This window comes from Paraburkholderia sp. NPDC080076, from assembly GCF_050281145.1.
Taxonomy (GTDB): domain Bacteria; phylum Pseudomonadota; class Gammaproteobacteria; order Burkholderiales; family Burkholderiaceae; genus Paraburkholderia.
Window position 1 is genome coordinate 341,955 of the sequence record NZ_JBNNWQ010000005.1, and the last position, 56,459, is coordinate 398,413.

At 64.0% G+C, this 56,459-nt stretch carries 50 protein-coding genes (2 of these 50 cut by a window edge); 28 read left to right on the forward strand and 22 right to left on the reverse strand.

What is annotated here, in order from left to right:
- A protein-coding gene (locus ACQKRQ_RS23115; protein WP_427479637.1) for a tetratricopeptide repeat protein crosses the window boundary here: on the forward strand, window positions 1-1,234 show its 3' portion. The gene continues 590 nt to the left of window position 1, outside the view; the window shows 1,234 of its 1,824 coding nt (coding positions 591-1,824); the start codon falls outside the window, past its left edge; its stop codon occupies window positions 1,232-1,234.
- Between the two features lie 63 nt (window positions 1,235-1,297).
- On the opposite strand, the gene ACQKRQ_RS23120 is transcribed toward ACQKRQ_RS23115, so the two are convergent.
- A complete protein-coding gene (locus tag ACQKRQ_RS23120; protein WP_427479639.1) occupies window positions 1,298-1,804 on the reverse strand; it encodes an OmpA family protein in 507 nt (168 codons plus the stop codon).
- A 240-nt stretch (window positions 1,805-2,044) separates the two neighbouring features.
- On the opposite strand from ACQKRQ_RS23120, the gene ACQKRQ_RS23125 reads away from it, so the two are divergent.
- From ACQKRQ_RS23125 to ACQKRQ_RS23150, 6 genes are all read left to right on the forward strand, one after another.
- On the forward strand, window positions 2,045-2,728 hold the full coding sequence (locus ACQKRQ_RS23125) for a chorismate--pyruvate lyase family protein (RefSeq protein ID WP_427479641.1): 684 nt from the start codon (window positions 2,045-2,047) through the stop codon (window positions 2,726-2,728).
- A complete protein-coding gene (locus ACQKRQ_RS23130; RefSeq protein ID WP_132375388.1) occupies window positions 2,728-3,201 on the forward strand; it encodes a DNA-deoxyinosine glycosylase in 474 nt (157 codons plus the stop codon). The genes ACQKRQ_RS23125 and ACQKRQ_RS23130 overlap by 1 nt, the downstream gene beginning before the upstream one ends.
- Window positions 3,198-4,130, forward strand: a complete 933-nt coding sequence (locus tag ACQKRQ_RS23135) for a spermidine synthase (protein WP_427479644.1) — start codon at window positions 3,198-3,200, stop codon at window positions 4,128-4,130. Before ACQKRQ_RS23130 ends, ACQKRQ_RS23135 begins: the two co-directional genes overlap by 4 nt.
- A gap of 408 nt (window positions 4,131-4,538) precedes the next feature.
- Window positions 4,539-4,778, forward strand: a complete 240-nt coding sequence (locus ACQKRQ_RS23140; protein WP_132375386.1) for a DUF3311 domain-containing protein — start codon at window positions 4,539-4,541, stop codon at window positions 4,776-4,778.
- Window positions 4,778-6,328 (forward strand): monocarboxylate uptake permease MctP, encoded by a 1,551-nt coding sequence (mctP, locus tag ACQKRQ_RS23145; protein WP_427479646.1) that lies wholly within the window; start codon window positions 4,778-4,780, stop codon window positions 6,326-6,328. The genes ACQKRQ_RS23140 and mctP overlap by 1 nt, the downstream gene beginning before the upstream one ends.
- Window positions 6,329-6,491: 163 nt before the next feature.
- Entirely contained in the window at window positions 6,492-7,616 is a 1,125-nt protein-coding gene (locus ACQKRQ_RS23150; RefSeq protein ID WP_427479647.1) for an FUSC family protein, read from the forward strand.
- A 22-nt stretch (window positions 7,617-7,638) separates the two neighbouring features.
- Here ACQKRQ_RS23150 and ACQKRQ_RS23155 read toward each other — a convergent pair whose 3' ends face one another.
- The 5 genes from ACQKRQ_RS23155 to ACQKRQ_RS23175 form a co-directional block, all read right to left on the reverse strand.
- The gene (locus tag ACQKRQ_RS23155) at window positions 7,639-8,052 is read right to left on the reverse strand and encodes a VOC family protein (protein ID WP_132375383.1); all 414 of its coding nucleotides are present in this window, start codon (window positions 8,050-8,052) and stop codon (window positions 7,639-7,641) included.
- 480 nt (window positions 8,053-8,532) lie between these two features.
- On the reverse strand, window positions 8,533-9,486 hold the full coding sequence (gene tal, locus ACQKRQ_RS23160; protein WP_132375382.1) for a transaldolase: 954 nt from the start codon (window positions 9,484-9,486) through the stop codon (window positions 8,533-8,535).
- A gap of 287 nt (window positions 9,487-9,773) precedes the next feature.
- Window positions 9,774-10,994: a benzoate/H(+) symporter BenE family transporter gene (locus ACQKRQ_RS23165; protein ID WP_427479649.1), complete on the reverse strand. Its 1,221-nt coding sequence runs from the start codon at window positions 10,992-10,994 to the stop codon at window positions 9,774-9,776.
- 40 nt (window positions 10,995-11,034) lie between these two features.
- The gene (locus ACQKRQ_RS23170) at window positions 11,035-12,210 is read right to left on the reverse strand and encodes a vWA domain-containing protein (protein ID WP_427479651.1); all 1,176 of its coding nucleotides are present in this window, start codon (window positions 12,208-12,210) and stop codon (window positions 11,035-11,037) included.
- Between the two features lie 112 nt (window positions 12,211-12,322).
- A complete protein-coding gene (locus ACQKRQ_RS23175; protein ID WP_132375379.1) occupies window positions 12,323-13,165 on the reverse strand; it encodes an AAA family ATPase in 843 nt (280 codons plus the stop codon).
- A gap of 459 nt (window positions 13,166-13,624) precedes the next feature.
- Between ACQKRQ_RS23175 and ACQKRQ_RS23180 the strand changes: the two genes are divergently transcribed.
- Both ACQKRQ_RS23180 and ACQKRQ_RS23185 read left to right on the forward strand, forming a co-directional pair.
- A complete protein-coding gene (locus tag ACQKRQ_RS23180; protein WP_132375378.1) occupies window positions 13,625-13,993 on the forward strand; it encodes a c-type cytochrome in 369 nt (122 codons plus the stop codon).
- 56 nt (window positions 13,994-14,049) lie between these two features.
- A complete protein-coding gene (locus tag ACQKRQ_RS23185) occupies window positions 14,050-14,433 on the forward strand; it encodes a c-type cytochrome (RefSeq protein WP_132375377.1) in 384 nt (127 codons plus the stop codon).
- 105 nt (window positions 14,434-14,538) lie between these two features.
- Here ACQKRQ_RS23185 and ACQKRQ_RS23190 read toward each other — a convergent pair whose 3' ends face one another.
- The 3 genes from ACQKRQ_RS23190 to rsxB form a co-directional block, all read right to left on the reverse strand.
- Window positions 14,539-14,973: a DUF1841 family protein gene (locus ACQKRQ_RS23190; protein ID WP_012432270.1), complete on the reverse strand. Its 435-nt coding sequence runs from the start codon at window positions 14,971-14,973 to the stop codon at window positions 14,539-14,541.
- Between the two features lie 145 nt (window positions 14,974-15,118).
- Entirely contained in the window at window positions 15,119-15,763 is a 645-nt protein-coding gene (gene nth / locus ACQKRQ_RS23195; protein ID WP_427479654.1) for an endonuclease III, read from the reverse strand.
- A gap of 19 nt (window positions 15,764-15,782) precedes the next feature.
- Complete coding sequence (gene rsxB, locus ACQKRQ_RS23200) at window positions 15,783-16,616, reverse strand: electron transport complex subunit RsxB (protein ID WP_427479656.1); 834 nt, start codon at window positions 16,614-16,616, stop codon at window positions 15,783-15,785.
- A gap of 231 nt (window positions 16,617-16,847) precedes the next feature.
- Here rsxB and ACQKRQ_RS23205 point away from each other — a divergent pair, with 231 nt between their 5' ends.
- Window positions 16,848-17,480, forward strand: coding sequence for a TetR/AcrR family transcriptional regulator (locus ACQKRQ_RS23205; RefSeq protein ID WP_012432273.1), 633 nt, complete (start codon window positions 16,848-16,850; stop codon window positions 17,478-17,480).
- Between the two features lie 94 nt (window positions 17,481-17,574).
- Here ACQKRQ_RS23205 and ACQKRQ_RS23210 read toward each other — a convergent pair whose 3' ends face one another.
- Together ACQKRQ_RS23210 and ACQKRQ_RS23215 are read right to left on the reverse strand one after the other, a co-directional pair.
- Window positions 17,575-18,852 carry a polyhydroxyalkanoate depolymerase gene (locus ACQKRQ_RS23210; RefSeq protein ID WP_132375373.1) on the reverse strand — a complete coding sequence of 426 codons (1,278 nt, stop codon included), beginning with the start codon at window positions 18,850-18,852 and terminating at the stop codon, window positions 17,575-17,577.
- A gap of 180 nt (window positions 18,853-19,032) precedes the next feature.
- Complete coding sequence (locus ACQKRQ_RS23215; protein WP_408315349.1) at window positions 19,033-20,913, reverse strand: glycoside hydrolase family 15 protein; 1,881 nt, start codon at window positions 20,911-20,913, stop codon at window positions 19,033-19,035.
- Window positions 20,914-21,154: 241 nt separating this feature from the next.
- On the opposite strand from ACQKRQ_RS23215, the gene ACQKRQ_RS23220 reads away from it, so the two are divergent.
- A complete protein-coding gene (locus ACQKRQ_RS23220; RefSeq protein ID WP_132375371.1) occupies window positions 21,155-21,400 on the forward strand; it encodes a hypothetical protein in 246 nt (81 codons plus the stop codon).
- Window positions 21,401-21,643: 243 nt separating this feature from the next.
- Here the strand turns inward: ACQKRQ_RS23220 and ACQKRQ_RS23225 are convergent, their stop codons facing one another.
- Window positions 21,644-21,796, reverse strand: coding sequence for a DUF3096 domain-containing protein (locus ACQKRQ_RS23225; RefSeq protein ID WP_007175701.1), 153 nt, complete (start codon window positions 21,794-21,796; stop codon window positions 21,644-21,646).
- Between the two features lie 242 nt (window positions 21,797-22,038).
- Window positions 22,039-22,167 (reverse strand): hypothetical protein, encoded by a 129-nt coding sequence (locus tag ACQKRQ_RS23230; RefSeq protein ID WP_342960555.1) that lies wholly within the window; start codon window positions 22,165-22,167, stop codon window positions 22,039-22,041.
- Between ACQKRQ_RS23230 and ACQKRQ_RS23235 the strand changes: the two genes are divergently transcribed.
- A complete protein-coding gene (locus tag ACQKRQ_RS23235; protein ID WP_427479660.1) occupies window positions 22,166-23,323 on the forward strand; it encodes a lactonase family protein in 1,158 nt (385 codons plus the stop codon). The genes ACQKRQ_RS23230 and ACQKRQ_RS23235 overlap by 2 nt on opposite strands.
- A gap of 118 nt (window positions 23,324-23,441) precedes the next feature.
- Here ACQKRQ_RS23235 and ACQKRQ_RS23240 read toward each other — a convergent pair whose 3' ends face one another.
- Entirely contained in the window at window positions 23,442-27,755 is a 4,314-nt protein-coding gene (locus ACQKRQ_RS23240) for a DNA translocase FtsK (RefSeq protein ID WP_427479662.1), read from the reverse strand.
- 263 nt (window positions 27,756-28,018) lie between these two features.
- A complete protein-coding gene (locus ACQKRQ_RS23245; RefSeq protein WP_132375365.1) occupies window positions 28,019-28,558 on the reverse strand; it encodes an META domain-containing protein in 540 nt (179 codons plus the stop codon).
- Between the two features lie 252 nt (window positions 28,559-28,810).
- On the opposite strand from ACQKRQ_RS23245, the gene purT reads away from it, so the two are divergent.
- The 3 genes from purT (at window position 28,811) to ACQKRQ_RS23260 (ending at window position 30,836) form a co-directional block, all read left to right on the forward strand.
- Window positions 28,811-30,025 (forward strand): formate-dependent phosphoribosylglycinamide formyltransferase, encoded by a 1,215-nt coding sequence (gene purT, locus ACQKRQ_RS23250; protein WP_427479663.1) that lies wholly within the window; start codon window positions 28,811-28,813, stop codon window positions 30,023-30,025.
- A 136-nt stretch (window positions 30,026-30,161) separates the two neighbouring features.
- Window positions 30,162-30,374 (forward strand): DUF6726 family protein, encoded by a 213-nt coding sequence (locus tag ACQKRQ_RS23255; protein ID WP_132375361.1) that lies wholly within the window; start codon window positions 30,162-30,164, stop codon window positions 30,372-30,374.
- 93 nt (window positions 30,375-30,467) lie between these two features.
- On the forward strand, window positions 30,468-30,836 hold the full coding sequence (locus ACQKRQ_RS23260) for an MliC family protein (protein ID WP_132375359.1): 369 nt from the start codon (window positions 30,468-30,470) through the stop codon (window positions 30,834-30,836).
- On the opposite strand, the gene ACQKRQ_RS23265 is transcribed toward ACQKRQ_RS23260, so the two are convergent.
- On the reverse strand, window positions 30,826-31,104 hold the full coding sequence (locus ACQKRQ_RS23265) for a hypothetical protein (RefSeq protein WP_427479666.1): 279 nt from the start codon (window positions 31,102-31,104) through the stop codon (window positions 30,826-30,828). The genes ACQKRQ_RS23260 and ACQKRQ_RS23265 overlap by 11 nt on opposite strands.
- Here ACQKRQ_RS23265 and ACQKRQ_RS23270 point away from each other — a divergent pair.
- The 3 genes from ACQKRQ_RS23270 (at window position 31,095) to ACQKRQ_RS23280 (ending at window position 36,145) form a co-directional block, all read left to right on the forward strand.
- Window positions 31,095-32,747: an acetolactate synthase large subunit gene (locus tag ACQKRQ_RS23270; RefSeq protein WP_408287299.1), complete on the forward strand. Its 1,653-nt coding sequence runs from the start codon at window positions 31,095-31,097 to the stop codon at window positions 32,745-32,747. The genes ACQKRQ_RS23265 and ACQKRQ_RS23270 overlap by 10 nt on opposite strands.
- Window positions 32,748-32,779: 32 nt before the next feature.
- Window positions 32,780-34,216, forward strand: a complete 1,437-nt coding sequence (locus tag ACQKRQ_RS23275) for an aldehyde dehydrogenase family protein (RefSeq protein WP_427479668.1) — start codon at window positions 32,780-32,782, stop codon at window positions 34,214-34,216.
- A gap of 459 nt (window positions 34,217-34,675) precedes the next feature.
- Window positions 34,676-36,145 (forward strand): DEAD/DEAH box helicase, encoded by a 1,470-nt coding sequence (locus tag ACQKRQ_RS23280; protein WP_427479670.1) that lies wholly within the window; start codon window positions 34,676-34,678, stop codon window positions 36,143-36,145.
- A gap of 179 nt (window positions 36,146-36,324) precedes the next feature.
- Here ACQKRQ_RS23280 and gluQRS read toward each other — a convergent pair whose 3' ends face one another.
- Both gluQRS and ACQKRQ_RS23290 read right to left on the reverse strand, forming a co-directional pair.
- Window positions 36,325-37,215, reverse strand: a complete 891-nt coding sequence (gene gluQRS / locus ACQKRQ_RS23285; protein ID WP_427479672.1) for a tRNA glutamyl-Q(34) synthetase GluQRS — start codon at window positions 37,213-37,215, stop codon at window positions 36,325-36,327.
- A 31-nt stretch (window positions 37,216-37,246) separates the two neighbouring features.
- The gene (locus tag ACQKRQ_RS23290) at window positions 37,247-38,110 is read right to left on the reverse strand and encodes a sulfurtransferase (RefSeq protein WP_427479674.1); all 864 of its coding nucleotides are present in this window, start codon (window positions 38,108-38,110) and stop codon (window positions 37,247-37,249) included.
- Between the two features lie 332 nt (window positions 38,111-38,442).
- Here ACQKRQ_RS23290 and dnaE point away from each other — a divergent pair, with 332 nt between their 5' ends.
- Window positions 38,443-42,024, forward strand: a complete 3,582-nt coding sequence (gene dnaE, locus ACQKRQ_RS23295) for a DNA polymerase III subunit alpha (protein WP_427479676.1) — start codon at window positions 38,443-38,445, stop codon at window positions 42,022-42,024.
- 68 nt (window positions 42,025-42,092) lie between these two features.
- Here dnaE and ACQKRQ_RS23300 read toward each other — a convergent pair whose 3' ends face one another.
- A complete protein-coding gene (locus ACQKRQ_RS23300; protein WP_427479678.1) occupies window positions 42,093-42,854 on the reverse strand; it encodes a glycosyltransferase family 2 protein in 762 nt (253 codons plus the stop codon).
- 200 nt (window positions 42,855-43,054) lie between these two features.
- On the opposite strand from ACQKRQ_RS23300, the gene msbA reads away from it, so the two are divergent.
- From msbA to ACQKRQ_RS23325, 5 genes are all read left to right on the forward strand, one after another.
- Window positions 43,055-44,848: a lipid A export permease/ATP-binding protein MsbA gene (msbA, locus tag ACQKRQ_RS23305; RefSeq protein WP_132375345.1), complete on the forward strand. Its 1,794-nt coding sequence runs from the start codon at window positions 43,055-43,057 to the stop codon at window positions 44,846-44,848.
- A gap of 111 nt (window positions 44,849-44,959) precedes the next feature.
- Window positions 44,960-46,036 (forward strand): glycosyltransferase family 4 protein, encoded by a 1,077-nt coding sequence (locus ACQKRQ_RS23310; protein ID WP_427479680.1) that lies wholly within the window; start codon window positions 44,960-44,962, stop codon window positions 46,034-46,036.
- 346 nt (window positions 46,037-46,382) lie between these two features.
- Complete coding sequence (locus ACQKRQ_RS23315) at window positions 46,383-47,510, forward strand: glycosyltransferase family 9 protein (protein WP_427479682.1); 1,128 nt, start codon at window positions 46,383-46,385, stop codon at window positions 47,508-47,510.
- Window positions 47,510-48,853 (forward strand): O-antigen ligase family protein, encoded by a 1,344-nt coding sequence (locus tag ACQKRQ_RS23320; RefSeq protein ID WP_427479684.1) that lies wholly within the window; start codon window positions 47,510-47,512, stop codon window positions 48,851-48,853. Before ACQKRQ_RS23315 ends, ACQKRQ_RS23320 begins: the two co-directional genes overlap by 1 nt.
- A gap of 5 nt (window positions 48,854-48,858) precedes the next feature.
- Window positions 48,859-50,118: a glycosyltransferase gene (locus tag ACQKRQ_RS23325; RefSeq protein WP_427479686.1), complete on the forward strand. Its 1,260-nt coding sequence runs from the start codon at window positions 48,859-48,861 to the stop codon at window positions 50,116-50,118.
- A 26-nt stretch (window positions 50,119-50,144) separates the two neighbouring features.
- On the opposite strand, the gene ACQKRQ_RS23330 is transcribed toward ACQKRQ_RS23325, so the two are convergent.
- Both ACQKRQ_RS23330 and ACQKRQ_RS23335 read right to left on the reverse strand, forming a co-directional pair.
- Window positions 50,145-50,465, reverse strand: a complete 321-nt coding sequence (locus ACQKRQ_RS23330) for a hypothetical protein (protein ID WP_132375335.1) — start codon at window positions 50,463-50,465, stop codon at window positions 50,145-50,147.
- 85 nt (window positions 50,466-50,550) lie between these two features.
- Entirely contained in the window at window positions 50,551-51,099 is a 549-nt protein-coding gene (locus ACQKRQ_RS23335; RefSeq protein ID WP_427479688.1) for an ester cyclase, read from the reverse strand.
- A gap of 218 nt (window positions 51,100-51,317) precedes the next feature.
- On the opposite strand from ACQKRQ_RS23335, the gene ACQKRQ_RS23340 reads away from it, so the two are divergent.
- Together ACQKRQ_RS23340 and ACQKRQ_RS23345 are read left to right on the forward strand one after the other, a co-directional pair.
- Window positions 51,318-52,244 carry a recombination-associated protein RdgC gene (locus tag ACQKRQ_RS23340; protein WP_427479690.1) on the forward strand — a complete coding sequence of 309 codons (927 nt, stop codon included), beginning with the start codon at window positions 51,318-51,320 and terminating at the stop codon, window positions 52,242-52,244.
- A gap of 242 nt (window positions 52,245-52,486) precedes the next feature.
- Complete coding sequence (locus tag ACQKRQ_RS23345; protein ID WP_427479692.1) at window positions 52,487-53,896, forward strand: HdeD family acid-resistance protein; 1,410 nt, start codon at window positions 52,487-52,489, stop codon at window positions 53,894-53,896.
- 58 nt (window positions 53,897-53,954) lie between these two features.
- On the opposite strand, the gene ACQKRQ_RS23350 is transcribed toward ACQKRQ_RS23345, so the two are convergent.
- Window positions 53,955-54,452: a hypothetical protein gene (locus tag ACQKRQ_RS23350; RefSeq protein WP_427479694.1), complete on the reverse strand. Its 498-nt coding sequence runs from the start codon at window positions 54,450-54,452 to the stop codon at window positions 53,955-53,957.
- A gap of 7 nt (window positions 54,453-54,459) precedes the next feature.
- Between ACQKRQ_RS23350 and ACQKRQ_RS23355 the strand changes: the two genes are divergently transcribed.
- Together ACQKRQ_RS23355 and ACQKRQ_RS23360 are read left to right on the forward strand one after the other, a co-directional pair.
- A complete protein-coding gene (locus tag ACQKRQ_RS23355; RefSeq protein WP_427479696.1) occupies window positions 54,460-54,633 on the forward strand; it encodes a hypothetical protein in 174 nt (57 codons plus the stop codon).
- Window positions 54,634-55,040: 407 nt separating this feature from the next.
- On the forward strand, window positions 55,041-56,459 hold the beginning of the coding sequence (locus ACQKRQ_RS23360; RefSeq protein WP_427479698.1) for a hemagglutinin repeat-containing protein. The gene runs 7,938 nt beyond the window's last position; the window shows 1,419 of its 9,357 coding nt (coding positions 1-1,419); its start codon is at window positions 55,041-55,043; the stop codon falls past the right edge of the window.

The window sequence follows — 56,459 nt, forward strand, 5'->3', positions numbered from 1 at the left end:
GTTGTGGAGAGCACAGGGCGGTGCGGGGATAGACGGCGTGCTCGTCGAGCTGCGCGCTCGCTTCGCCGGCGACGCATCCGCGCTGCAACAGGTGGCCTTCGCATTGAACGGCGTGGAGCGTTTCAAGGATGCAATCAGCGTCGCCACTGAAGGCCTCGGCGTCGATCCGCACAACGGCTGGCTGCATCATAACGCGTCATTTGCGTTCAATATGCTGGGCGACTTTCCGGCCATGTATGCGCATGCCGTCGAAGCCGCGCGGCTGATGCCCGATCATCCGTCGATGCAGTTCAACCTCGCCGCGGCACAACTGCGCGCGGGCGACTACGAAAACGGCTGGAAGCAATACCGCTGGCATGAGGCGCTGCCGGAAAATCACGACCTGGTTCGCCCGCCATATCCGGAGTGGCAAGGCGAGCGGGTGACGGGCCGTCGTTTTCTGCTCGTCGGCGAGCAGGGGCTGGGCGATCAACTGCAGTTTTTGCGCATGGCCGAGTGGTTGCATCGCCGCGGCGCGCAGGTTGACGTCTGGGTCGAGGCTCCGCTGAGCGAAGTGGCGCGCAATGCGGCCGGCGTGCATGCCGCGTGGACCACCGCGCCGCCCGGACCGTACGACTACTGGTGCCGCATGCTCAGAATGCCGGAGCATATGAAGCTGGACCTGCCGATGCTGCCGCTCGCGACGTCCTATCTGCGAGCGGAACCGGCGCAGGCGCAACGTTGGCAGAACCGCCTCGATGCAATCTGTGCGGCCGATGCGCGCGGTCCGCTCGGAAAACGCGTCGGCATTGTCTGGGCCGGCAATCCGGCGTACGGGCTCGATCGCTATCGTTCGATTCCGTTACGCGAATGGCTGCCGGTTTTGCAGCAGACTGGCCTGCAATGGTTCGCGCTGCAAAAGGGCGAGGCACAGAACGAGGCGGTGGCGTGGCACGCGGATATCGGCATGCACAGGCTCGGGCCCGAGATCGGCACGTTCGCCGACACGCTGGCGATCCTGCAGTCGCTCGATCTGGTGATTACGGTGGACACGGCGGTTGCCCATTTGGCCGGCGCATGCGGCACGCCGGTCTGGGTGCTGGTGCCCACGTTTACCGACTGGCGCTGGATGACGGAGCGCGACGATAGCCCGTGGTATCCGTCGGCGCGTCTGTTCAGGCAGCGCGAGTTGGGGCGTTGGGATACGGTGCTCGACGAGGTCGCACGAGCATTGCGCGATTTTGTCGCTGATTGAAAACCGGGCGGGCTCACACGCGCCCGGGTTTTTATTTAGAGCTGGCCTGGAACTGGTGGCCGTCTACTTCTTTCCCATCAACGTATCCATCGTCTCGCCACGCACCACGATCTCGGTGCGACGATTCAGCGCGCGGCCTTCGGGCGTATCGTTGCTCGCCACCGGATCGTTGTACGCATTGCCCTTCGTGCGAATGCGGCTCATCGGGATGCTGCGCGCCACCAGCGCGTAGCCCACCGCGGTCGCGCGCGCTTCGGACAGTTGCTGGTTATATTCGAGGGTGCCGACGTTGTCGGTGTAGCCTTCCACGACAATCGGTTTCTTGCTGCGCTTGAGCAGCACGGCCGAACGATCGATGACTGCGGCGGCGTCGCTGCGCACGTTGGATTTGTTGAAATCGAACAGGGCGGTTTCGGGCAGCTTGACCGCGACACCGCCGGCAACCGGCGCCACCTCGATACCAACGGCCTTGTTCAACGATGTCTCGGTATCGCGGTTCAGTTGCGCCGCGCAACCTGCCACCAGCAGGACAGAGATCGCGCATGTGGTGGTGCTCAGGATGTGCTTCATCTTCGTGTTTTCTCCTTGATTATTCGTTCACATGGCGCGCCATTCGATCGTCGGCGGCCGGCTTTGCAAAGCACGGAGGTTTTATCGCGCGACGCGAGCCGCGGAGAATCGGAACTATCTGAAATCGACGCGCCCGTGGAAGTGCTGCACGACCGCCGTCGTAGTCGATGGAATCTGCTGAAGGGAAAGGCCTGCGCGCTGGCGAATGGTCCGACAGCCGCGCCGTTATAATCCGACACCATGTCTATCCGTTTCGATGCCGCCGACGCCCACTGGCGCGTCGCGCCCTTACCCGGCTTGAGCGCCGCCCAGAAAGACTGGCTGACCCGTGGTGGTTCACTGACCGCGCATCTGCGTGCGCTCGGCGCGGTCGCGGTACGCGTGACGCGCGAAGGCGTCGCGCTGCCGTGGGCCGACGAGAGCGCCGCGCTCGGCCTTGCGCCGCGTGCGCCGGTCTGGGTTCGGGAAGTCGTGCTGTGCGTCGACGGCGTGCCGTTTGTCGCCGCGCATAGCATCGCGCCGCTCGCCGCGAGCGCGGGCGTGTGGCAGGCCATGCGGCGCTTGCGAACGAGACCGCTGGCGGAACTCCTGTATAGCGATAGCAGTGTGGCGCGTTCGTCGCTGGTGAGCCGCAGGTTGACCGCGCGGCATCCGCTCTATCACCTCGCGGCACATGAGGTCGACGGGCCCCCGCCGCATGCGCTGGTCGCGCGCCGCTCGGTGTTCGAGCGCCGCAGTGCGCCGCTGATGGTCACCGAATGCATGTTGCCGGCGTTATGGACGCATCTGGCGACTCTGTCCGGCCCGAGCAAGTCGGATGAGTGGCTGGCGCATCCGCGGGTGCGCGAGCACGGCCGCCCGCTCGAGCACACCGCATCGCGCGCGCATCCCGCAACGCGTGCATCCGACGAACGGAGCCGCTGATGCTGCGCGGCTTTCCTCCCGTCGTCGCCGCGGACACGCATACGCTGATTCTCGGCAGCTTTCCCGGCGAGGCGTCGCTTGCCGCGACGCAGTACTACGCGCATCCACGCAACCAGTTCTGGCGCCTCATCGGCACCGTGCTCGACGAACCGCTCGCCGAACTCAGCTACGAAGAGCGTCTGCGCCGCGTGCTCGCGCACGGCATCGGCGTGTGGGACGTGCTTGCGGCCTGTACGCGCGAAGGCAGTCTCGACGCGGCGATCCGCAATGCCAGCCCCAATGATTTCGCTTCGTTGCGCGCCCACGCGCCGAAGCTCGCGAAAGTCTGCTTCAACGGCAAGACGGCGGGCCGTTTCGCGCCGGTAATCGGCGCGGCGGGCTACGTCACCCTGGTATTGCCTTCGTCGAGTCCGGCGAATGCTATGCTCTCGTTCGACCAAAAATTGCGTCTTTGGCGCGACATCCTTACATGACGAAATTGATCAAGCGCGCTTCGGCTGAAGCGCGTGCCTTCCGCAACCGCGACGCTGACGTCGCCGGCGGGAAACAAAAAACGCAGAAAAAGCAGAACGCCGCGCGCAACAAACAGCGCGTCTCGCACGACGACGATCTGCACGATGCGCCGCAAATCGAAGCGCCGCGCAAGCCGCGTTTCGCGCCGGTGACGTTCTCGGAAGAGGGCGGCGTGCGCTTCCTGCATTTCGGCACGGAGTGGGTGCAGGGCGCAATGCGTCTGCGCAAGCCGGATCACATCGAACTCGAATACGCGCAGCAGATGATGGCCTGGCTGCTCTTCATCGAAACGCCCAAGCGCATCGTCCAGCTCGGTCTGGGCGCCGCGGCGCTGACCAAGTTCGCGCACCGTTTCCTGAAACGCGCGAAGGTCGAGGCGGTGGAAGTGAACCCGGCGGTCGTGGTGGCCGCGCGCACGATGTTCGAATTGCCGCACGACGACGCCCGTCTGACGGTGCACGAAACCGACGCATGGGACTTCGTCAACGACCGCGCCAACCACGGCACGATCGGCGCGCTGCAGATCGATGTCTATGACGCGACGGCGCGCGGTCCGGTGCTCGACAGCGTCGGCTTCTATCGCGCGGTGCGCGCGTGCCTGACCGACGCGGGCGTGGTGACGGTGAACCTGTTCGGCGATCACCCGAGCTTCGTGCGCAATATGAAGCGTTTGAACGAAGCCTTCGACGGCCGCGTGGTCGCGCTGCCGGAAGTGCACGACGGCAACCGCATCGCGATCGCGTTTTCGGGTCCGGCGCTCGAGGTGCCGTTCACGGCGCTGCAAGCGCGCGCCAAGTTGATCGAAGCGGAACTCGGTCTGCCCGCGCGCAAGTGGATCAAGGGTCTGCAGGAATCGACCGGGCAGACCGGCGTCTCGTTCTCGGTCTGATTGCGACGACCTGGGCGGTCGGGCCGCGCAAGCCGGTCCGATCCAAAGCAGTGCATGGACTGAACACCGCCATCGGCGTGCCGCTCGCCGTTGCGCCCACGCGACGCTCGCCGCCGTCATCCATCGCGCATTGAACAGCCGGTCCTCTTCCTCGCGAAGCGGGCCGGCCTGTCAGACCCAAGCCACGCGGCCTTACGCGCCCCGCTGCAGCGCTTCAAATACGCCCGTCGAAACAGCGTCCCACTGGCCCCTGAAAGCACGCTCGTGCTGGGGTCGTCCCTGCTTGACCGCGCGTTCGCCGCTCCTATACTCTTTCGAAGCTTTCGGGGCGCCCGTGGCCATCCGCTATGGGATCCACCTCCCGTCAAACACGGGCCAACATTTCAATAATAGGGAAGAGGAGACGTCATGGCTCACGACGCCGACGCGAACAAGGCCAGTAAGCACTGGCTCTGGTTGCTGCTGTTGCCCTGGATCGCGATGATCTGGGTGCCGTCATATAACAAGGTCGAACCCGTGCTGTTCGACTTTCCGTTCTTCTACTGGTATCAGCTCCTGTGGGTGCTGATCAGCGCCGTCATCACGGCGCTCGTGTACTTCAAGACCAAGACGCGCTCCAGCGGCCGTCCGCAGGGGGGCGCACGATAATGAACGCCATTGCAACTTTCGTCTTCGTTCTGTTTTTCATCGGCGTCACGATTCTCGGCTTTATCGCGGCTCACTGGCGGCGCGGCGATCTCGCGCATCTGGAAGAGTGGGGCCTCGGCGGGCGGCGCTTCGGCACCATCGTCACGTGGTTCCTGCTGGGCGGCGACCTGTACACCGCGTACACCTTCATCGCCGTGCCGGCGCTGGTGTTCGGTGCGGGCGCAACCGGTTTCTTCGCGTTGCCGTACACGATCCTGATCTATCCGTTCGCGTTCGTGGTGTTCCCGAAACTGTGGAGCATCGCCAAACGTCAGGGCTACGTCACGTCGGCGGACTTCGTTTCGGCGCGCTATGGCAGCCGTATGCTCGCTCTGGCGATCGCCGTGACCGGCATCGTCGCGACCATGCCGTACATCGCGCTGCAACTGGTCGGTATCGAAGTGGTGATCGGCGCGCTGGGTTTCGACACCAAGGGTTTCGTCGGCGATCTGCCGCTGATCATCGCGTTCGCGATTCTGGCGGCCTACACGTACACCTCGGGTCTGCGCGCGCCGGCCATGATCGCGGTGGTCAAGGACGTGCTGATCTACATCACGATCTTCGCCGCGATCATCGTAATTCCGCCGCAACTGGGCGGCTTCGGCCACATCTTCAGCGTGGTGCCGCCGGCCAAGCTGTTGCTCAAGGCGCCGGACGTCTCGAGCCTGAACGGCTACAGCGCGTACGCGACGCTCGCGGTGGGTTCGGCGCTCGCGCTGTTCCTGTACCCGCACTCGATCACGGCGGTGCTGTCGTCGAAGTCGGGTAACACGATCCGCCGCAATATGGCGATGCTGCCGGCTTATTCGCTGGTGCTCGGCCTGCTCGCGCTGCTCGGCTACATGGCGCTTGCCTCGGGTGTGAAGGACATGCCGGAGTTTGCGCCGTACTTCAAGGCGTTCGGCCCGAACTTCGCGGTGCCGGCGCTGTTCCTGCATTACTTCCCGTCGTGGTTCGTCGGTGTGGCGTTCGCGGCGATCGGCATCGGCGCACTGGTGCCGGCGGCGATCATGTCGATCGCGGCCGCGAACCTGTACACGCGCAACATCCACAAGGAGTTCGTCAACCGCAACATGACGCATGAGCAGGAGACCAATGTCGCAAAGCTGGTCTCGCTGATCGTCAAGGTCGGCGCGGTGGCGTTCATTCTCGGCCTGCCGCTCACGTACGCGATCCAGTTGCAGCTGCTCGGCGGTATCTGGATCATCCAGACTTTGCCGGCGATCGTGCTGGGTCTGTACACGCGCGTGCTCGACTATCGCGGCCTGCTGATCGGCTGGGCGGTCGGCATCGCAACCGGCACGTGGATGGCGATTTCGCTGAAGCTGGCCGGCTCGATCTTCACGATCCACCTGTTCGGCATGGCGATTCCGGGCTATGCCGCGGTGTGGTCGCTGATCGTAAACCTGGTGGTGGCGGTGGTGGTGAGCCTGGTGGTGCGCGCGGCCGGCATGCAGCGCGCCGAAGACCGCACCCGTCCGGAAGACTATCTGGACGTGGTCGAAAGCTGATCACGCCTGCTTGATGTCGTGCCGCTTCACGGGGTTCGACAAACTGAAAACCGCAACGCCCGCACACGAAAGTGTGCGGGCGTTTGTCTTGCCGACGTTTGTCCTAATGAGGCACTCCAGGGCAGGATAGCGGAACCGTCCTTATCGCATCGAGCGCGCCGCCATGGCTTCTGCCGATTCCCACACCGTGATTCCACGCCGCTCGGCCGTTAGCCGGATGGTTCGCGCGGTTACGTCGCCTTACTACCGCTATCGCCACGCCAAGGTGCTGCACAGTCTGCGCGTCGGGCTGGCCATGCTGGTTTCGATTCTGGCGACCACCGGGATCGACATTCCGCACGGCATCTGGTCGTCGGTCACTTTGCTGGTGGTGATCGGCGGCTTGCAGCATCACGGCAATATCCGCAAGAAGGCAGCCGAACGGGCGGCGGGCACGTTGCTCGGGGCGTCGATCGGGCTTTCGCTGATCGTGTTGCAGAACCTCACCGGGTCGGCGCCGCTCACCTATGTGTTGATGTCGATCGTCGCGGGCATCTGCGCGTGGTTCGCGATCGGCTCGTCAGGCTATATCGGGCTGTTGACGGCGATCACCATGTGCATCGTCGCGGGTCACGGCGACAACCTGATCGACGTCGGCCTGTGGCGCACGCTGAACGTGCTGATCGGCATTGTGATCGCGCTGGCGTTTTCGTTCGCGCTGCCTCTGCATGCCACCTATTCGTGGCGCTACGGGCTCGCGACGAATCTGCGCGAATGCGCGCGCGTCTACACGCGGCTGCTGGAAGGCGAGACGATCAGCGAGGAAGAGCAGGTCAAGCGCTTTCTGGCGATCAACAAGCGGCTCGTGCAATTGCGGTCGCTGATGCCTTCGGTGGCGAAGGAAATCGACGTGCCGCAGTCGAAGCTCGAAGAGATTCAGCGGCTGCACCGCTCGGTGCTCAGTTCGCTGGAGCTGCTCGCCACGGGTCCGCTGATGCACGCCGACGCCACGGCGCGCGCCACGTACGCCGAGCAATGCGGCGTGGAGGTGCGCACCGTGCGCTCGATTCTGCTGGCGATGGCGCGCGGCCTGCGCTTTGGCCGGGCGACGCACTTCGGCATTCCGGCCGCATCGCCGCTCGCGCAGAGACACGGCGACGCGGCGCTCAAGCTGCCGACCGAATTTCAGGGGCCGTATTGGCTCGGACAGCGGCTAGCCGAACAAGTGGACCGGCTGCGCGAACTGTTGCTGGAAACCGAGCCGAACTGGAACATCGAACGGCATTCGAGGACTTTGCTGAAGGCTTAGGTGCGGCTGCGGCCCTCAATGCTCAGCCCTCCGGCACCGTCACCATCCACATGAGACCGAAGCGATCGACCACCATCCCGAAGCCCTTGCTCCAGAAAGTCGGCTGAAACGGCAGCGTCACCTGGCCGCCGTCGGCGAGCGCATTGAAGTACTTTTCGGCGGAGGCGGCGTCGTCGGCGGTGAGTGACAGGCTGAAGCCGTTCATCGTAGCCGAGGGGTCGCAATGGCCGTCGGAGGCCATCCAGTCGGTCGAGCCCATCCGCACGTTAGCGTGCATGATCTTTTCTTCGAGACCCGGCCGCGGCTGGTTTTGCGGATCGGGCGGCGCCTCCTTGTAGCGCATCTTGAAGGTCACCTGAGCGCCGAGTTTCGCGCAGTAATAGTCGAGCGCTTCTTCGCAGCGCCCGTTAAAAAATACGTAAGGTTGAACCAGCATGATCGTCTCCGGAAAGGGTGAGCAGCGCGATATCCCCGCAACAAGCAACGCAAGAGCCCCAGGTTGAAGAAGTACCGCGACGGCGCGCGCAGCGCCGCCGGAAGAATGAGTGCCTTGTCACTTACGCGGAATGTGCGAGGGCACCGATTCCAGATGCACCACTACCGTGGCTGCGCGGGGAGCCCGCTTAAGGGTTGGCGGTGTAAAGCGGTTTTCTTTGCCTCCTTTCTTTGCCGCGGCAAAGAAAGGAGGTGGCGCCCCGCACAGGGGCAACGCTAATAGACCACCGTGAATCGCCCTTGCAGAAGATTCTAGTCGTCCGTCAGGCGTTAATTGTGACGATATGTCGTAGGTGCGGCGGTCCATGACGCGGGTCAAACGCAACCACAACCGCCGAAGGTCGGTAAACGGCACACGGCCCGGAACCGTGAAGTCCAAGGCCGTGTGTTTTGAGCGCCAGCCAAGCGGCGCGAGCAAAGCTTAACGCAACGCCTCGATCAGCTTTTCCAGCTTGACCGCGTCCGCAGCGAAGGCGCGAATCCCTTCGGCGAGCTTTTCAGTCGCCATGGCTTCGTCATTGACGAGGAAACGGAACGACGCTTCGTCGACCGGCACGCGTTCGATATCCGCACCTTTGGCGATATCCGGCGACAGCTTGCGCTCCACCTTATCGGTGCTGTCCTGCAGCTTTTGCAGCAAATCCGGGCTGATGGTCAGCAGGTCGCAGCCGGCCAGTTCCAGAATCTGACCCGGCGTGCGGAAGCTCGCGCCCATCACCTCGGTCTTGTAGCCGAACTTCTTGTAGTACGCGTAAATGCGGCGCACCGATTTGACGCCCGGGTCGTTGGCGCCGCCGTCTTTCGCTTCGTCCCACGCGCTGCCGGCATTCTTTTTGTACCAGTCGTAAATCCGGCCGACGAACGGCGAGATCAGTTGCGCGCCCGCTTCGGCGCAGGCGGCCGCCTGGGCGAGCGAGAACAGCAGCGTCATGTTGCAGTGGATGCCTTCCTTCTGCAGCACTTCCGCCGCGCGGACGCCTTCCCACGTGGAAGCCAGCTTGATCAGCACGCGTTCGCGGCCAATGCCGTGCTCCTTGTACAGCGAGATCAGCTCGCGGCCCTTGGCGATCGAGGCTTGCGTGTCGAACGAGAGGCGCGCGTCCACTTCCGTCGACACGCGGCCCGGAATGATCTTGAGAATTTCGGTGCCGAAGGCGATCAGCAACTGGTCGATGATCGCGCCGACCGGCTTCGACGCGTGCGCCTTGACGGTCTTTTCGAGCAGCGGCTTGTAGTCGTCTTTCTGCACCGCTTTCAGAATCAGCGACGGATTGGTGGTCGCGTCCTGCGGCTTGTACTGGGCAAGCTGCTGGAAGTCGCCGGTATCGGCCACGACGGTGGTGTATTGCTTGAGTTGATCGAGTGCGGTTGTCATGTTCGAGCCTTCAGGGCGCGTGCGCGCCGTGGTTCAGGAGAAATGAGGTTGCCACCGGCCTGAAACGCTAACCAGATCCGGCGGCCGCGGGTCACGCTGCAACGCTGCCCGCCATCTTGCCGGGGAATTTTGACGGAAAGCGCTGCCGGATGCTTCTATTCTATGGCGGATCGGCTGATGCGGTATTGACAGTTGCCCACGGCGATCCGTTCACGCGGTTTCAGGCGGCATTTTCCGCCGACCGATCCGGCGCTGACCGATTCCGCCGAGCGCTTTTTGCCGACTGATCAGGCGCGCCGCGCGTTCAACACCACTTGCGTCAGCACGCCGGCCACCAGCCCCCAGAAAGCCGAGCCGATGGACAGCAAAGTCAGCCCGGACGCGGTCACCATGAACGTGACCAGCGCCGCCTCGCGCTGCTTCAGGTCCTGCATGGCGTTGGCGAGGCCGCTCATGATCGAGCCGAACAGCGCCAGCGCCGCGACGGAGACCACCAGCGCCTTCGGCAAGGCCGCGAACAGCGCGGCGATGGTCGCGCCGAAAACCCCGGCGATCAGGTAGAAGATGCCGCACCATACCGCCGCCATATAGCGCTTGTTGCGGTTTTCGTGCGCTTCGGGGCCGGTGCAGATCGCCGCGGTGATTGCCGCAAGATTGATGCCGTGCGAGCCGAACGGCGCGAGCAGCAGCGAGGCGATGCCGGTGGTCGAAATCAGCGGCGCCGAGGGCGTGCTGTAGCCGTCCGCGCGCAGCACGGCGATGCCCGGCACGTTCTGCGACGCCATCGCGACGACGAAAAGCGGAATCCCGATGCTGACGCTGGCCGCCGCCGAAAACACCGGCATCGTGAACACCGGATGCGCCAGCGCGACGTGGAAGCGGCTGAAGTCGAGCAGTCCGAGCCCGCCGGCGGCCGCCGTGCCGACGATCAGCGTCGTGACGATCGCATAGCGCGGAGCGAGCCGTTTGACGACCAGGTAGGTGAAGAACATGGTCAGCACGAGCGCGGTCTGGAACTGCGCGGCGCGGAAAATCTCGATGCCGATCTCGAACAGGATGCCCGCCAGTAAGGCCGAGGCGATGCTCGCCGGAATCTTCTTCATCAGCGTGTCGAACCAGCCGGTCAGGCCGACGAGCGTGAGCAGCAGCGCGCAGACGATAAACGCGCCGATCGCCTCTCCATAAGCCACGTGCGGCAGCGACGACACCAGCAGCGCCGCGCCGGGCGTCGACCAGGCGATCACGATCGGCGCGCGAAACCGCAGCGAGAGGCCGATCGTGCAGACGGCCATGCCGATCGACAAGGCCCAGATCCACGACGAAATCTGCGCGTCGCTCAGATGCGCGGCCTGGCCTGCCTGGAACATCAGCACGAGCGAACTGGTGTAGCCCGTCATCATCGCGACGAAACCGGCGACGATGGCGGACAGCGAAGTGTCGGCGAAAGGGTTGAGGCGCCCGGGCGGAGTGACGGCAGGGGACAAATCGGGCGTGGAAGACGGACTCATGCAGATGCTTTCTTATCGTTGAATGTAAAACTCGAGCGGACTATTTGCTCAGCGTGCGCATCGCGGTCTCGAGGCCGGCGAGCGTGAGCGGGTACATGCGGTGGCCGAGCACCTCGCGGATCGCGCTGACCGACTGCCGGTACGCCCACAAGCCTTCCGGTTCGGGATTGAGCCACGCGTGGTGCGGGAAATGATCGGCGAGCCGGCGCAGCCATACCGCGCCGGCTTCGGCGTTGTTGTACTCCACCGAGCCGCCCGGCTGCAGCACTTCGTACGGGCTCATCGTCGCGTCGCCGACGAAGATCAGCTTGTAGTCGGACGTGAATTTGTGCAGCACATCCCACGTCGGCATACGCTCGGCGTGACGGCGGCGGTTGTTCTTCCACAGGAAGTCGTACACGCAGTTGTGGAAGTAGTAGAACTCCAGGTGCTTGAACTCGGCTTTGGCGGCGGAGAACAGCTCTTCGGTGCGCTTGATGTGATCGTCCATCGAGCCGCCCACGTCGAGCAGCATCAGCACTTTCACCTTGTTGTGCCGCTCGGGCACCATCTTCAGGTCGAGCCAGCCGGCGTTCGCGGCGGTGCTGCGGATCGTGTCGGGCAGGTCGAGTTCTTCGGCGGCGCCCTCGCGGGCGAAACGGCGCAGGCGGCGCAGCGCGATCTTGATGTTGCGCGTGCCGATTTCGACCTGATCGTCGTAATCGCGATAGGCGCGCGCTTCCCAGACCTTGACGGCGGTGCGGTTGCCCGCCGCGTCGCCGCCGATGCGCACGCCTTCCGGGTTGTAGCCGCCATTGCCGAACGGCGACGTGCCGCCCGTGCCGATCCACTTGTTACCGCCTTCGTGGCGCTCCTTCTGTTCGTCGAACAGTTCCTTCAGGCGCTCCATGAGCTTGTCGAGGCCGCCCATCGCCTCGATCTGCGCTTTTTCTTCCGGCGACAGATCGCGTTGCAGCTTCTTCTTCAGCCAGTCGAGCGGGACGTCGAAGGCGAACTCCGAGGCTTGCGCGACGCCTTTGAAATACGCGCCGAACGCCTGGTCGAACTTGTCGAAGTACTGCTCGTCCTTGACCAGCGTGATGCGCGCGAGATAGTAGAACTCGTCGAGCGACGGCGCGATCACGTTGGCTTTGAGCGCCTCGAGCAGCGTCAGGTATTCCTTCACCGACACCGGCAGTTTGGCGGCGCGCAGCGAGTAGAAGAAGTCGATCAGCATGCTGGGTCCTCTGCGGCGGCGGCGGGTGGTCGGGGCGCCGCGCGCTTCAATGGCGGCTTGGCGGCCGGCCGGCGACCATCCGGCGCTCAATCAACGATCAATCAACGGTGGTTCAACGGTTGTTGCGGTTCATGAAGATCAGCCGCTCGAACAGATTCACGTCCTGCTCGTTCTTCAGCAGCGCGCCGTGCAGCGGCGGAATGATCTGCTTCTGGTCGGACGAGCGCAGCGCTTCGGGGGGAATGTCTTCGGCGAGCAGCAGCTTGAGCCAGTCGAGCAGTTCCGAGGTGGACGGCTTTTTCTTCAATCCGGCGACGTTGCGCAGTTCGAAAAAGCTCTGCATGGCGGCCGCGAGCAGTTCCTTCTTGATGCCCGGATAGTGCACCTCGACGATCTGCTGCATGGTGACCGGATCGGGGAACTTGATGTAATGGAAGAAGCAGCGGCGCAGGAACGCGTCGGGCAGCTCCTTCTCGTTGTTCGACGTGATGATCACGAGCGGGCGCTGTTTCGCGCGGATCAGCTCGTGCGTCTCGTACACGTAGAACTCCATGCGGTCGAGTTCGCGCAGCAGGTCGTTGGGGAATTCGATGTCGGCCTTGTCGATCTCGTCGATCAGCAGCACCGTTTGCTCCTCCGACTCGAACGCCTGCCACAGCACGCCCTTGACGATGTAGTTGCCGATGTCCTTGACGCGTTCGTCGCCGAGTTGCGAATCGCGCAGGCGCGACACCGCGTCGTACTCGTACAGACCCTGCTGCGCCTTGGTGGTGGACTTGATGTGCCACTGCAAAAGCGGCATGCCGAGCGCGGCGGCGACCTCTTCGGCGAGCATGGTTTTGCCCGTGCCGGGTTCGCCCTTGATCAGCAACGGGCGCTTGAGCGTCATCGCGGCGTTGACCGCGAGCTTGAGGTCGTCGGTGGCGACGTACTGCGATGAGCCTTCGAAACGCATGGCGAGATGCTCTTTTTCGGGAAAAAACCCAGTATAAGTCAGAAGGCCTGTTGGCCTGAAACCGCCTCGCGTAAGGTGTCACCCGCGGTGCCGTAGCGCGAAGCCAGTGCGCACGCGGCGCCGGCGAGCGGCCCGAACGTTCGCCCGGCGGGCCTGGTGGGCGGGCGCGCCGGGCGAGAGCGGGCTGAATGCGGTGTCGGATGCGTGTCGAACCGGCGCGAGCGGCCGGCATGCGGCGGTGGCCGCCATGCCTTGCGGATCGGGCGCGGCGGAGCAAACCGGCGCTAGCTGTGGCTTTGCGGTGGCCGGATGCGCCGCGGCCCCGCGCGGTGGACGTTCGGAGCGGCGTCGCGGTACAATTAGCCCGATTTTTTTGGCCTGCGTGGCTCCCTATAAGAATAACGGCGCGGGCCGTTGCCTTTTTGGTCGCCCGTTTCCCCTCAAGCCAGGTTACATGCTATGAATAAATTCGTTGGCAAACACGTCGTGATCGCAGCGCTGTCGGTGCTCGCGGGCTATACGGCCGGTGCGCAGGCAGCGGATGTCGTCGGCAACGCGAAGGCGGGCCAAGGCAAGGTCGCGATGTGTATTGGCTGCCACGGCATCCCTGAATACCGCACGGCTTACCCTGAGGTCTACCGCGTGCCGATGCTCGGCGGGCAGAACCAGGCGTACCTCGAGAACGCCCTGCATGGCTACAAGAAGGGCGACCGCCATTTCGAAACAATGCGCGCCATCACCGCGTCGCTGTCGGATCAGGACATCGCCGACATCGCTGCCTACTACGCAGCGCAAAATTCCTCTTCGAAGAGCAATCCCGACAAGTGACCGGCGGCTTGTCCATCCAGTCACTCGGCAAATAAATTCGCGGGATAGGAGAATTCATGAATAAGCCCCAACAGGCACTCCACACGGTGTTCAAGGCTGCATGCGCGTCGGCGGCAGTGATCGGTCTGGTTGCAGCGAACGTAGCGCACGCCGCCGACGCCGGCAACGGCAAGGTGCTGTCCGACAGCCACAACTGCGCGGCTTGCCACGGCGTGAACCTGAACAAGCCGGTGAGCCCGGAGTATCCCAAGCTCGCGGGTCAGCATTCCGATTACGTCTACTGGGCGCTGCGCCAATACCAGATGGGCAACGGCAACCCGCACCTCGGTCGCAACAACCCGATCATGCAGGCGCAGGTGCAAAGCCTGTCGCAAAGCGACATGAAAGACATTGCCGCTTACGTCGAATCGCTGAACGGCGATCTGGTGCAGAAGAAGTAAGCGCGCCGCATAAGTCTTCGCGCTGCTTTTGGATTGAACGACACCCCGCTTCGGCGGGGTGTCGTGCTTTTGGGCGCCTGGTTCCGACTGGCGGATGTGCCAGCTTCAGTCGCGCGTGGCGCGCCGCTCGATGCGCTGCAGGTATGCGTCCGTGTCGGGCGGCGTGCCGGTGCGCTGCGCTTCCCAGATGGTTTCGCCAAGGCAGTCCATGATGGCGTGCTGCGCCTCGTGGGTCGAGCCGAGGCGTGCGGCAAGCCGTTCGTGCGCCGCGCGAATGCCGGGCGGCTGGTCGATCGACAGCTGTTCGGTGATCGCCAGATGCATAGATAGATGCAGGAACGGGTTGGTCTGGCCGCGTTCGGGCGAGTAGTCCTGTGCCTGGGCGGCGTCGCCGTCGGTCAGGTCGGCGTGGTATTCGGGATGCTCGACGATCCAGTCGGCGGCGATCGCCTCCAGCGGCGTCAGAATCTCGCCTTTGCGCTGCTTGCGCCAGGTGTCGGTGAAGAAGAGACGGACTTCGTCGCGGCTGGGATTGAACATCGTGAGACCGGTGCGTTGAGTGGGGCGTGTGACGTGAGCCTGTAAAGCGTCAGCCTGTGAAGCGGACGAGGCAGGGCGTCATTTTACGCCGGGGCGGCGCGGGCTGCTGGCGGCGCTTTGGCGCTGAATGAGGTGTCGGCTCCGCCTACAGATCCGGCGGCGGGCTTTTCGGCCGGAACTCGCACAGCGGCTCGATCACGCAATGCCAGCATTCAGGCCGGCGCGCCTTGCATACATAACGGCCGTGCAGGATCAACCAGTGGTGCGCGTCCTGCTTGAACTCGGCGGGCGTGAATTTCTCCAGCGCCGCTTCGACCGCGCGAACGTCCTTGCCGGGCGCAAGACCGGTTCGATTCGCAACCCGAAAGATGTGCGTGTCGACCGCGATGGTCGGGTGACCGAACGCGGTGTTCAGAATCACATTGGCCGTTTTCCGGCCGACGCCCGGCAGGCTTTCGAGCGCTTCGCGATCCTCTGGCACTTCGCCGCCGTACTGGTCGAGCAGAATGCGGCAGGTAGCAATGACGTTCTTCGCCTTGGTGCGATAGAGGCCGATGGTCTTGATGTAGCCGGTCACGCCTTCTTCGCCGAGATCGAAAACTTTCTGCGGCGTGTTCGCGACCGGGAACATCTTGCGCATGGCCTTGTTGACCGACACGTCGGTGGCCTGCGCCGACAGCAGCACGGCGATCAGCAGTTCGAACGGAGTGGTGTACTCGAGTTCGGTTGTCGGATGAGGCGTGAGACTCTGAAACGTCTCGTAGATGGCGCGGCGTTTGTTCGCGTTCATGCTGGGCGTGACGGTGCGGTTAGTGCTTATCGGACGGTGTATCGGGGTTGTCCGCGGCGAGGCCGAGACGGCGGCGGCGTGCTTCGGCGGCATCGATCTGCGCCTGCACGTCCGCGCTCACACGTTCGGTGTTCAGCGGGCCCTGGCCTTTGGCGGCCAGTTCCTCTTTCTTCTTGCGAGCACGGTCGAGCGCGGCCTGGATGATCGCGCGTTTCTTTGCTTCGGCGTCGTCCGCGGCGGGCGCGGCCGATGGCGCCGCAGCGTTGGCTTGCGTTGTTTCGGTAACCTGAGCAGCGGCAGCGCTGCCGGTCCGCCGCGCTGCAGCACGTGCTTCGGCAGCCTCGCGCTCGCGGGCGAGACGCGCTTCGCGCCGGTCATGGCGCTCGCGCGCGGCGTCGGCCTGCGCCTGGCTCCACGCGTCCCAACCGGTCGCTTCGCCGGTGACCGGCGGCAAGGCAATGCAGTCGACGGGGCAGGGCGGCACACACAAATCGCAACCGGTGCAGAGTTCGGCGATCACCGTATGCATCTGTTTCGGTGCGCCAACTATTGCATCGACCGGACAGGCCTGCATGCACAACGTGCAGCCGATGCAAACTTGTTCGTCGATAACCGCCAACGGACGCGGCCGTTCGACGCCGTTGGCGGAATTGAGCGGAATCACGGGCTTGCCGAGCAAAGCGGCAAGCCGTGCGATGCCTTCGGCGCCGCCCGGGGGGCATTGATTGTAGTTGGCCTCACCGCTTGCAACGGCTTCGGCATAGGGGCGGCATGCGGGGTAACCGCACTTGGTGCATTGCGTCTGGGGGAGCAGATCTTCGATGCGGTCTGCGAGTGTTTTGGTATCTGTCACGGTCACGACGTGGGGCTTTGGCTTGCGGCCGCACAGCTTGAACTAAATAGCACATTATCGCCGATTTCCCCAATTGCCATCCGCAATCCATGTGCCATAATCGAAGCGCTTTTTTCGAAAGACCGCAGAAGGGTATTCCCCCAACCAGCCCGTTCAGTGCTGTCGGTGCAAGGCCCGAGGAGAGGCCGGCGGCGCGATCCGGATAACGCGGCTCACGAAGACGATGCCACCATGAATCAGCCGAAAATCAAAAGAGATCCTGAAGGCACACGGCGCCGCATTCTGCTTGCGGCGGCCGAAGAGTTTGCAAATGGTGGGCTATTCGGCGCGCGCGTCGATCAGATCGCCCGCCGCGCGGAAACGAATGAGCGCATGCTCTATTACTACTTCGGTAGCAAGGAGCAGCTTTTTACCGCCGTACTCGAGCACGCGTTCAGCGCGCTCAATGAAGCGGAGCGCACGCTCGAGCTCAATGGCATCGCCCCGGTCGAGGCGATCACGCGTCTCGCGCATTTTGTTTGGGATTACTACCGCGATCATCCCGAGTTGCTGCGTCTCATCAATAACGAGAATCTGCATGAAGCACGCTATATGCAGAAGTCGACGCGCATCCGCGAAATGATCTCGCCGATCGTCGCCACGCTCGGCGGCATTCTCGAGCGCGGTCAACGTGCGGGGCTGTTCCGCACCAACGTCGATCCGCTGCGCTTCTATGTCACGCTCTCGGGCATGGGCTACTACATCGTGTCGAACCGCTTCACGCTCGAAGCCACACTCGGCCGCGATTTCAGCAGCGCGAGCGAGCGCAGTGAAGTGATTCAGATGAACACCGAGTTGCTGCTCGCGTATCTGTTGCGCAAGTAGGCTGCGTCAAAAGCGGCGCACTGAGGCTTCGGGATCCTCATGAACGACAACGGCCTCCGAAGAGGCCGTTGTTTGGCGATTATGCGTGCGACGCTCAGGCTTCGACTTTTTCCTTCGCTACCTTCGGCGCCTTGTTGTGCTCGAGGATGAAGTCGCGCAACTGCGGATAGATGATGGTGCGCCAGCGACGTCCGGAGAAAATGCCGTAGTGTCCGCACTTCTCCGCGGTGAAGTGACGTTTGTGCTCTTCCGGAATGCCCGTGCACAGCTCATGCGCGGCAAAGGTCTGGCCGTCGCCGGAGATGTCGTCCAGTTCGCCTTCGATCGTGAAGAGCGCGGTTTTCGTGATGTCCTGCGGCTTCACCCGTTCGCCGGAAACGTCCCACGTGCCTTCGGCGAGGCGGAATTCCTGGAACACCACGCGGATCGTGTCGAGGTAATAGTCCGCGTCCATGTCGAGCACGGCGTTGTACTCGTCGTAGAAGCGGCGGTGCGCTTCCGCGTCGTCTTCGTCGCCGCGCAGCAGGCTCTGGTAGAAATCCCAGTGCGACGCCGCGTGACGTTCCGGATTCATGGCGACAAAACCGGTGTGCTGCAAAAAGCCCGGGTAAACCTTACGGCCCACGCCCGGATAATTCGGCGGCACTGTGAAGATCACGTTGTTGTCGAACCACTCATACGAGTGTTGCGTGGCGAGCGAGTTGACCGACGTCGGGCTCTTGCGCGCGTCGATCGGGCCACCCATCATCGTCATGGTGCGCGGCGTGTCTTCGCCGCGGCTCGCCAGCAGCGAAATGGCGGCAAGCACCGGCACGGTCGGCTGACACACCGAGATCACGTGCAGATTCTTCGCGCCGATGTGACGGATGAATTCCTGAATGTAGGCGACGTAGTCGTCCAGATGAAACTCGCCGGCTTCGAGCGGCACCATGCGTGCGTCGATCCAGTCGGTCAGGTAAACCTTGTGGTCTTGCAACAACGTGCGCACGGTGTCACGCAGCAGCGTGGCGTGGTGTCCCGACAACGGTGCGCATACCAGCACGACCGGTTCGTCTTTCAATTGGGTAACAGCGTCGCTGTCGTCGGCGAAACGCTTGAAGCGCATCAGGCGGCAAAACGGCTTCTCGATGATCGTCTGTTCAATGATCGGAATGTTATGACCGTCTTTGACAATCTGATGAAGATTGAACTCGGGCTTTTCGTAATCTTTACCGAGCCGGTAGAGTAGTTCGTAACCGGCTGAGAGGCGCGTGGCGCCGGGCACGTAGGCCAAAGGGCTGGCGGGATTCGCGAAGGATTTCGACGCGGCCTGGGCCCAGGCGGTAAGGGGGCTCAACATCGCCCGCTGGAATTCGTGCAGTTGGTAGAGCATGGGTGCTCCGTTCTAAGCGGTTCGCATGGGGCTTCGCAAACACGCGTGTGGCGTTGCGGCGGGCCAATTTGGTTGTGGGCACATTGTTTTTCGGCCGACAGTCTAGTCGATCATATCGAACAAAGCGTACTTGTGCAATGCAGCATTTTGCGCGCGGCTATCACGCAAACTGTCATTAAATCATGCTACTGGCGATGTTGCCGCGCCGCTATCGGGGGTTGCAGCAGCATCAAGTTCTGGTTCTCCGGTGCCGTCATGGGGCGGTTGCCCGGTCGCCTGCGCCATCGCCTGCTCGTGTTTCATCAGGTTCAGGCCGGTGTGCACGAGCGCCACATGCGAAAACGCCTGCGGGAAATTGCCCACGAGGCGCTTCGCAGCCGGATCGTACTCTTCCGCGAGCAAACCGACATCGTTGCAGAGCGCGAGCAGCCGTTCGTACATCGCGATTGCTTCGTCGAGGCGGCCTTGCAACGCCAGGTTGTCCACCATCCAGAACGAGCAAGCGAGAAACGTGCCTTCCCCCGGCGGCAGGCCGTCGTCGTATTCGGTGGTGCGATAGCGCATCACGAAGCCGTCGCGCATCAGGTCCCGCTCGATCGCCGCCACGGTGCCTTTGACGCGCGGATCGTTCGGCGGCAGGAACGCGACCAGCGGCATCAGCAGCACGCTCGCGTCGAGCTGGTCGGTGCCGTAGCACTGCGAGAACGCGTTGAGCGCGGGATTCCAGGCCTTCTCGCAGACTTCCGCGTGGATTTGCGCGCGGGTGGCGCGCCATTCGTCGAGCGGGCCGTCGAGCTTGAACATTTCCGCCGACTTGATGGCGCGGTCGTAGGCGACCCACGCCATCACCTTCGAGAAGGTGAAATGCTGGCGGCCGCCGCGCGTTTCCCAGATGCCTTCGTCGGGTTCCTGCCAGATCGTGTCGAGGTGCTTGAGCAACGCGCACTGCACGTTCCACGCGGTGTCGTCCGCCTGCAGGCCGCCGACGCGCGCGAGATGCAGCGCATTCATCACTTCGCCATAGACGTCGAGCTGGCGCTGGCCGACCGCGTTATTGCCGATCCGCACCGGTTTCGCGTCCTGATAGCCCGGCAGCCAGTCGATTTCGAATTCGGGCAAGCGCCGCTCGCCCGCGATGCCATACATGATCTGCAACTGGTCCGGCGCACCGGCCATCACCCGGCCGAGCCACGTGCGCCACGCGCGAGCTTCGTCGTAATAGCCGCCGCGCATCATCGCGAGCAGTGTGATCGTGGCGTCGCGTAGCCAGCAGTAGCGGTAGTCCCAGTTGCGCATGCCGCCGAGCTGCTCCGGCAGCGAGGTCGTGGGCGCGGCGACGATGCCGCCGGTCGGTTCGTAAGCGAGCGCCTTCAGCGTGATCAGCGAACGGCGGATCGGCTCGGCCCAGCGCCCTTCGACCGTGCCGCGCGCCGACCATTCGAGCCAGTGATTCTCGGTGCGCGCCAGCGAGGTGTGCGGATCGCGCGCCGGCGGAATGCGCAGATGCGAGGGCGAGTAAGCGAGCGAGAACGGCACCCGTGCGCCTTCGCTGACGGTGAATTCGGCGACCGTCTTCATGTCTTCGCCACGCAACTCGACCGGCGTGCGCAACACGGCGGTGTCCGGTCCGACGATCGCCTTGATGCCGCTGTCGTGCTTCAGGCGGTCGACCCACGGAACCGAGAAGCCGTAGTCGAAACGCAGCACCAGTTCCATCTTCATGCGCACCGTGCCGCGTTTGCCGACGACGAGCCGCACCATTTCCGACCAGCCGTTACCCGGCGGCATGAAATCGATCAGCGTGACGGCGCCCTCGGGCGTCTCGAAGTCGGTTTCGAGGATCAGCGTTTCGCCGCGATAACGGCGGGTGATGGTCGGCGGCGTGTCCGAGACCGGCGAGATCAGCCAGCGGCCGTTCTCGGGCGTGCCGAGCAGGGCGGCGAAGCAGGCGCCGGAATCGAAGCGCGGCCAGCAGAGCCAGTCGACGGAACCTTCGCGGGAAACGAGCGCGGCCGTGTGGCCGTCGCCGATGAGCGCATAGTCTTCGATGAGTGCGGGCATGGGGAGCGAGTCAGTATGGCGCGCGGCGAGGAGGCGCCGCGCAAGGTGTCATCGAGGTGTCGTTGTTGTTACCGGACTTGCGCGATGCGCTTTGGTTCATCATGCAATGCAGCGAAACGCGGGTTGGTAATTGTCAAATCAATGCCTACAATCAGATTTCAAGCCGACGCCCGGAGCTTTCCGGATTATGAACCGGCCCCGCCCATGGCGCATACAGACGCCGTTTCCGAGGACCAAAGCTATGCTGAACCCGTCGAAATCCGATTGCATCACGATTCTCTCGGCCGCCAGCGAACTTGCCGACGATTCGATGTTACCGCTCGATTATGGCCGGCTAGGGCTAAGCCGCAACGGCATGCTGACCGCCGCCGCCTTTCTGGTCGAACGGGCCTGCTTCCGGCGCTATAAGGAAGGCGATGGCCATTATGCCGTTGGCGCTCTCTCGCTGCAGGGACGCTTGCGTCTCGACCAGCTTTCGAACGGCTGACTGACAGCGCTTCGCGCACTCCGGATGGTTGCTGCACCGCACTGACCGCACACTCACCGTGCTTCGGGCGAGCCTACGCCGCTTCGCCGTGCCATCCGGTTTTATTGCTTGCCTCGAGCTTCACGGCCATTGGCGCGTGACGCTTGCGCACGTCTTATGTCCTGCCTCGACGCGAGGCGCCGCCGGGCCGGCGCTGCGCCCGGTCGTGCGTCCCGTGCTTGCGTAGCCGATTGCCGCCGCCGCTCAGAAGTGCGACGACCCCACGCCGAAGATCCCAATGATGCCGATGATGATCAGATAGAGCGCGACGATGTAGTTCAACAGGCGCGGCATGACAAGAATCAGAATACCGGCGATCAACGAAACCAGCGGGCCCAGGCTGAGTGTGACGTTCATGAAGACTCCGTAGTGTGAGACGCGATTGAAAAAACGCCCCGTCAGGCGGGACAATTGCCACTCATGCTGCCGATTGCCGCCTGACCGGATAGCGGTCACCGGATTCGCTGCATGATCCGACACAACGCTTTTATACTTCTTTCGATAAGAACAACGCTCGAACGATTGCGCGGCAGACCAGAGACACCATGACAACCGAATCAACCAAATAACCGATGTAGAGGAGGTCATATGCTTCGTCGTCACCGGGCCGCGATGCCTGCCGTTGCAGATTCCCGCTTGCCTTCTGCTGCTGCTTCCACCTCATGGCGCGCGGCGCACCCTGCTCCATTGCGCTCCGCCCGTTCGATAATAAAAGGTTTCGTGCTCATGGTCTCGATTGTTGCTACGCAGGCGTTTGCGCAAGATTCCGGCCCGGCCCCCGCCGACGGCGTCTATGACATGGTGGTCGGCACCTATACCGGCCCGAAGAGCGAAGGCCTGTATGTCTATCGCTTCGACACCAGGACGGGCGAAGCGACGCGCGTCTCGGTCGCGCAGACGGTCAACCCGTCCTACCTCGTGGTGAGCCGCGATCGCCGCTTCGTCTACGCGGTCAACGAAATGCCCGGCGATAACGGCCCGGCCACGCAGCGCGGCGGCATCAGCGCGTTTCGTTTCGACGCCGCGAGCGGCCAGCTGACGTTCCTCAACAAGGTGTCTTCGGACGGCAATGATCCGTGCTATCTGAGCCTGTCGCCGGACGGCAAGTATTTGCTGACCGCGAACTACTCGGTGGCCGCCGATCCGGGCGGCAGCTTCGCGGTGTTCCCGTTGCAGGCCGATGGTCAGGTCGGCCCGTCGGTGCTCACGGTGCATCACGAAGGCGGCGGTCCGGTGAAGGGCCGCCAGGACAACTCGCACGTTCACTCCACCGTGTTCTCGCCGGACGGCCACTATCTGTTCGCGCAGGATCTCGGCGCGGACAAGCTGTACTCGTATCGCTACACGCCTGACGGCAGCCGCGGGCTGTTCGGCCCGACCGACTGGCGCTACAACCAGGAGAAAGCCGGCTCGGGTCCGCGCCATCTGGTGTTCGGCGCCGATGGCAAACACGCGTATCTGACGAGCGAAATGGCGGCCACGGTCAGCACGTTCAATTACAACGATGGCAAGCTCACCCAGGTGCAAACGCTTTCGCTGACCGAGCCGGGCTTCAAGGGCGCGGTGGGCGCGGCGGCCATTCATCTGTCGCCGGACGGGCGCTTTCTGTATGCCACCAATCGCGGCGACGCGAACGACATCGTGATCTTTTCGGTCGACCCGACCAACGGGCACCTGAAGAAGATCGGTCATCAATCCAGCATGGGCAAGTCGCCGCGTGAATTCGCAATCGACCCGACCGGCAACTGGCTGATTGTCGGCAATCAGAACAGCGATACCGTGTACGTGTTCAAGCGCAATCAGCAGAGCGGTATGCTCGACGCGAATCCCAAGCGTTTCGAACTCGGCTCGCCGGTGGATTTCAAGCTGGTCTCGCCGTCGTAAGTGTGGGCGAAGCGCGTGATGTGACGGCGCGCACCGGATGAAAAATGGGCCGCTTTTTCAAGCGGCCCATTTTCTTGCGGTGGGTGGTTTCGCACTGGCGGTGGCCAGCAATAGTTGCTTATTCCGCCGGCCCAGGCGCGAGCACTTCGCGGCTTCCGTTGATGCCCATAGCCGACACGAGGCCTGCCGTTTCCATCTGCTCGACCAGACGCGCCGCGCGGTTATAACCGATGCGCAACTGCCGCTGCACCGACGAGATCGACGCGCGCCGCGTGCGCACCACGAAAGCGACGGCTTCGTCGTAGAGCGGATCGGCTTCCGCATCCGGCGATTCGCCGAACAGATCCTGCGCCGCGCCGCCGTCGGTGGCCGGGCCGTCGAGAATGCCTTCCTCGTACTGCGGCTCGCCGAACTGCTTCAGATACTCGACGATCCGGTGCACTTCCTCGTCGGCGACGAACGCGCCGTGCACCCGTTGCGGATAGCCCGTGCCGGGCGGCAGGAACAGCATGTCGCCCTGGCCGAGCAGCGACTCAGCGCCCATCTGATCGAGAATCGTGCGCGAGTCGATCTTCGACGACACCTGGAACGCCACGCGGGTCGGAATGTTCGCCTTGATGAGGCCGGTGATCACGTCCACCGAAGGACGCTGCGTCGCCAGAATCAAATGGATGCCGGCGGCGCGCGCCTTCTGCGCGAGGCGCGCGATCAGTTCTTCGATCTTCTTGCCCGCCACCATCATCAGGTCGGCGAGTTCGTCGATCACGACCACGATCAGCGGCAGCGGCGCGAGCGGTTCGGGCGCTTCCGGCGTCAGCGAGAACGGGTTGCCGAGCTTCTTGCCCTTGGCTTCGGTGTCGCGGATTTTCTGGTTGAAGCCGGCCAGGTTGCGCACCCCGACCGCCGACATCAGGCGATAGCGCTTTTCCATTTCGCCGACGCACCAGTTCAGCGCGTTGGCGGCGAGCTTCATGTCGGTGACGACCGGCGCGAGCAGATGCGGAATGCCTTCGTAGACCGATAGCTCGAGCATCTTCGGGTCGATCATGATGAGGCGGACTTCTTCGGGTGTCGCCTTGTAGAGCAGCGAGCAGATCATCGCGTTGATCGCCACCGACTTGCCCGAACCGGTCGTGCCGGCGACCAGCATGTGCGGTGCCTTGGCCAGATCGGCGACCACCGGATGGCCGGTGATGTCCTTGCCCATGGCGAGCGTCAACTGCGAATGCGAGTTCTGATAGACGCTGGCTTCGAGGATCTCGGACAGGCGGATGGTCTGGCGCTTGGCGTTCGGCAATTCGAGGCCCATGCAGGTCTTGCCCGGAATCGTCTCGACCACGCGGATGGACGTGAGGCCGAGGCCGCGCGACAGATCCTTCATCAAGCCGACGATCTGACTGCCGCGCACGCCGAGCGCCGGCTCGACTTCGAAGCGTGTGATGACCGGTCCGGCCGACGCACCGACGACGGTGACCGGCACCTTGAATTCCTGCAGACGTTGTTCGATCAGCAGGCCGGTTTCGATGAGCTTTTCTTCGGAGACCGGTTCGACGTCGATGTCCGCGGGCGCGAGCAGGTCGAGCGTAGGCAGTTCGACCATCGATGCCGCGGGCGCGTGGAACTCGAAGCCGTTAGTGGGGCTGTGGCCGCGCAGGGGTGGGCGTGGTTGGGCGGTGGGTTCGGTGGGCTCCGTGGCTTCCGTGGGCTCCGTGGATGGGACTGCGGTTGCGTACGGTGCGGCGAGCGGTGCCGATGTTGCCGATGTTGCCGGCGTTGGCGGTGCTAGCGGAGGGATGGCGGCTTCGTTGGTGCGGTCTTCGACGGCGAAGGGTGCGTCGGCGATGACGTCGGATGCCATGGGCGTGGCCTGAACCACAAAGCCCGGAAAGCGGACTACGTTCGATGCTTGCGGCGCGATGGGTTGCGGCGGTGCTGCGGTGGTTATGTTTGTAGCTTGCGCGGGGGCGGACGAGTCCGAAGCGTGCGATGTGATGCTTTGCGGCGCCGCTGCCGTGGTTATGTTCGCCGCGTGTGCGGTGGTCGACGAGTCCGAAGCATGCGGTGTGATGCTTTGCGGCGCCGCTGCCGTGGTTATGTTCGCCGCGTGTGCGGTGGCCGATGACTCCGAAGAGCGCGGCGTGAAGTTTTGCGGCGTTACTGCGGCGGTTATGTTTGCAGCGTGCGTGGTGACCGACGAGTCCGATGCTTCAAGTGCGTCCGAGAGGCCAGGGGAGTCCACCGTTTCCGTTTCGATCGGCGTGGCGAATTCGCTTTGGCGCGCGATACTCGGCGATGGCGTGGCGTCACGCGCCGGCACTGCCCCGCTCGACACAACGACGCTGCCGACAGCCGGCGCACTCGATGACGAAGCCGCGTGTTGCGCTAGGACCGCATCGAGTTCGGCTTCCCAAGGCGCGAGCGTTTTATCGATCACGGCTTCAGCAACCGGAGCAGGCGCGGCGGGTTGCGGTTCGACAAACGGTGCGGCTTCTTTCGAATGTTCGGTGATTGCCGGCGCAGTCGTCTGCCCGGTGACTTTCGGTGTGGCGACTTCCGAATGGTCCGCAGACTTGCTGAGCGTCTGCGCGGTTTCAACGCTCGGGCTCGCGTGACTGTCGGTGTGAGTTGTCGATGCCATCGAATCGTCTTCGCACGGCGATTCATCCTCGGTCGCTTCGCTAGCTTGCAACTGCGCGGCAAAAACCTGGAACGGCGTCGGCGTGGCGACCGGCGGCACATACTGCGACGCAGGCGCAGGCGCAGGTGCAGGCGCGACCACCGGCGCCGCCGTCAACGGAGCTTGAATAATCGGCGGCTCGATCGGCCACTGCACGACGGGCTCGTGGCTGACTTCGGGCGGCACTTCGAACGCGGCTTCCATGCGCGGCGCATCGGTCGGCGTTTCTATTGCGTGATCAGCCGCAGCATTAGCATTGCCGGTAACACCCAGCGAAGGCACGTTCTCATCCGGCGGCAAAGCCGGTTCAACCGCATTCGCTCGCGGCACATCCACACTCGACCGCTCAGCCTCGAACGACGGTGCGGCGTTCGACGCGCTCGTAACCTTTGCGTTTTCCGTGCCGGTGCTGCGCGCGAGGCTGACGCCCGCAATGTCGGTCCAGCGAGCGGCGTTTTCCGCGATGCTGCGTAGCGTCTCCTGGACGCTGGCGGGTGGCGTAACTTTCTGCGTCGCCGGCATCGGCCGTGTGTAGCTCGGCGGCGGACGGCGCGTGGCCGGCGTCGGCGTGACATCGTTGGAATGCGGGGCAGGCGAGAAACCTTGCCGGGGCGCCGGCGCGCGACTGACTGGAGCCGCCGGGGCCGCCGCACCTTGAGCCGTCGTCGCAGGACGACCCGCACCGGTCGTTGCATTTCCTGCGGAACCTACGGTCGCATGGGAGCCTGCGCCGCCGGACACGACACGTGTCGTCGCTGTCGTGTGCGCCGCCACTTGAGCCCCTTGAGCCACTTTAGCTGCCGCACCCGCCGCACCCGCCGCAGCCGGAGCAAAGGCAGCACCCGCAGCCAAACCCGCGCCGCCCCCCAAAGATCCCGCCGGCCGTTGTTCACCAGCCGAGCGACGTCCAATCTGCGACGCCCCATCGCGAGCCGCCGCACCGGATGCACCCGACGCACCCGGCGCAGCGGCGCGCGGCCCAGACTCGCGCAACCACCCAGCCGGCGCGACCGGCTCTGCCGGCATCCATGCCGCCTTGTCCGCTTTAAGTGGTTGCGTCTGCATCGGCACTTGTCGCGGCGGTGTCGTCGCGGCCCCCGTGCGCAGCACCGGCTCAGCCTGTATTGCCTGACGGCGCGGCGTGGCCGCGCCAGCACGCCAGCTCGCCGCAGCGCCACGCGCCGCCGCATCCTTACCCGCCGCACTCGCCGCGGCGCCGGCCGCAGCCGCGTCGCGTCCACGCGCCGGCGGACGCCAGACCGTCGGGCGCGCATAACGGCCATTGGTTTTAGGCGCCATCGTATTGGTGGCCGGCGAAACATGCGACGGCAAACCATCATCGACGCTGCGATGACGGCGCGCTTCCTCGTCGCGTTTGGCGAGGCCGCGCGACAGGCCGAGGCCGAACGCGCCGTCGGCCCAGGCGGCGAAGTCGCGCCAGCGGAAGTCGATCAGCCACGGCAGGCTGATGAAAAGCAGCGCGAGCGCCGCCAGGGGCGTGCCGATATGCCCGAGCAGATGGCCGAATCCCGCAGCCAGCGCATGGCCGAAGCCATTCACGCCGGTCACGCCGATCAGCGACGCCTCGAGCGTGCAGCTCGCCACCAGCACGCAGACGAAGCCGAGCCACAGCCGGATCGTGCCGGGGCCGCGCAGACCCGCGCCGCCCGGCAGTGCAGACTTCACGAGACGCCACAAAAGAGGAATGAACCAGACGGCTGACCCGCCGAACCAGCCGAAAACTACCGTGTGCATACTAGACATCAACGAATGACGGACGCGCAAAAACGCAATCCGTCGAGTTTAAACCGGCGAAGCCCGATGCTTCGAAGGCAGACGCAAGTATGCTTGCGTCAATTGGAAAGCAGACCGGCGCGCGGCCCGCCGTCGGTGAAAAACAACGGCTGTCGGGACAGCCTTCATCGGTCATGTGGCCCGTCCCGATCGAGGCGCTCCGCTCCGCGGTCCGGTTCGCTCATCAGCGACCTCGAGCATCGACCGGACGATCCGCGACTCGTTCATTTCGTGCTGCGGTCGAAGGTCAGCGTGTCGCCGTTGTCGAGCACCAGTTGCATTTGCTGTGGCGCGCGCATCTGCACGCCGGTGCGGTCGATGTGCGTCAGCGCATTGAGATACGCGCCTTCGATCTGTCCGCCGGGCGTCATGCACGCCATGCGCGTGCCGCCCAGCGTGCCGAAGCTCAGCTTGCCGTCTTTCAGCGCGTACGAGCCCATGTAGCGGTTGCAGCCGGAAAAGCCGCTGGCATGGCGCTGGCCGGTCGAGGTGGAGAGCGTGAGCGTGATCGGCGCGTCCTGGTCCGCGGCCGGAATCGCGCGTGCCGTGCCGTCGGCCTGTTTCCAGGCGCTCAGCACCCAGCTGGTGTCGTCGAGCAGTTGCGCGGCGGCGGGATTGAATGGATCGGGCGCGGCGGCTTCCGAGTCGGGATGTTTCGGGATCGCACAGGCGCTCAACAGCGCGGCGACGCTCAACGCGGCGAGGGCGGTGCGCAGATACGGGGTGAAGCGCGCAACACGTCGCGCGGAGGAGCTTTGGAGCATGGCGTCGTTCCTCTTCAAACTGGCGAAGGCGTAAGGGTAACGCACTAAGCTTGCCGCACGCGAGAGCATTGGCGGGCGGAGCGCTTATTCGGTGCGCCGCGGCGCCCTTGCGCGCCGCCGTCGTGCTCCGCCGTTGCCCTTCACGCGCAGATCAGGATGCGGCCGCCGCGAGCAAGGCGCGGCGAGGGGCCCGCATGTTAACATCGTGTTCTACTCAATCCCACCCTCATCCGACTTTTATCTGGAGACCTCATGCAGATCGGCCAACGGATCGGCACGCCCCTTTCTGAATCCGCCACGCGTGTCATGCTGCTCGGCGCCGGCGAGCTCGGCAAGGAAGTGATCATCGCGCTGCAGCGGCTGGGTGTCGAAGTGATCGCCGTCGACCGTTATCCGAATGCGCCGGGCCACCAGGTGGCGCACCGCGCGCACGTGATCGACATGACCGACCGCGGGGCGTTGCGCGCGCTGGTCGAACAGGAGCGGCCGCATCTGATCGTCCCCGAGATCGAAGCGATCGCAACCGACGCGCTCGCCGCCATTGAAAGCGACGGTCTCGCCGAAGTGATCCCGACCGCGCGCGCCACGCAGCTCACCATGAACCGCGAAGGCATCCGCCGTCTCGCCGCTGAGGAACTCGGCTTGCCGACCTCGCCGTACGCGTTCGCCGATTCGCTCGACGAACTGCGCGCGGGCATCGCCAAAGTCGGCTATCCGTGCGTGGTGAAGCCGGTCATGTCGTCGTCGGGCAAGGGGCAGTCGGTGCTCCGCAGCGACGCCGACGTCGAACCCGCATGGCAATACGCGATGGCCGGCGGCCGGGTGAATCATGGCCGCGTGATCGTCGAAGGGTTTATCGACTTCGAATACGAAATCACGCAATTGACCGTGCGCGCCATCGACCCGGCGAGCGGCGAAGTCAGCACCTATTTCTGCGACCCGATCGGCCACGTGCAGGTGGCGGGCGACTACGTCGAATCGTGGCAGCCGCAGCCCATGAGCCCGCTCGCGCTCGAACGTTCGCGCGAAGTCGCGCACAAGGTGACGGCCGCGCTCGGCGGCCGGGGTCTCTTCGGCGTGGAACTTTTCGTGCGCGGCGATGACGTATGGTTTTCGGAAGTGAGTCCGCGTCCGCACGATACGGGGCTCGTCACGCTGTGCTCGCAGCGCTTTTCGGAATTCGAACTGCACGCGCGCGCAATCCTCGGTTTGCCGGTGGACACGTCGCTGCGGGCGCCGGGCGCGTCGGCGGTGATTTACGGCGGGCTCGACGAGACCGGCATTGCGTTCGAAGGCGTCGCCGCGGCGTTGGCGGTGCCGAACGCGGACCTGCGTCTGTTCGGCAAGCCGGAGAGTTTCGTCAAGCGCCGCATGGGCGTGGCGCTCGCCACCGGCGAGAACACCGACGAAGCACGTTCGCGCGCGAAGCAGGCCGCGGCAGCGGTGCGGCCGGTGTCGGCGAAGTAAGCGACGGCGCGGTGCTCGGCGAACTGCTGCAGCTGAAGCAATTCGCCGTGACTCGCCCGACCCGCGTGCCCGGCATCCATCGCCGCGCGCAATCTGAATGATTGGGCTCGTCGAGCCCATCGGAGTCGAGGTACGTATGGCGCTGGAATTGCGCAACAACACGCGGCGCGGTTGGACTGGCCGCCTCGGCGCACTCGGCGTGCTGCTCACGCTGTGCGCCGGGTTGACGGGCTGCGGCCTCGCGGCTGCGCCATGCCGGATCGCGTCCGCAGGGTTGAAGATCGTGCCGGTGGTCGGGCATGTGGCCGCCGCGCCGACCGACGCGTGCGCCGACGTGATCGACCCATAACCGGCCCGTCGTCCGCGTTTCAGCCGCAGTTCCAGAGGCGCAACGTGCGGCGCGCCGCCCGTGTTCGATTTGCCGCAACGATCGAGGCATCTCATGAAGAAATGGCTTGTTACAGTCACCACGGCGGCGGGTCTCGCGGCGCTGTACGGCCATGCGTGGGCCGCGCCGTTGCAGTTCTCGGAGATTCAGGCAAAAAACCGTCAGACGCACAAATACACCTGCGCGACCGGCAAGATTCTGCATGTCACTTACTGGAACACGGCGAACGGGCAAAGCTTCGCCCTCGTGCCGGTGAAGGGCAAGCAACTGCTGTTCGTCAATACGCTGTCGGCGTCGGGCGCGAAGTATCAGGCCGGCAGCTACACATGGTGGACCAAGGGGCCGCGCGCCGACCTGTATGACGCAATGGCCGGCGAAAACGCGCCACCCATGCTCTCCGACTGCATCACCATCAATCGCTGAGCGCGATGCGGCGGCTTTCCCTTTCCATGCCGCCGCTTGTCTCATCGCCTTCCGATTCGCCGCATTGTCCGCCGGCGCACGCCGTTTCCATTCGAGTAGTAAGCTGTCCCGCATGGCATTTGCCGCCGTGCCACCGCGTCATGCCATCCGTGCCATCCCAGGCACTGTCGGCGTGGCCGGGGTCGTTTTCGATCGTCCGTTTCCGGGCTCCAGCAATGGAGTCACGGCCCGCGTCCGTATCATCAAGCGAGACCCTCAATGAAAGCATCGGACCTGTTCGTCAAATCGCTGGAAGCCGAAGGTGTCGAGTACGTGTTCGGCATTCCCGGTGAAGAAAATCTCGATCTGCTCGAATCGCTGCGCCGCTCGAAAATCCGTCTGATTCTCACGCGCCACGAACAGGCGGCCGGTTTCATGGCCGCCACATATGGCCGTCTCACCGGCCGCACCGGCGTGTGTCTGGCCACCCTCGGGCCGGGCGCGACCAACTTCGTGACCGCCGCGGCGTATGCGCAGCTCGGCGGCATGCCGATGCTGATGGTCACCGGGCAAAAGCCGATCAAGTCGAGCAAGCAGGGGCATTTCCAGATCGTCGACGTGGTGCGCATGATGGAGCCGCTCACCAAATACACGCGGCAGATCGTATCGGTTGCCAATATTCCGGCAGCGGTGCGCGAGGCGGTCCGTCAGGCGGAAGAAGAACGGCCCGGCGCCACGCACCTCGAATTGCCCGAAGACGTCGCGCATGAAGAGGGCGATGGCAAGCCGATTCCGAAAAGCTTCAGCCGCCGTCCCGTGGCCGAGGAAAAAGCCGTGGCGCGCGCAGTCGAGGCGATCACCAGCGCGAAGCATCCGCTCTTGATGATCGGCGCGGGCGGCAACCGCAAGACCACCACCAAGATGCTGCGCGAGTTCGTCGACCAGATCGGCATTCCGTTCTTCACGACGCAGATGGGCAAAGGCGTGATCGACGAATCGCATCCCATGTGGCTCGGCAATGCGACGCTGTCGGACGGCGACTTCGTGCACCGCGCGATCGACCACGCCGACTGCATCATCAACGTCGGCCACGACGTGATCGAGAAGCCGCCGTTTTTCATGCGCAGCGGCGACGCCGGCGAGAAAACGGTGATTCACGTCAACTTCCTCGGCGCGGAAGTGGATACGGTGTACTTCCCGCAGATCGAAGTGGTTGGCGACATCGCCAACGCCGTGTGGCAACTCAAGGAAAGTCTCAAGGAGCGCCAGAAGCATTGGGACTTCACGCGCTTCAAAGAGATCAAGGAGCACTTCGAGGCGCATCTGGCCAAAGGCCAGCACGACGACCGCTTTCCTATGTATCCGGTGCGCGTCGTCAACGACGTGTACGAGACCACGCCGGTGGACGGCATCGTGTGTCTGGACAACGGCATGTACAAGATCTGGTTCGCCCGCTACTACCGCGCGCACGAACCGAATTCGCTGCTGCTCGACAATGCGTTGGCGTCGATGGGCGCGGGCCTGCCGTCCGCGATCGCCACCAAGATCGTGCACCCGGACCGCAAAGTCATGGCCGTGTGCGGCGACGGCGGCTTCATGATGAATTCGCAGGAACTGGAAACGGCGGTGCGTCTGAAGCTGGATCTGGTGATCCTGATCGTGCGCGACGACGCGTTCGGCATGATCCGCTGGAAGCAGGAAAACATGAACTTCCCGGACTACGGCATGACGCTGAGCAACCCGGATTTCGTGGCGTATGCAGAGAGCTACGGGGCGAAGGGACACCGCATCGAATCGGCGACGGAATTCGCGCCCTTGCTGCGCGAATGTTTCGCGACGCCCGGCGTGCATGTGATCGATCTGCCGATCGACTATTCGGACAATGAGCGCGTGCTGAATCGCGAGATCAAGCGGCTTTCGGCGCAATTGTGAACTTGTCACGCATTGGATCAAGGAGACGCGTCATGTTGCAAAAGACTTACCCGTACTACCTGGCGAACGTTGCGGTGGCCGCCAACACCGATCTCGAAGTCACCGATAAATTCAGCGGCGAAGTCGCCACCCGCGTCGCGATGGCCGACGCCACCGCGATCGACAAAGCGATCGGCCATGCCGTCGATGCCATGCCCGCCATGCGCGTCTTTCCCCCGTTCAAGCGTCAGGCGGTGCTCGAACATTGCGTGAAGCGCTTTCGCGAGCGCTACGACGAACTGGCGCTCGCGCTGTGCATCGAAGCCGGCAAGCCGATCAACGACTCGAAAGGCGAGGTCACGCGTCTGATCGACACGTTCAAGGTGGCCGCGGAGGAGTCGGTGCGCATCGACGGCGAGATCGTCAATCTGGAAATTTCGCCGCGCGCCAAGGGCTATCACGGCTATGTGAAGCGTGTGCCGATCGGACCGTGTTCGTTTATTTCGCCGTTCAACTTTCCGCTGAACCTGACCGCGCACAAGGTCGCGCCGGCCATCGCGGCGGGCGTGCCGTTCGTCTTGAAGCCGGCGAGCCGCACGCCGGTCGGCGCGCTCATCATGGGCGAGATTCTGGCGGAAACCGATTTGCCGAAGGGCGCATTCTCGATTCTTCCCGCGCATCGCGACGGCGCCGATCTATTTACCACCGACGAGCGCTTCAAATTGCTGTCCTTCACCGGCTCGCCCGCGGTAGGTTGGGAGCTGAAAAAGAAAGCCGGCAAGAAGAAGGTGATTCTGGAGTTGGGCGGCAACGCGGCCGCGATCGTCGACGGCGATCAGGGCGAGAAGTTCGACTACGTGGTCGATCGGCTGGCGTTCGGCGCGTTCTATCAGTCGGGGCAGAGCTGCATCGGTGTGCAGCGGATTCTGGTCCACGCGAAGGTTTATGATGCGCTGCGCGAGAAGCTGATCGCCAAGACGAAGTCGCTGGTGATGGGCGATCCGAAAGACGAAAAGACCTTTGTCGGCCCGATGATCTCCGAATCGGAGTCCAAGCGCCTCGCCGGCTGGATGGAAAGCGCGGTGCAGGCCGGCGCGAAAATCGTCGCTGGCGGCAAGGTCGACGGCGCGATGTTCGAGGCTACGTTGCTCGAAGGCGTGAAACGCGACACGGATCTGTATCGCAAGGAAGCCTTCGGGCCGGTGGCGATTCTGGAGCGCTTCGACGATTTCGGCGCCGCGCTCGCGACCGTCAACGACAGCGACTTCGGCCTGCAAGCCGGCGTGTTCACGGATTCGCTCGCGCACGCGCATCGCGCGTGGGATGAACTCGACGTGGGCGGCGTGGTGATCAACGACGTGCCGTCGTTCCGGGTCGACAACATGCCGTATGGCGGCGTGAAGGATTCCGGGCTGGGGCGTGAAGGCGTGCGCTACGCGATCGAGGACATGACCGAGATCCGGTTGATGGTGATGCGCGAGACGTGGTGAGACGATTTGGCGGCGTGACGGCGTGACGGCGTGACGGCGTGACGGCGTGACGGCTGAGGGGCATCGGGGCCGCCCGCACGGCCGGACGCGGCATCGCCCGCCGATCGCCGCGGCCCCGAACCAGCTCGCTGTCACGCAACTGTCGTCTCCACCAACTACGCTGCGAGCGAGGCGCGCCGGTGCTTTGCCGCGATTCGCCGGCGGGTGCGCAGTCTGTCGGCACCCGGCTTTCTCCGCCGTAAGCAGAAAGCCGGCGCATGCGCCATGAGTGTTTTTGCTGAAGTGCTACAATACCGGCCTTTCCGGCGGGTGTTTCCGCCGGCCGGAGCCGGCCGCATTTTTTCCCGCAATATTGACGGGTCCCGTGCGGAACGCCGTGGCTCCGCCTTCATCACAATGCCCTCTGCGGTTCCGACCGCTGCCGCGCGTACGCGCCAAGCGTTTTTAGCGAAAGCCACCATGTCCGACACAGCCGTCACGCCCAGCACTGCGACTTTTGATCAATTCGGCCTCGCGCCCGACATTCTGAAAGCCGTCAAAGAGTCGGGCTACACCATCCCTACGCCGATCCAGGAGCAGGCGATCCCTGTCGTGCTGGCCGGCCGTGACATGATGGGCGCCGCCCAAACCGGCACCGGCAAGACCGCGAGCTTCTCGCTGCCGATCATCCAGCGTCTGTTGCCGCAGGCGAGCACGAGCGCTTCGCCCGCCCGCCATCCGGTGCGCGCGCTGATCCTCACGCCGACTCGCGAACTGGCCGACCAGGTCGCCGCGAACGTGCAGGCGTATGCGAAGCACACGGCGCTGCGCAGCGCCGTGGTGTTCGGCGGCGTGGATATGAATCCGCAATCCGAGCAACTGCGCCGCGGCGTCGAGATTCTGATCGCCACGCCGGGCCGTCTGCTCGATCACGTGCAACAGAAAACGGCCAATCTCGGCCAGGTGCAGATTCTCGTGCTCGACGAAGCCGACCGGATGCTCGACATGGGCTTCCTGCCGGATCTGCAGCGCATCCTGAACCTGCTGCCGAAAGAACGTCAGACGCTGCTGTTTTCGGCCACGTTCTCAGGCGAAATCAAGAAGCTTGCCGCCACGTATCTGCGCAACCCGCAAACCATCGAAGTCGCGCGCAGCAACTCCACCGCGACCAACGTGACGCAGGTCGTGTACGAAGTGGCCGAGGGCGACAAGACCGGCGCGGTCGTGCAACTGATTCGCGAACGCGGCCTCAAGCAGGTGATCGTGTTCTGCAACAGCAAGATCGGCGCGAGCCGTCTGGCGCGCAGCCTCGAGCGCGACGGCGTGGTCGCGACCGCGATTCACGGCGACCGCACGCAGAATGAGCGGATGCAGGCACTCGACGCGTTCAAGCGCGGCGAGATCGAAGCGCTGGTGGCGACGGATGTCGCCGCGCGCGGCCTGGATATCGCCGAACTGCCTGCGGTGATCAACTTCGATCTGCCGTTCAACGCGGAAGACTACGTGCACCGGATCGGCCGTACCGGCCGCGCGGGTGCTTCGGGCGATGCGTTGTCGCTGTGCAGCCCGAACGAGCGCAAGCAGCTTGCCGATATCGAGAAGCTCATCAAGCGTCCTCTGGACGTGCAACGCCTGACGGTGGAAGCGCCGGTGCGGCATCACCATGAAGAACGCGCGCCGCGTCGTGAACGCAGCAGCGAGGGCCGTGAGGACCGCGGCAGCCGCCGGCGCACGGGTGCGTCGTCGGGTACGTTCGACCGGCCGCATCATCATCGCGCTCAACCCGTGGATGATTTCTTCCTGAAGCCTTATGAGCCGTCGCCTTCTTCGGTTCGTAAAATCGAGGAGGCCGCTGCTTCCTCTGCGCCGCAAAAGACGGCTTCGAAGCAGCCGTTGGCAGCTTTGCTGGGCGGATTTGGGATGCCGAGGAAGGCGTCGTCTTCTTCCTGATTTTTGATTCGCTGGCGTGGCTCGGGTGCGGTTCGCCTGGGGCGCGGGCTGGGCTTGCGCCGGTAGGGGGCCGCAGGCGGCGCGGCAATAGTTCGGGCGCTTCGAAAGCTCGCCCCGCAGCGCGCTGGTTGCCGCAGCCAGCCGCGCACGGCGAGATCATTGTTAGGCGTGAACCGCGTTCACGCTGCTGGTAAGCCCACCCGCTTTGCCCATGCCACCGTGGCGGCGGCATAAAAGCCGTCAAGCGTCGTATGGGCCGCAGCGCTTTCCAAGTCGAGCCCAAGATGCTGTGCCGCTGCGCATAGCGCTTCAAGCGGCTTGTCGATATCCAGTGCCGTGGCGCCGTTCTGCTTGCTGAGTTTTTCGCCCTGTTCGTTCGTGACAACGGGCACATGCAAATACTCCGGCGTCGGCACGCCGAGGCAACGCTGCAAATAGATCTGCCGCGCCGTTGAATCCATCAAATCCGCGCCGCGCACGATGTGCGTGATGCCCGCGTCCGCATCGTCCACGACCACCGCCAGTTGATAAGCCCATTGGTCGTCCGCGCGTTTCAGCACGAAATCGCCGACCTCGGTGGCGAGATTCTGCGTCTGCTTGCCCTGCCAGCGATCCTCGAACGTGATGACCGCGCTGTCGCCGTCGGGCACGCGCAGGCGCCATGCGCGCGCCGGTTTGCCGTGCAGGCCGTCGCGACAGGTGCCGGGATAGGCGAGGGTCGTATTGCGCGCGTGCGCGTTGAGCAGCGAGTCGGCGATTTCCTTGCGCGTGCAGCCACACGGATAGATCATGCCGGCGGCCTTCAATTGCTCCAGCGCTTGCTGGTAGTGCGCCGTCCGCGTGCTTTGCCAGACGGGCGGTTCGTCGGCATGCATGCCGAAGCGTTCGAGGGTGGCGAGGATGTCTTCGGCGGCGCCCGGCACGGTGCGCGGGCCGTCGATGTCTTCAACGCGAACGAGCCATGCGCCCCGATGAGCGCGTGCGTCCAGCCAGCTCGCGAGCGCGCTCACCAGCGAGCCGAAGTGCAACGGCCCGGTGGGCGAAGGCGCGAAACGTCCGCGATAGGTCATGGTCGAGTGGTGGCGTTTTGCGCCGCCACCATCACGCGGCGCGCGCCGCCTTGCTGTCCGGATGGCATTCCGGACACGTCTTGCCCGCCACGTACAACGGCGATGCTTGCGCTTCCGGCGGGACCACCGCACGGCAACCGAAGCATTGCGTGGTCTTGCTGGGCTCGAGTTGCGGATTGAGCGCGGTGCGGTAGTCGAACACGAAGCAGTCGCCGTGATAATGCGCGCCGCCCACTTCCTCGAAGTACTTCAGAATGCCGCCTTCGAGCTGGTACACGTTCGCGATGCCGACTTCCTTCATGTGGATCGCGGCCTTTTCGCAGCGAATCCCGCCCGTGCAGAACGACACGACCGTCTTGCCTTCCAGGTCGGCGCGATTTTGCTCGATCACTTCGGGAAACTCGCTGAATTTCGTAATGCGGTAGTCGAGCGCGTTGTCGAACGTGCCGACGTCGACTTCGAACGCGTTGCGCGTGTCGAGCATCACGACCGGACGGCCCTGATCGTCGTGACCGCGGTCGAGCCAGTGTTTCAGCGTGGGCGCGTCGACGAACGGTGCGCGGCCGAGCTCCGGCCGGATGGCCGGCTTTTTCATCGTGATGATCTCGCGCTTGAGCTTGACCAGCATGCGGGTGAACGGCTGCTTGTCCGACAGGCTTTCCTTGAACTGCAGATTCACGAACTTGCCGTCGAACAGGGCGTCGTGACGGATGTAGTCGATGAACGCGTCCGTGGCTTCGCGCGTGCCGGCGACGAACAGGTTGATGCCTTCCGGCGCGAGCAGAACGGTGCCCTTCAGGCCAAGCGCGTTGCAGCGTTCAGTGACGAACGGGCGCCAGGCAGCGGTGTCTTCGATAGTCGCGAAATGGTACGAAGAGAGATTGACGATACTCATGAGTGTCCAGCGGTAAGAAGTGGCCGGGCCTTGCGGAAAACAGGGCGCGTTGGGCTGCCCGCCTTCAAACGCCATGCGGCGCGGCCACGTCGAATAGGGCGAAACCCGTATTATCTCTCAACCCGGCGCTTTCCCCGACTCGGCCGAATGGGCAATGGGTTGCGGTAGCGCAAACCGTTCGTGAACTTGCTGCCGATTCGCTTCGCCCGAGCGGCCGTTCGCATGGTCCGCCACCTCAGGAACGCCTGCACACGCGGCTCGCGCGCTCGCGTCCTAAACCGATCGGCTAACACGTGGTTTTGGCCTGAAAACTCCGGAAGGGTGGAGTTACAATGTCGCCCATGTCAGATCCCCGCTTCGTTCATCTCCGCGTTCACTCCGAATTCTCGATTGCCGATGGCATCGTGCGTCTTGACGACATCGTCAAGGCCGCGGCCAAAGACGGCCAGGGCGCGCTCGCCCTCACCGATCTCGGCAACGCATTCGGCCTCGTCCGTTTCTACAAGGAAGCCCGCGGCAAAGGGGTCAAACCCATTGCCGGCTGCGACGTCTGGATCACCAATCCAGACGACCGCGACAAGCCTTCCCGTTTGCTGCTGCTGGTGAAAGACCGGCTCGGCTATCTGAACCTGTGCGAACTGCTCAGCAAGGCGTCGCTCACGAATCAGTATCGCGGTCGCGCGGAGATCGAGGCCGGCTGGCTCGAATCCGGCCTGGGCGCTGGGCTGCTTGCATTGTCCGGCGCGCAGCAGGGCGACATCGGCCTCGCGCTCGCGGCGGGTAATGAAGAAGCGGCCAAACGCAACGCGTTGCATTGGGCGAAGGTGTTCCCGGGCGGTTTCTATATCGAGTTGCAGCGCTGTGGTCTGCCGGGCGGCGAGCAGTACGTGCAGCAGGCGGTCGCGCTCGCGGCGTCGCTGAAGTTGCCGGTGGTCGCCACGCATCCCATGCAGTTCATGACGCCGGACGACTTCACCGCGCACGAAGCGCGCGTGTGCATTTCCGAAGGCGACATTCTGGCGAATCCGCGCCGCTCGAAGCGCTTTACATCCGAGCAGTACTTCCGCACGCAGGAAGAGATGGCGGCGCTGTTCGCGGACATTCCGTCGGCGCTTGCCAACTCGGTTGAAATCGCCAAGCGTTGCAACCTCACGCTCGAACTCGGCAAGCCCAAGCTGCCGCTGTTCCCGACGCCCGACGGCATGTCGCTCGACGACTACCTCGTGCATCTGTCGAAAGAGGGCCTCGAAAAGCGTCTCGAACAGTTGTATCCGGATGAAGCCGAGCGCACCGCGCAACGCGCGACGTATTACGAGCGCCTCGAATTCGAGTGCGGCACGATCATCAAGATGGGCTTTCCCGGCTACTTCCTGATCGTGGCGGACTTCATCAACTGGGCGAAGAACAACGGCGTGCCGGTCGGACCGGGCCGGGGCTCGGGCGCGGGCTCGCTGGTCGCGTACGCGCTCGGCGTGACCGACCTCGATCCCCTGCGCTACAACCTGCTGTTCGAACGTTTCCTGAATCCGGAGCGGGTGTCCATGCCCGACTTCGACATCGACTTCTGCCAGCACGGCCGCGATCGCGTGATCCAGTACGTGAAGGAAAAGTACGGCGCGGACGCGGTGTCGCAGATCGCCACGTTCGGCACGATGGCGGCGAAGGCGGCGGTGCGCGACATCGGCCGGGTGCTCGATCTCGGCTACATGTTCACGGACGGCATCGCCAAGCTGATTCCGTTCAAGCCGGGCAAGCACGTCACCATCGCCGACGCGATGAAAGAAGAGCCGCTCCTGCAGGAGCGTTTCGACAACGAAGACGAAGTGCATCAGCTGCTCGAACTCGCGCAGCGCGTGGAAGGCCTGACGCGTAACGTCGGCATGCACGCGGGCGGCGTGCTGATCGCGCCCGGCAAGCTGACCGATTTCTGCCCGCTGTACACGCAGGGCGATGAAAGCGGCGTCGTGAGCCAGTACGACAAGGACGACGTCGAAGCCGTCGGCCTCGTGAAGTTCGACTTCCTGGGTCTGACCACGCTGACGATTCTCGACTGGGCCGAGCGCTATATCCGCCGTCTCGATCCGTCCAGGCAGGACTGGTCGCTCGCGCAGGTGCCGCTCGACGACCCGGCGTCGTTCTCGATCCTGAAGAAAGCGAATACGGTCGCCGTGTTCCAGCTGGAAAGCCGCGGCATGCAAGGCATGCTGAAAGACGCGCAACCCGACCGCTTCGAGGACATCATCGCGCTGGTCGCGCTGTACCGTCCGGGCCCAATGGACCTGATCCCGAGCTTCTGCGCGCGTAAGCATGGCCGCGAAGTGGTGGAGTATCCGGATCCGCGTGTCGAACCTGTTCTGAAAGAGACCTACGGCATCATGGTCTACCAGGAGCAGGTGATGCAGATGGCGCAGATCATCGGCGGCTACTCGCTGGGCGGCGCCGACTTGCTGCGTCGCGCGATGGGTAAGAAGAAGGCCGAGGAAATGGCCGAGCACCGCGAGCTGTTCCGCCAGGGCGCCTCGAAAAACGGGCTGACCGGCGAGAAAGCAGACGAAATCTTCGACTTGATGGAGAAGTTCGCGGGCTACGGCTTCAACAAGTCGCACGCGGCCGCGTATGCGCTGCTCGCGTACTACACCGCGTGGCTGAAGGCGCACCATCCGGCGGAATTCATGGCGGCGAATATGTCGCTCGCCATGGACGACACGGACAAGGTCAAGATCCTGTTCGAAGACTGTCTCACGAACAAAATGGCGGTGCTGCCGCCGGACGTCAATCTGTCCGCGTACCGCTTCGAGCCTGTGGCCGAGCCTGATGGCAAGCGCTCGAAAACGATCCGTTACGGACTCGGTGCAATCAAGGGCAGCGGCCAGAACGCGATCGAGGAAATCCTGCGCGCGCGTGAAGAAGGTCCGTTCATCGACATCTTTGATTTCTGCAACCGGGTCGATCGCCGCATCGTCAATCGCCGTACGGTCGAAGCCTTGATCCGCGCCGGCGCGTTCGACACCTTGCATGCGAATCGCGCGCAACTGATCGCGTCCGTCTCGCTCGCCATGGAAGCCGCCGAACAGGCGAGCGCCAATGCGCTGCAGGCGGGTCTGTTCGACATGGGCGACGCTCCCTCGCAAGGTCACGAACTGGTCGACGAGCCGGAGTGGCCGGAAAAGAAAAAGCTGCAGGAAGAGAAGGCCGCGCTCGGCTTCTACCTGTCGGGCCATCTGTTTGACGCGTACAAAGACGAAGTGCGCCGCTTCGTGCGCCAGAAGATCGGCGAGCTGAAAGAAGGGCGCGACAAGCTGGTTGCGGGTGTGATCGCGTCGCTGCGCACGCAGATGACCCAGCGCGGCAAGATGCTGATCGCGCTCCTCGACGACGGCACCGGCCAATGCGAAGTCACGGTGTTCAACGAGACGTTCGAAGCGCACAAGCAGCTGTTCAAGGAAGACGAACTGCTGGTCGTGCAGGGCCAGGCGCGTAACGACGCGTTCACGGGCGGCATCCGCTTCACCGTCGACACCGTCATGGATCTCGGCCGCGCGCGCTGCCGTTACGCGGAGGCGGTGAAGGTGCAGATGAACGGCAATGCGGACGCGCTGGCGTTGCGTCGCGTCCTTGAGGCGCATAGCGCCGGCAAAGACGAGCCGCAAGCGGCAGCGGCGCCAGTGGCTTCATCGCGTAGCGGAAACGGCGGTGGGAACGGCGGTGGCCGTAATGGTGGCGGCTATGGCGGGGGTGGCCAGCGTCAGGCGGTACAGATTCCGAATGGGCTTGCCGTGCAGGTGGTCTATCGCAGCCAGAATGCGGAAGGTGAAATGCGTCTGGGCGACGCATGGCGTGTGAAGCCGACCGACGAACTGCTCGCAGCCTTGCGTGGCGAGTTCGCGGGAAGCTCGATCGAGATCGTCTATTAGCCTTGAGTTTGCCTGCGCCACTGGCGCGGGCAAATCGATCGCTGGCGGCGCGCCTTTCTTGCCGGTATTCAGCGCCGCGCCTTCTCCCCCAACCGCGCCAGCTTCAAAAACCGGTAATACACCGTCTCCGCATTGAACACCGCGATCATGAAACCGGCGCGGCCGTCCAAAAAACCACGGCGCAGCAAGTAAGTCCGCACGAACGCCCATGCACCGCGCCCGAGCGCCTTGCCGAAGCTGCCGCGCTGACCCGCCGCATGACGTTGCTCGGCGCCCGCTGTCGAATATGCATCGAGCTTGCGCAACACGCCGTCGAAGTCCTCGTAGGAGTAATGCATCAGCTTTCCGGTGAGGCGCTGGGCCGGTGTATCGAACACCAGCCGCTCGTGCACCAGGTCATCGGAGAAACGCGCCGCGCCGCGTCTGAAGAGGCGCGGAATCCAGTCGGGATACCAGCCGCTGTGATGAATCCAGTGGCCGCAAAAGCTCGACAACCGGTCTACCGCGTAGACATCGGCGGTGGGGGCGGTAAGCGCCGCGCGAATCGCCGCCGCCAGTTCCGGCGACACGATCTCGTCGGCGTCGATTGAAAGAATCCAGCTGGTGCTGAGCGCGTCGACCGCGCGATTCTTTTGCGGGCCGAAGCCCGGCCAGTCGGTCTCTTCGATCACGCGGGCGCCGTGCGCGTGGGCGATCTCGGCGGTGCCGTCGGTGCTTCCGCCGTCGATCACGACGATCTGATCGGCGAAGGCCACGGCTTGCAGGCATTCAGCCAGCCGCGCCGCCGCGTTTTTGGTGATGATGGCGACGCCGAGGGTGGTTTCTTGCATACCTGAGTAGCGTGAGGGCGGAATGACGGAACGAATCGCGCAAGCGGGTGGCGCCAGGCAAGTGGCACGAGGAGTATACACAGCCAGCCTCTATCCGCCGACGCCCACCCCCAACCGTTTACAATGCTCTTTTTTGATATTCCGCCCGGCCGGCATTCCGTCCGCCGTGCGGTTGCCGTCCCGCATTCTCAGAGGATTCCTTGAGCGCGAAGCCAACGTTAAGCAAACCCATCGGTTCAGGTGAGGCGTCATCGGCCGCCGTCGTCTTTAAACGGCTATGGCCGTATATCAAGCCGCTGATGTGGGTTCTCCTCGGCGCAATCGTCGCGATGGCCGTCAGCGCCGCGACCGACGCGGCGATCCCCGCCTTGCTCAAGCCCCTGCTGGACAAGGGCTTCGGCGCGCATGCCAACGACAAGACCAAGTGGTTCGTGCCGGCCGCGGTGATCGGCCTCGCACTGGTGCGCAGCGTTTCGCAATACGCGTCCGGGTATCTGCTTGCCTACGTGACGAACAAGATCCTGCTCGATCTGCGCCTGAAGATGTTCAGCCGCATGATTCACACGAGCGTCGCGTTCTTCCAGCGCGAAACCGCGAGTACGGTGATCAACGCGATCGTCTTCGAGGTGAACCAGATTCTCAACGTGCTGCTGAGTGTGCTGGTCACGCTGGTGCGCGATTCGCTCACTGTGGTATTCCTGCTCGGCTATCTGTTCTATCTGAACTGGCGTCTGACGCTGATCGTCGCGGTGCTGCTGCCGGCGATCGGCTGGCTGGTCGGCAAGATCAACCGACGGTTGCGTCGTTTGAACCGCGAGCATCAACTGCTGACCAATGAACTGTCGTACATCGTCGAAGAATCGGTGGGCGGCTACAAGGTCGTCAAGGTGCACAACGGCGAACAGTATGAGATGGACCGCTTCGAGGCGATGAGCAAGCGTCTGCGCGGCTATGCCATGCGCATGACCGTGTCCGGCGGCCTCGCGCAGCCGCTGACGCAGTTCCTCGCGTCGATCGCGCTCGCCGTCGTGATTACGATCGCGGTGGTGCAGTCGTCGTCGGATCAGACCACGGTCGGCGGCTTCGTCGCCTTCGTCACGTCGATGCTGTTGATCATCTCGCCGCTCAAGCATCTGATGGACGTGAACCAGCCGCTGCAACGCGGCATGACGGCGTGCGAGCTGATCTTCGGTCTGATCGACGAGCCGTCCGAACCGGAAGGCGGCGGCAAGCCGCTTGAGCGCGCGCGCGGTGAAGTGGAATTCCGGGGCGTCTCGTTCAACTACAGCACCAACGCCACGCACAACCGCCACACGCTCGACCAGGTGTCGTTCAGAGTGGCGCCGGGCGAAATGGTCGCACTCGCGGGTCCGTCGGGCAGCGGCAAGACCACGCTGGTGAATCTGCTGCCGCGCTTTTTCGATCCGACCGGCGGCCAGATCCTGGTCGACGGCGTGGCGATCCCCGAGTACGACCTGCACGCATTGCGTAGTCAGATCGCGATGGTGAGCCAGGACGTGGTGCTGTTCAACGACACCGTCGCGAATAACGTCGCGTACGGCCAGGCCGCCGATCCTGACAAGGTCAAGGCGGCGCTGCGCGCGGCCAACTTGTGGGACACCGTCGAGGCAATGCCGAAGGGCATCGATACGCTGGTCGGCGACAACGGCCTGATGCTCTCGGGCGGCCAGCGGCAGCGTCTGGCAATTGCGCGCGCAATCTACAAGGATGCGCCGATCCTGATACTCGACGAGGCGACCTCGGCGCTGGATTCCGAGTCCGAGCGCCACGTGCAGGCCGCGCTGGAAACTTTGATGAAGGGCCGCACGACACTCGTCATCGCGCACCGTCTGTCGACCATCGAGCGCGCCAACCGCATCCTGGTGATGGAAGCGGGGCGGATCGTCGAGAGCGGCAGCCATCGCGAACTGCTGGCGCAAGACGGACTGTATGCGCATCTGCACCGCATCCAGTTCCAGCAGACCGCGGCCTGAAGCACGACACGTCAATCCGCCATTCGGCTCTCCCTTCACGCGGTCCGCTAGCCGGACCGCGCGTGACCGACCCCCTTAACATTTGACGAGGCGCAGGCGCGCGCTGTCTGAATGAAGAAACTTGGACTCTCCAGTAACGCCTTGCAGCACAGCGGCGGTCTCGAGCGCTACGCCATGGATCTGGTGCGCGGCCTCGCCGCGCTCGGCGTCGAGCCGGCTTTCTTCGCGCGTCGGTTCGACGCGTCGCTGCCGGAATGCAAGTTGGTCGAGCCGCATCGCATCAACGTCTCGTTCCTGCCGGGCAAGCTGCGCGACCGCTGGTTTTCATGGCGCTTGCGCGCGGCGCGGCGCGCGGCGCACGTCGATGTGCTGATCGGCTGCAACCGCGTCGACTCGTCCGAGATGGCGATCTGCGGCGGCACGCACCTCGGGTTCTTGCGGGCGACGGGGCGCGCGCACAAGCGTTCGGACCGCTGGCAGATTGCGCTCGAGCGCCGCCAGTATGAACGCTCGAAAATCGTCGTGGCGCATTCGCAGTTGATGCACGACGAACTGCGCGAACTGTACGGTGTCGACGAAGCGAAGATCCGTGTGCTGTATCCGCCCGTGGACGGCACGCGCTTCGCGCCGACCGATGCCGCGACGCGCTCCACCTTGCGTCACAAATATGGTTTCGCCGACGACGAGATCGTCCTGCTGTTCCCGTCGAGCAGCCACGAGCGCAAGGGTCTGCCCCTCATCGAGGCCGCATTGCGCGACACGTCGCTGCCCGTGGTGGTGGCCGTGGCCGGGCGGCCGCCCGCGCGCACATCCGAGCGGCTGCGCTATATCGGCTATGTGAAAGAACTCGCGGAGTGTTACCAGGCTGCGGACTTCACGATCCTCGCATCCACGTATGAGCCGTTTGGGCTGGTCGGTATCGAATCGGTGATGTGCGGCACGCCGGTCATTTTCCCGTCGAGCATCGGCTGCTGCGATGCGATCGCCCCGCATGCGAAATTCGTGTTCGCGCCGAACGACCTGGCCGACCTGCGCGCCACTCTCGAACGGGCAGTGCGCGCGCATCGCGACGGCACGCGTCGCGCGCCGCCGGAACTCGCCCGCGACGCGGTGCTTTATGACGCAAGCGTGACCGCTCACGTGAGCGCGCTGTTGACGCTGGCTCGGCAGATCGACGCCGCGCGTTAGAGACCGCCACGCCCTTGTCACAGAAGGGGCGGGCGGGCCGCCTGGCGCGGTTTTGCGTCGTTCCGCGGCAGGGGCGCATGTTATAATTTGAAGCTATCAACGCTCGAACTCAACTCGAGCCGAACACCCACTTATTTCATCGAGCTTTCCATGCCGGCCTGGACAGGCGGCGGGCAAAAAGGCGGCGCGTCCCGAGCCGCGCCAGCCCGCCGCGACGGGGCCGTCGCCGCTGCACTGGAGGCCTTCGGGAAGAATACCGCTGGAGATTGTGCATGGCGAACGCGACCTCGCGCCGGGTATCGGCGTACAGCAAGATCGCGGCGGGAACCCACGCGCCGATGAGCCTATGAGTCGGCTTGCCGGGCGTCTTCGTATTTTTGCGCGGGCCATCCCGCGACTGCTGATCAAGCCATTGCGCCGCGAGCCACGGCACCCGCGCCGTATCCTGATTGCGCATCATCTCTTGCTGGGCGACACGCTGCTGCTCACGCCGCTACTCGCCAAGTTGCGCGCGCAACATCCGCAAGCGCAAATCGTTCTCGCCTGTCCGAAGGCGATCGTGCCGCTGTATGCCGGGCGGCCTTTCGACGTCACTGCCTTGCCGTTCGATCCGCGTGATGTGAAGTCGGTGCGCGACGTTTTGCTTTCCGGACCTTACGACCTCGGCATGGTGCTCGGCGACAATCGTCATAGCTGGCTTGCGTTGGGCGCGGGCTGCCGCTGGATCGTCGGACATGCGGGCGATCGGCCGGCCTGGAAGAACTGGCCACTCAACCGCGGCGTGCCGTATCCCGACGCTGCGGCGGCCTGGGCCGACCTCGCCGCGGAACTGATCGACGGGCCGCCGCCGCGCGCCTACCGGCCGAGCGACTGGAGCGCGCCGCAACACGCGGCGCTGCCCGAACCGTCGCTGCTGACGAAGCCTTACGTCGTGCTGCACCCGGGCGCGAGCACCAGCGTCAAACGCTGGCCCAACGCGCGCTGGCGCGAGCTTGCGCAACGCGTGGAAGCGCTCGGCTACCTGCCGGTATGGACCGGCGGTCCGGGCGAAGCGGAACTGATTCGCGCGATCGACCCGGACCCGCATCATCCGAATCTGGCGGCGCGGCTCGGGCTCGGCGAGTTATGGCATCTGTTTGCCGGCGCGCAAGCCGTGGTTTGTCCCGATACCGGCGTCGCGCATCTGGGGCGTCTGATCGGGGTGCCGACCCTCGCGCTGTTCGGGCCGGGTAACGCGCTGATTCACGGCGCGGGCCGCTATTGGCGCGAGGTGCCCTTCGTGCCGATTACGATCGCCGATATGCCGTGTCGCGATCAGCCATTTATTTTCCGCCGCGAGGTAGCATGGGTGCGCCGCTGTGATCGCAACGAGACGACCTGCGTCGCGTGGCGCGGTGACCATGCCGACTGTATGGGCCGGCTGTCGGTCGAGTCGGTATACAACGCATTGCAAAATGTTCTGGTGAAAGTGTAATGACTCACACGGCTGCGCGAGTGGAGCGCGTGTTCTGGGTTGCCTGTCCGGTCATTCTGTTTGTGGTGATGTTCGGCCACATGACGGCGATCGTCTTCAATGCGCTCGCCCTGATGGCGCTCGGCGTGATGGCGGCAGCCTGGTCGCCGGACCGGCCCTCGCTGTGGCACTGGCCGCTGGCGCTGCCTATCGCGGGCTGGGCCGGCTGGAGCCTCGCCTCGGTCGCGTGGTCCATGTATCCGATGATCAGTCTGCACGCGTGGTGCGACGAAGTGCTCTATCCGCTGGTGTCGTTCTGGGGCTTCTGGCTATTCGGCACCCAGCTGCGGCGGCCCGAGCCCGTGGTGGCCGTCAACTGGATCGCCTGCGTGGCGGTCGCCTTGATCAGCGCGCTCAATTGGGGGCATCTGCAGCCGCCCACCGCCAATACCTTCCCAATGCACTTCTATAACCGCGTCGGCCACACCAGTACGCTCGCGGTATTTGCGATGGCGCTCTTCGCGGGCTTCTTGCTGCGGCCGCGTTGGCGCGTGATCGGCGCGAGCGGCATCGTGCTGTGCCTGTTCATCGGACTGGCAACGCTCAACCGGTTCTTCTGGCCGGCGGCCGCCGCGACGTTGCTGGTCGCGCTGTTCCCGCTGTACCGGCGTCGCCTGCCGCTGGCGTTGCTGGTCATTGCCGTGGTGGGCGCGGCCGGCGTCGGCACGCTCGAACTCAGTTCCCGCTTGCGCACTGCGGCCCTGCCCCCTGCCACGCAGTTACACGATCTGGCGATCGAGGGTCATCAGGTCTATGTGCCAGGCTCGCTGTCCGCGATCGGCGACACGGTATCGGCCGACACGCGTCCGAAGCTGTGGGCGTTTTATGTCGGCGAGGCCGAGCGTCATGCGTGGGTCGGCGTGGGCTTCGGCAAGCCGCTGCCGGGTATCGTCTATCGCAGCGAAATGCCGGCCAGTTTGCTGGCGGTCGAACCACAAGCGCTGACGCACGCGCACAACCTGTTCATCAACACATGGCTGCAGACGGGATTCATTGGCGTGGTGCTGCAGACCGTGCTGTTGCTGTGCCTCGTCGCGCGTTTCTGGCGGCTGCGGCGGGTCAAGCCCTGGCTGTGCGCCGCGGGCATTGCGCTAGTGGCCGGCATGATCGCGAAAAATACGACGGACGATTTCATGTGGCAGACCACCATGCTCGCATTCTGGGCTTTCGCGGGCCTGCTGCTGGGCTGCGCGGAGCAGGCTCGCGCGCCAGGCGGAACGTCGACCGAGACTGCACGTGGGCAATCCACGGCGGCACGCAGTGAACAGCGGCGCGAAGCGCCGACAGCAGAGTTGGGCGAATAACCTTGATGACGAACGTGAACCCTCACTCTATTGAAGCTGACCGCACCCCGCTGCGCATCCTGTTTCATATCAACGATTTCGGCAAAGGCGGCACCGAGACCGCGTTGCTATCGTGGTTGAAGACGCTCGACCGGCGGCTGTTCGCGCCGAGCCTGTCGGTGGCTTACCCGACCGACGACCTGGCGTTCTGGCGCGCGCAGTCGATTCCCGATGACGTGCCCGTCCACGTGCTCGCCTCGTCGAAGTGGATGTACGCGCTGCATCAGGCGGCCCGCCGGCGCAAGCTGGGGGCCGGCGAGAAGTTATTGCACAAGCTGTTGACCTACGGCGTGATCCGGCCGCTGGCGGCGCTGCGTATGCGGCGCCTCGCGAAGCAGCACGATCTGGTCTGCGATTTCGATTTTTCGCTGCGTCATATGGCTGGCAGTTGCAATGTGCCCTGGTTCGGTGTGAACCATTTCAGCCTCGCGGCTCGGCTCGGCGGCAAGAGCGAGCGGTACATCGCCCGGCGTGTGAGGCACTATGCGCGTTACTCGGCGATCACCGTGCTGATCCCTGCCATGCTGGACGAGGCGCGCGAACTCTTTTCGACGGCCGGCCAGGACATGGACATTGTCGAATTGCCGAATGTGATCGACGTCGACGCGCTGCGGCACGCAGCGCGCGCGGAGATCAAGCGTCCGGCTGAATCATTCATCGTTTCCGTGGCGCGTCTGGACGAAGGTCAGAAGGACCACAAGACCTTGCTGCGAGCCTACGCCCAACTACGCGAGCGCGGCCGCTGCGAGGCGGCGCTCGTCCTGATCGGCGAGGGGCGGGACCGGGGCGAGCTCGAGCAACTCGCCGACGCATTGGGGATCGGTGCATCGGTGCAGTTTCTTGGCTTCTGTGCCAATCCGCTGCCCTATATCCGGCAGGCAGAAATGCTCGTCTTGAGCAGCCGCTACGAGGGTTGCGCCGTGGTGCTCGGCGAGGCGATGGCGCTCGGCACGCCGGTGCTGTCGGCGGATTGCCCGACCGGTCCGCGAGATATGCTGGAAGGTGGCAAGGCCGGCCTGCTGGTGCCGGTCGGCGACGTGGACGCAATGGCGCTTGCCATCGAGCGCCTGCTGACGGACACCGAGCTACGCCGGAGTCTCGCGCAAGCCGCGCTGCAAAAGGTCGAGACGTTCACGCCCCCACGCGCCAATCAACGGATGCTGGAACTGGCGTTGCGCCTGCTGGCGAAGCGCGACTCGACGTCGGGCGTGCAGACAGCTCACTGAAGCGCAAATCAGCGCAAGCCAGAGATTCACACGCCGCCGGTCACCAGCGGCAACACCGTCAGGTCTGGGTGCGTGCCTTCCACGATGCTGCGTCCCACGTGTATGCCTTCATAGAGGGCTTCGTCTTCGCCGGCGAAGCTCTCTTCGCCGTCGGGGTGAAATGGCACCGCGTGGCCGGGAATGGCCGGATCCGCGCCCGGATGGCAAACGTAGCCGATATACGTGTAGCGTTTATTCGCCGCGGTCGGCGTGTGCCCTTCCTTGGGCGGGTTTTTCAGAAACGGCGCTACGTGAATCTCGAAACCCTCGTATTCCACCATTTGCCAGGGTGCGGTTTCATCGGCCATGGCCGCCTCCGTCTAGTCACGTGCTTGTCAAAAAGTCTAGGTGATTTCAACGTAAAGCGCGTTCAAAACGGATCCGGCTAAACCATTACTGCTTGATGGCGCCGAGCTGTTTGAGCAGCGTCAGATTGTCTTCGAGATGCCAGTTTTCGACGATGCGGCCGTCCTTCACGCGATACAGGTCGAAGGCCTGGAAGTCGACGGTCTGGCCGGTGCCTTTGAGGTTCTGGAACTGCCCGGTGAAGTGACCACGGAAATGCAGGTGAACCGAGGCGCGGTCGCCGGCCACCACGAGGTCGTCGATTTCCGCGTGCAGGTCGGGCACCGCCGCGCGAAAACCCTTCGACGCTTGCAGCGGACCGTCAGGACCTTGCGGGCGTCCATCCGGCAAGGTGCGGTCGACAAAGGCGGACGACAGCGCGAGCTTCGCGTAGGCTTCGTCGCCGGTGTTCCAGAAGGCGGCGTAGCGGCGCGCGGTCCGCACGACTTCAGCGCTTTGCGCCGAGTTCGACGCAACCGCGACGTGGTGCGGCACGGGCAGGTCGGCGTCGCTTGCGGCGTGGGCGCTCAAGGCGCCGGCGAGGCTCGCGGCGAGCAGCAGATGACGGGCGATTCGGGACAGGGAAGAGGTCGACATGGCGCGTTCCAGAGAGCGTTGAAGTGGATGAAGCGCATTCTCCAGCGTAAGGCCGTGTTTGATAATCGGTCTGTCGCTTAAAGAATTTTCTATCCGTATTTGAAAATCACCCGTTCAGTGCTGAAGTGCGCGAACGAAGTAACAGAGTCCGTCCGGCCGACCGCGCGACGTCTATCGTCAGATAGAATGGTGCGCTTTGCCCGTACACGACTCTGCCCATGTGGTTCAAAAACCTTCAGCTTCACCGTCTTCCCGCTCCGTGGTCCGTCACCCCAGAACAGATGCAGAAGTGGCTCGCGCCGCACGCGTTCGCGCCCGGCAACAGCGTCGAGATGCAAAGCCATGGCTGGGCATCGCCGCGCGATAACGACTCGCTGGTGTACTCGCTCAATGGCCAGATGTTGCTGGTGTTTCGCGCCGAGAAGAAACTGCTGCCGGCGTCGGTCGTCACGCAAGTGACCAAGGAACGCGCGTTAGAACTCGAGGATCAGCAAGGCTTCAAACCCGGCCGCAAGCAGATGCGCGAACTCAAGGAACAGGTCACCGACGAACTGTTGCCGCGCGCCTTCAGCATTCGCCGCGACACGCGCGTGTGGATCGATTGCAAGAACGGCTGGCTCGTGATCGACGCCGCTTCGCAAGCGGTCGCCGATGAAGTGCGCGGCCTGCTGGTCAAGTCGATCGATCAATTGCCGCTCGGCACGGTGCGCGTCACGCACTCGCCGGTCGCGGCCATGACCGAATGGCTGCTCTCAGGCGTTGGGCCCGCCGGCTTCACGCTCGACCAGGACACCGAATTGCGCTCGCCCACGGAAGGCAACGCGACCGTGCGTTATGTGGGACATACTTTGGATGCCGAAGATATGCGCCGTCATATCGAAGCCGGCAAGCAATGCATGCGGCTCGCGATGACGTGGAACGATCGCGTGTCGTTCGTGCTGACGCCGTCGCTGACGATCAAGCGCATCGCGCCGCTCGACGTGCTGAAGGAAGCGAGCGACCCCACCGCGCAAAACGACGACGAAAGCTTCGACTCCGACGTCACGTTGATGACCGCCGAACTCGACCGCATGTTGAGCGATCTGCTCGACGCATTGGGCGGCGAGCAGGGCGGCGAAGCGATACCGCAAGCCAGGGCGGCGTAAGCAGCTTCTGGTTTTCTGGTTCGTTGCAGGCCGGCGCGTTGAAGTCTATCCGCGCCGGCCTTTTTCATGCCTGATCGATCGAGCGCGAAAGCGCATCGGCATGAGCGGCACAAAGACGCTTGAGCGAGGCACGGCGAATGTGCGCTTTCGCTTCGTGGTTCGCGTTGAACCGCTGCGCGCCCACGCCGCGAAAATGGTTAAGATGGCGATCAGCAGAAGGCATCAGTCACGGAGGACTCGCAATGGTTCGTCTGGTCATGATTCTGTTGGGCGTCGATTATTTGCGCACGCGCTGGCGATCGTTGCGGATCGTCGGTTGCATCAGTGTGCTGCTCGGCGTCTTCGTGTTCAGCGACGCGCTCGATGGCGCGCTCTATTTTCCCATCACCCCGTTCGTCTCGTTGCTGTTGCTCGAAGGCCTCGCCACGCTGGCCGTCGCCTGGACCGGCATGGGCGGGCAACGCACGCTGCGCTATGTGAAGGGCATCGGGTTCACCACCGCGGCCGCGCTGATTCTGGTCGGTCACCAGCACGGCAACTTCATTCTGTCGATGATCTTCGGCACGCTCTTTCTCGCGGATGGACTCCTGCAGATCGTCTCGGCCAAAGTGGTCCGCTTTCGCACGTGGCGGCTCGCGATGATCGGCGGCGCCGTCGAAATCGCGCTGGCAATCTTCTTCTATCAACCCTATCCGACTCACTACGTCGGCACGGTGCCGTACTGTGTCGGACTCGGCCTGATCTTTGGCGGATGGAACATGATCCTGCTGAGCGCGCGGGTGCGGCGGCTCGCGACGAACCCCGCGGTGGTCGCGAGTAATTCCGCGGCGGATGCCGGCATCGCCGCGGCGAGCGCGCTCGCCGCGAGCCGTCTGATTGCTCATGAATGGGACGGCCCGCCCGCCGCCGACGAAGCCGCTTTGACCGTGCACGTGTGGACGCCGGTCGGTTCGGCCAAGGGCGAAGCACGTCGGCAATTGATCGTGGATCGCTATATCGCGGCGGTGGATCGCAACGGCGTGATATCGACCGGCCATGCCGCGCTCGAATCGCCCGAGGGCGTCTATATCAGCCTGTATCCGGGTGTCGAGATCGATCGTTCGCCCGACGACTTCGCGCGGCTGCTGCGCGCCACGCGCGAGAACGACGTGCCGGGGCTATTCCAGCCCGATTACCCGACCGAATCGAATGCGTGGTGTCCGTCGACGGTTCAGGTGCGCATCCGCAACTACGATCCGGTGCGCTTGCGCCGCTTCTGGGACACGTATCGACAGGACACGACGTACAACCTCACGCATCGCAACTGTTCGAGCAGTGTCTCGCGCGCCCTGGAGGCGGCGATCGAGGGCGCCTCGTCGCGTGTGTGGGGCGACCTCGGCGGCTGGCAGCCGTTTCTGCGCGTGATCTCGACGCCCGAACTGTGGGTCGCCGCGCAAGTGCGCAAGCGAGCCGCGACGATGGCGTGGACACCCGGCCTCACGCTCGACTACGCGCGCGCTCTCAGCATGCTGGCCGACCCGCGGCCTTCGGGTTGGGTCAAGATGGCGCGGCTCGCGGTGCGCCGAATGGTTCGCTCGCGTCAGCAATGGCGCGAAGAAGCCCGTCACGCGCACGTTGCCGACGACGCGGCGCGCGGCACGGTGCGCGAATGACGCGCGCTCGGCGCGAGCGCTGCCCAACTTCGGCGTCACGGTAAAAATGGCAATCGCATCAACAGCTTGCGGTTTTTGCCGGATAGTTATGCACAGATTTGCGAACAGAATCTGTGGATAATTTCAGCCCGCGGCGCACGAGGTGCACGCCGGGAAGAAACGTGTCAGTGTTTACTTTCGCTACCGCTTCAGGGGAGAGGACCGCGAAATGCCGCTGGGTGCCTGGCCGCGCGATCCGCTGGCTTCCATCCGGTTGCAACTCGAAGAAACGAAGCTGCGCGTACAGCTCGGCGGCGATCCGGCCGGCGAGCGCAAACTGGTCGCAGACAAGATCAGGGTCGAACAGGCACAGGTCGTCCAGCAGCAGGAGCTGGCCGAGCACGAGAGCGCGCAGGCACAACTGACCGTGCAGGACATGTTCGACGCATGGCATCCCGAAGCGCTGGTGGATAACACGCCGAGAGGCGCGCGGTGGGTACGCCGTCTCCTTGAACTGCACCTGTTGCGGACGCATTACGGCTACCGCGCCGTACGACTCGTCGCGCAGTACCGCCATCACGGCTGTGCGCGAGGACCGTGCAACCGCATTGCAGGTGCTGGAGATTCACCGTTGCCTGCAGCGCTGGGCCGAACTCGGCAAGGGCATTGCACGCGACGAGGCGCGGCGTGCGCTCGCCCAGGTGGAGAGCGATACGCCGGGAGTACGGTGGTACGGGACGGGAGACGGGAAGTCGTAGCCCTATCATCCACGCGCGGGCAGTTTTTCTGGGACAGCGCGTCTCCGGTCGCCCTTAACTTTTTGCAAGTCACTTGTTGCGCTACTGGCGTGACCGGATTCAGAGTTGTCCTATCGCGGCTCCGTGTCCGCAGCCCATACAGTTCCTGTTGTCCCTTGAGGGCCATGTAGCTCTCTCAGCAGCCGTCGTTGCCCTCCCCGGAAGACGTGTGGCTGTTTTGCCCGCCTTGTGCGGGCTTCTTTATTTCCTGTTCCGGCTACTGCACGGTTGGCCGATGCTCGATAGGACAATTCTGATTTGATGTGGAATGTTGCATTGGTCGACATCTTGACGAACGTTGACAGATTGTCAGTCTGATGTCCGCTAGTTTACGGCCCGGTTAATAATCCGCAATACGAAGCAGAAAAATGAACCGGAAGACATACAGGCTGGTTTACAGCCGACTGAGAGGAATGCTTGTCGCCGTCGAGGAAACCGCCACGGCAACGGGCAAGCAGGCAGGCGGGACCACCGTGTGCAGCAGAAAATCACAGGGTGTGATTTTTTCATTGCGGCAGATTGCGTTCACCGCGCTTGCGCTACTTGGCGCGCTACCCTCGTGGTCAGGCGCGCAGATCGTTCCAGGCGGCGCGCACGCACCGTCTGTTATCCAGACACAGAACGGCCTGGACCAGGTGAACATCAGCCGCCCGTCTGGCGCGGGCGTCTCGATGAACACCTACGGCCAGTTCGACGTGCAGCCGAAAGGCGCGATCCTGAATAACTCGCCCACCATCGTGCAGACGCAGCAGGCGGGCATGATTAACGGCAATCCGAACTTCGGCCCCGGTCAGTCCGCGCGTGTCATTGTCAACCAGGTCAACAGCAGCGCGGCGAGCCAGATCAACGGGCATCTTGAAGTCGCGGGCCAGCGTGCGGAAGTCGTCATCGCGAACGGTTCCGGAATCAGCGTGAACGGCGGCGGCTTCATCAACACGTCGCGCGCGATCCTGACGACCGGCACACCGAACTTCGCATCGGACGGTTCGCTCGCGGGCTTCAATGTTTCTGGCGGCCAGATCACCGTGCGAGGTGCGGGGCTCAATGCAGGCGATACCGATCAGGTTGACCTGCTCTCGCGCGCCGTCCAGGCGAATGCCGCGATCTACGCGAAGAACCTGAACGTCGTGACCGGTGCGAACAGCGTCAGCCATGACACGCTCAACGCGACCCCGATCGCGGGTGACGGTCCCGCGCCTGGCGTCTCCATCGACGTGAGCAATCTTGGTGGCATGTATGCGAACCGGATCGTTCTCGTCGGCACGGAGAACGGCGTTGGCGTGTCAACCAGAGGTGTACTTGCTGCGCAGGCGGGCGACCTCGTTCTGACGACACAGGGCAAGCTCGTCCTCGCCGGACAGACCAATGCGAGCGGCAACATCAATGTGTCCGCGCGCGACGGCATCGACAATGGCGGGACGACCTACGCGCGGCAGAACGTCAGCGTGAACACGTCTGGCGCGTTCACGAACAGCGGCGTGCTGGCCGCGCAGCAGAACACTACCGTCAGCGCAGCCAGCGTCGTCTCGACGGGCACGCTTGGCGCGGGCGTGAACGGCGACGGCACGATTGAGAATGCGGGTGACCTCTCCGTCGCGGCGAATGGTGCGGTCACGGCGACCGGCCGCAACGAAGGCGGCGGCAACACGACGATCCAGGGTACATCGGTCAGTCTCGCGGGCAGCAACACGTCGGCCAACGGCGCACTCGCGCTCACCGCAAATGGTGGCGATCTGAACCTGTCGGGCGCGACGACGACGGCGGGCGGCGCGCTCAACGCGAACGCC

Bases quoted from the DNA above. Each gene is read 5' to 3' on its own strand.
- ACQKRQ_RS23120 (WP_427479639.1), bottom strand. From the start codon at position 1,804: ATGAAGCACATCCTGAGCACCACCACATGCGCGATCTCTGTCCTGCTG.
- ACQKRQ_RS23125 (WP_427479641.1), top strand. From the start codon at position 2,045: ATGTCTATCCGTTTCGATGCCGCCGACGCCCACTGGCGCGTCGCGCCC.
- ACQKRQ_RS23130 (WP_132375388.1), top strand. From the start codon at position 2,728: ATGCTGCGCGGCTTTCCTCCCGTCGTCGCCGCGGACACGCATACGCTG.
- ACQKRQ_RS23135 (WP_427479644.1), top strand. From the start codon at position 3,198: ATGACGAAATTGATCAAGCGCGCTTCGGCTGAAGCGCGTGCCTTCCGC.
- ACQKRQ_RS23140 (WP_132375386.1), top strand. From the start codon at position 4,539: ATGGCTCACGACGCCGACGCGAACAAGGCCAGTAAGCACTGGCTCTGG.
- mctP (WP_427479646.1), top strand. From the start codon at position 4,778: ATGAACGCCATTGCAACTTTCGTCTTCGTTCTGTTTTTCATCGGCGTC.
- ACQKRQ_RS23150 (WP_427479647.1), top strand. From the start codon at position 6,492: ATGGCTTCTGCCGATTCCCACACCGTGATTCCACGCCGCTCGGCCGTT.
- ACQKRQ_RS23155 (WP_132375383.1), bottom strand. From the start codon at position 8,052: ATGCTGGTTCAACCTTACGTATTTTTTAACGGGCGCTGCGAAGAAGCG.
- tal (WP_132375382.1), bottom strand. From the start codon at position 9,486: ATGACAACCGCACTCGATCAACTCAAGCAATACACCACCGTCGTGGCC.
- ACQKRQ_RS23165 (WP_427479649.1), bottom strand. From the start codon at position 10,994: ATGAGTCCGTCTTCCACGCCCGATTTGTCCCCTGCCGTCACTCCGCCC.
- ACQKRQ_RS23170 (WP_427479651.1), bottom strand. From the start codon at position 12,210: ATGCTGATCGACTTCTTCTACTCGCTGCGCGCCGCCAAACTGCCGGTG.
- ACQKRQ_RS23175 (WP_132375379.1), bottom strand. From the start codon at position 13,165: ATGCGTTTCGAAGGCTCATCGCAGTACGTCGCCACCGACGACCTCAAG.
- ACQKRQ_RS23180 (WP_132375378.1), top strand. From the start codon at position 13,625: ATGAATAAATTCGTTGGCAAACACGTCGTGATCGCAGCGCTGTCGGTG.
- ACQKRQ_RS23185 (WP_132375377.1), top strand. From the start codon at position 14,050: ATGAATAAGCCCCAACAGGCACTCCACACGGTGTTCAAGGCTGCATGC.
- ACQKRQ_RS23190 (WP_012432270.1), bottom strand. From the start codon at position 14,973: ATGTTCAATCCCAGCCGCGACGAAGTCCGTCTCTTCTTCACCGACACC.
- nth (WP_427479654.1), bottom strand. From the start codon at position 15,763: ATGAACGCGAACAAACGCCGCGCCATCTACGAGACGTTTCAGAGTCTC.
- ACQKRQ_RS23205 (WP_012432273.1), top strand. From the start codon at position 16,848: ATGAATCAGCCGAAAATCAAAAGAGATCCTGAAGGCACACGGCGCCGC.
- ACQKRQ_RS23210 (WP_132375373.1), bottom strand. From the start codon at position 18,852: ATGCTCTACCAACTGCACGAATTCCAGCGGGCGATGTTGAGCCCCCTT.
- ACQKRQ_RS23215 (WP_408315349.1), bottom strand. From the start codon at position 20,913: ATGCCCGCACTCATCGAAGACTATGCGCTCATCGGCGACGGCCACACG.
- ACQKRQ_RS23220 (WP_132375371.1), top strand. From the start codon at position 21,155: ATGCTGAACCCGTCGAAATCCGATTGCATCACGATTCTCTCGGCCGCC.
- ACQKRQ_RS23225 (WP_007175701.1), bottom strand. From the start codon at position 21,796: ATGAACGTCACACTCAGCCTGGGCCCGCTGGTTTCGTTGATCGCCGGT.
- ACQKRQ_RS23235 (WP_427479660.1), top strand. From the start codon at position 22,166: ATGGTCTCGATTGTTGCTACGCAGGCGTTTGCGCAAGATTCCGGCCCG.
- ACQKRQ_RS23230 (WP_342960555.1), bottom strand. From the start codon at position 22,167: ATGAGCACGAAACCTTTTATTATCGAACGGGCGGAGCGCAATGGAGCA.
- ACQKRQ_RS23240 (WP_427479662.1), bottom strand. From the start codon at position 27,755: ATGCACACGGTAGTTTTCGGCTGGTTCGGCGGGTCAGCCGTCTGGTTC.
- ACQKRQ_RS23245 (WP_132375365.1), bottom strand. From the start codon at position 28,558: ATGCTCCAAAGCTCCTCCGCGCGACGTGTTGCGCGCTTCACCCCGTAT.
- purT (WP_427479663.1), top strand. From the start codon at position 28,811: ATGCAGATCGGCCAACGGATCGGCACGCCCCTTTCTGAATCCGCCACG.
- ACQKRQ_RS23255 (WP_132375361.1), top strand. From the start codon at position 30,162: ATGGCGCTGGAATTGCGCAACAACACGCGGCGCGGTTGGACTGGCCGC.
- ACQKRQ_RS23260 (WP_132375359.1), top strand. From the start codon at position 30,468: ATGAAGAAATGGCTTGTTACAGTCACCACGGCGGCGGGTCTCGCGGCG.
- ACQKRQ_RS23270 (WP_408287299.1), top strand. From the start codon at position 31,095: ATGAAAGCATCGGACCTGTTCGTCAAATCGCTGGAAGCCGAAGGTGTC.
- ACQKRQ_RS23265 (WP_427479666.1), bottom strand. From the start codon at position 31,104: ATGCTTTCATTGAGGGTCTCGCTTGATGATACGGACGCGGGCCGTGAC.
- ACQKRQ_RS23275 (WP_427479668.1), top strand. From the start codon at position 32,780: ATGTTGCAAAAGACTTACCCGTACTACCTGGCGAACGTTGCGGTGGCC.
- ACQKRQ_RS23280 (WP_427479670.1), top strand. From the start codon at position 34,676: ATGTCCGACACAGCCGTCACGCCCAGCACTGCGACTTTTGATCAATTC.
- gluQRS (WP_427479672.1), bottom strand. From the start codon at position 37,215: ATGACCTATCGCGGACGTTTCGCGCCTTCGCCCACCGGGCCGTTGCAC.
- ACQKRQ_RS23290 (WP_427479674.1), bottom strand. From the start codon at position 38,110: ATGAGTATCGTCAATCTCTCTTCGTACCATTTCGCGACTATCGAAGAC.
- dnaE (WP_427479676.1), top strand. From the start codon at position 38,443: ATGTCGCCCATGTCAGATCCCCGCTTCGTTCATCTCCGCGTTCACTCC.
- ACQKRQ_RS23300 (WP_427479678.1), bottom strand. From the start codon at position 42,854: ATGCAAGAAACCACCCTCGGCGTCGCCATCATCACCAAAAACGCGGCG.
- ACQKRQ_RS23310 (WP_427479680.1), top strand. From the start codon at position 44,960: ATGAAGAAACTTGGACTCTCCAGTAACGCCTTGCAGCACAGCGGCGGT.
- ACQKRQ_RS23315 (WP_427479682.1), top strand. From the start codon at position 46,383: ATGAGTCGGCTTGCCGGGCGTCTTCGTATTTTTGCGCGGGCCATCCCG.
- ACQKRQ_RS23320 (WP_427479684.1), top strand. From the start codon at position 47,510: ATGACTCACACGGCTGCGCGAGTGGAGCGCGTGTTCTGGGTTGCCTGT.
- ACQKRQ_RS23325 (WP_427479686.1), top strand. From the start codon at position 48,859: ATGACGAACGTGAACCCTCACTCTATTGAAGCTGACCGCACCCCGCTG.
- ACQKRQ_RS23330 (WP_132375335.1), bottom strand. From the start codon at position 50,465: ATGGCCGATGAAACCGCACCCTGGCAAATGGTGGAATACGAGGGTTTC.
- ACQKRQ_RS23335 (WP_427479688.1), bottom strand. From the start codon at position 51,099: ATGTCGACCTCTTCCCTGTCCCGAATCGCCCGTCATCTGCTGCTCGCC.
- ACQKRQ_RS23340 (WP_427479690.1), top strand. From the start codon at position 51,318: ATGTGGTTCAAAAACCTTCAGCTTCACCGTCTTCCCGCTCCGTGGTCC.
- ACQKRQ_RS23345 (WP_427479692.1), top strand. From the start codon at position 52,487: ATGGTTCGTCTGGTCATGATTCTGTTGGGCGTCGATTATTTGCGCACG.
- ACQKRQ_RS23350 (WP_427479694.1), bottom strand. From the start codon at position 54,452: ATGGCGGTACTGCGCGACGAGTCGTACGGCGCGGTAGCCGTAATGCGT.